The sequence below is a fragment of the Mammaliicoccus sp. P-M58 genome (assembly GCF_022386165.1).
Taxonomy (GTDB): Bacteria; Bacillota; Bacilli; order Staphylococcales; family Staphylococcaceae; genus Mammaliicoccus; species Mammaliicoccus sciuri.
In genome coordinates, this window is record NZ_JAJNJI010000015.1 from 1 (window position 1) to 57,671 (window position 57,671).

Genomic DNA, 57,671 nt, shown 5'->3' on the forward strand with positions numbered 1-57,671 from the left:
AATTGGCTGGACGAAGTCCAGTACAATACCGAACTCAATCCAGCCAATTAATAGCATAATGAAAACTCTAACTTTGGGGGGTCACTACCTTATGGGCAGTTTTTTGTTTGAGTGAAGGAGGATGTGAGTTAAAGAGTGGATAAACTTACGAGATTGTAAAAGATGTGAGTTAAAGAGGTAGTAAACTCACAAGATTGGCAAAGATGTGAGTTAAAGAGGTAATAAACTCACAAGATTAGTAAAGATGTGAGTTAAAAATGCAGTAAACTCACAAGATTGAAAAAGATGTGAGTTAAACGCAAAACAAAGCCAAGAGACCTTAAATCTCTTGGCTTTTTTCCTAATCTCGATATTCAATATTACAATGTATACGTATCAAATGATTGTAAGGCTTCGATTGCGCGATCTCTGTCTGTGCTTGATTTGAAACTTAATCTCAATGCACCCATAATATCTTCTCTTACTTCTAATATTCGGATGTTTGTTATTGATATGTGATTTTGTCCGAGTATTCTTGTTACTTCACTAATCATACCTGGTTTATCTGGGATATCAACATATAAATCGAATGTTGAAGTTAAGGCACCTTGCTCTTTAATAGGTAGTTGGTCTCTATATGTTTTGGCTGATTGATAAAAATCATGAATTAATGCTGGATTTCCTTCTTCTATCATTTCTTTAGTATGTGTCATTTGTTCGATCCAATTTTCCATAAGTGTGACAAGATGTTCTTTATTTTCTAATGTGATGTCACGCCACATATCAGCATTACTGCTTGCGATTCGTGTTATGTCACGGAAACCGCCTGCTGCTAGTGTTCTGACATATTCAGATATTTGTGTGTTTTCTTCATTCATATGAATTAAACTTGATGCGATGACATGTGGAAAATGACTGACGACGCCAGTTACATAGTCATGTTCTTTTGCTGACATTTTGATGAATTTTGCTTTAGTAGGTTCTAACAAATGTTTAACTTCACTATAAGCCGCTTTATTGTCTGCTTGATCATATATCAATACATAATAAGCATTCTCGAATAAGTGCTTTTTAGAATTCGTGACACCTGACTTATGGCTACCTGCCATAGGATGTCCACCGATTAAATGAATATCTTGTTCTAATAATTGTGATTCTAGTGAACTTAATCCTAATTTCGTACTACCTGTATCGGTAACAATTAATCCTGGTTTAGTATCAATTTCTAATAATCGCTTACCGTACTCAATTGATTGCTGTACGGGTGTGGCTAATATAATTAAATCTGCTTGACGAGCACTAGAATCAAAGTCCGTTGCGATTTCATCTATAATTTTCATAGATAATGCGATTTCTGAATGTTTTTCAAAATAATCGTAACCTGTTATATGTAAATTGGGATGATAAAATTTAATATTTTGTATTAAACTCCCACCAATTAATCCTAGTCCAACTATAAATACGTGTTGCATAAAATCCCTCCAATACTTTAATAGTTTAAAGTAAGTTAGTGTGAGAAAGCAAGTGTTATTGATTTATTTTTTTAAAAGTATAGAATGATAATAAATGTATAAGGAGTGGTAATATGACAATTAACGTAAAAGAAACAATCGATACAATTAAAGAACTTGTTTACATTAATAGTCCATCGGGATTTGCCGATCCAGCAGTTGAATATTGTAGAAAAGTTGCTGAGTCATTAAATTATGATACGAGTGTAACACACAAAGGCGGATTATTTATAAACGTTCCAGGAAAAAATGATGATGCTCAACGACTGATAACAGCACATGTAGATACATTAGGTGCAATTGTTAAAGATATTAAAGAAGATGGTAGATTGCAATTAGATTTAATAGGTGGATTTAGTTGGAATGCGATTGAAGGGGAATATTGTACCATCACAACTCAAAATGGAAAAGAAATAACAGGTACCATTTGTTTACATGAAACAAGTGTTCATGTATATAAAAATAATACTGAAATTCCACGAAATGCCGAACATATGGAAGTAAGATTAGATGAAAAAACATTTAATCCAGAAGATACAAGAGCACTAGGCATTGAAATTGGAGATGCAGTGAGTTTCAATCCAAGATTTGTTCATACAGAATCAGGATTTGTTAAATCTCGACACCTTGATGATAAAGCAAGTGTTGCGATGATTTTACAATTTTTGAAATATCTTAAAGAAGAAAATGTTGAACTTCCACACACGACACAATTTTATATTTCGAACAATGAGGAAATTGGATATGGTGCAAATTCAAGTATTTCAGATAAAGTTGTAGAATTTATCGCTTTTGATATGGGTGCATTAGGCGATGGACAAGCTTCTGATGAATACACAGTATCTATTTGTGTAAAAGATGCTTCTGGACCATATCATGTAGGATTGAGAAATCATTTAGTCAATTTATGTAAGGAAAATGATATTCAATATAAATTAGATATATATCCTTATTATGCTTCTGATGCTTCTGCTGCTCTACATGCAGGCGCTGATATTAGACATGGATTATTCGGAGCAGGTATAGAATCTTCACATGCTTTAGAACGCACACATGAAGATTCTATTCTTGAAAGTCAAAAATTATTAAGAGCTTACTGTTTATCAGAAATTAAAAACTAATCAGAATTTAAGGGTTGACATTTAAAATTTATTCTCGTATAGTGATATTTAATTAATCCGAAGAAATCATTCGGAATTTGAAAGATGAGTATCTCGTGTTGATAGTAGCAAATAGAAAGCTAATGGTTGATGTAAATTAGCACTACACACAAAGAGAGAATTGGGCTTTCAAATTATCAATTAAATGAAATTTAGAGTGAACATGAAATTCAATGTTAACTAAGGTGGCACCACGGTAACGCGTCCTTACAGATAGCGTATACTGTGGTGTCTTTTTGTATACCTAAATCAATGGTCATAAGTATAAATTAAAGCCTGTAGCAAACAGAAAGTTAGTGGTTGATGTAAACTAACACAGTTTAATTTAGAAATGGGGACCATGTCGACATAATTAAATATTTAATGAGTGAATAAGTTCTAGACTTATTAATGAAGGTGGTACCGCGCATTAGCGTCCTGTTTGATTAGGATGTTTATGCGCGGTTTTTTTATTAAGGAGGATTAAGATGATTATTAAATTTAAAAAGTTAAATGCTGATATTACCCCAGAGACTTTAGGACAAATAAATTGTAAGAAAATGATTTTAGAAAGTGCCAGTACAGATCAAATGAAAGGTAGATTTTCGATTGTAGCTTTCGATGCAGTTGGAAAAGTGAACTTATATGATGATTATTTACAAATATTCATAAATGAAGATGAACAACTTGTAAATGAACGTCCATATGAATCACTTGAGGATTTTATCAATGATATGAAAATTGATGAAGTTCCAGAAGCTTTAACACATTTACCATTTATATCTGGCATGATCGGGTATTGTAGTTTCGATTTAATTAGATATCAAAATAAATTACTTAAACAAATTGAATTGCAATCAGATATTCCAGACGCTTCATTTAATCTTGTTGAATCTGTATACGTATTTGATCATTTTAAAGAAGAATTGTTTGTTATGGCGTCAAACTTATTTAGTCATAATACGGAGGCACAAGTTGAACAAGTACTTAATAATATGATTGAAACATTAAAAGATATTTCACTATTTCAAAATAAAATTGAACATACATCAAGAGGTGAACTTGAAACAAATATTAGCGAAGAAGATTTCATGCAAGAAGTCGAATATTATAAATCGCTTATTAGTAAAGGTGATATGTTCCAAGTCGTACCTTCAAGAATTTATAAATATAAACATTACTTTAACGAACAACATAAAGATACATTGAAACTTCAAATTTATAAAAATTTAAAAAGACAAAATCCAAGTCCATATATGTATTACATTGACGATGAAGAAAGAACTATCATCGGATCTTCACCAGAAAGTTTCATTAAGAAACAAGGTGATGTTATTACAACGAACCCAATAGCAGGTACAAACAAACGAGGTCAAACAGAAGAAGAAGATAAACAAAATGAAATTGCACTGATTACAGATGAAAAAGAATTAGCTGAACATCGCATGCTTGTCGATCTTGGAAGAAATGATTTAAAGATGATTGCTCAAACAGGTTCAGTATATATGCCTAAGTTAATGACTGTTGAAAGATTTGAACATGTTATGCATATCGTCTCAATCGTCGAAGGTAAAATTAGACCAGAAATTACACCGCTTCAAATGATTACAGCTTTATTACCAGCAGGAACAGTATCTGGTGCACCTAAGACGAGAGCAATCACAAGAATTTATGAAAGTAGAAAAAGAAAACGCGGTATATACGCTGGTGGTGTTGGCTATATTAATTGCAACCACGATTTAGATTTTGCTTTAACAATTAGAACAATGGTTGTAGATAACGAATATGTAAATGTAGAAGCTGGATGTGGTGTTGTATATGATTCAAACCCACAAAAAGAATTAAAAGAAACGATGATCAAAGCAAAAAGTTTATTGGAGGTTACACCATGATATTAGTAATTGATAATTATGATTCATTCACATATAACTTAGTAGATTTAATTAAGCAACATGATGAAGTCTTAATCTATCATCCGGACGAGGCACCGTTCAATTTAAATATTGATGGATTGGTTATATCTCCAGGACCTGGTCATCCTGATGATACAGAAGACTTAAAAAATGTGATAGATGCATATAAAGATAAACCGATATTAGGTATTTGTTTAGGCGCTCAAGCATTAACGACTTATTACGGTGGAGAAGTTGTCGTCGGGAAAGAAGTTAAGCACGGTAAAGTTGATCAAATTGATATTATCGAATCTTCTAAATTATATCAAGAATGCGAGCAACATTTTAATATTATGAGATATCACTCATTAATTAGTGATGAAAAAACATTTCCGAACACGTTAAAAATTACAGGAAGAACGAAAGATTCCATACAATCATTTGAACATAAAGTAAAACCACATTTCGGGATACAATTTCATCCTGAATCATTTGCTTCAGATCATGGAAATGAAATTATAAAAGCTTTTATCGACATAACAAAGGAAGGTGCAAAATATGAACACATTAAAACAACTCATTCAGTATAATGATTTATCGCAACAAGAAATGAAATCATTTGTAGATTTAATGATGGATGAACAAGCAGATGTATCATTAAAGGTTGCACATTTAGTGGCATTAAGTATGAAAGGTGAAACATCAGATGAATTATCGAACTTAAGTCAAAGTTTAATCGAAACAACATATAAAGAAAGACCTTATTTAGAAGATAGTATTTGTGTTTGTGGCACAGGTGGTGACCATTCTGGAAGCTTTAATATTTCAACAACCGCTTCATTTGTTGTTGCGGCAGCTGGCTTAAAAGTTTTGAAACATGGTAATAAAAGCATTACATCTAAAACAGGTAGTATTGATATCTTATCTGCTTTAAATATTCAAACAACACCTATTAATCAAGCGACAGAAAAAGTAAACGAAACAAATTTAGCATTTTTAAGTGCAATTGAAACGTATCCGATTATGAAAACTGTACAACCTGTTCGTAAATCAATACCAACACCAACAACATTTAATTTACTTGGACCAATGATTCATCCATATCATTTAGATTATCAAGTAATGGGTGTTTATGATGAAACGAAACTTAAAATTATTGCTGAAGCAATTTATAAATTAGGAAGAAAACGTGCCATTATCGTGCACGGTGCAGGTGGAATGGACGAAGCTACTTTATCTGGTGACAACATTATATATGAAGTATCTCAAGATGAAGGCATTAAACATTATACTGTAAATGCTGAAGACTACGGATTACAATCAGCGCCTAACGAATCATTAAAAGGTGGGACACCTGAAGAAAACAAAGTCATTACTTTAGATATTTTAACAGGACAAGATCATGGTCCTAAAAGAGATGTCGTTGTATTAAATGCTGCTTTAGCGTTATATGCCGGTCAAAAAGTAGACTCTATCAAAGAGGGTATTACATTAGCAGAGTCTTTAATAGATGATAAATATGCATTAAATATATTAGAAGCTGTAGGAGGAAAAGTTTATGACAATATTGGATGAAATCGTAGAATATAAAAAAACATTACTAAATAATCAATATTATGAACAAAAATTAAACACACTAGAGAAAGTTGATGTACAACATAAAACATCTTTCTTAAGTCGTACACAGCAAGATAATAAATTAAATATTATTGCCGAATTAAAAGCAAAAAGTCCTACAGTATCAGATATTCCGAAACGAGATATGACTACTCAAATAAAATTATATGAACAATACGGCGCATCAGCTATATCTATATTAACGGATGAAAAATATTTTGATGGTAGTTATGAAAGATTACAAAGTTTAACAACTAAGACGACATTACCTGTTTTATGTAAAGATTTTATTATTGATAAAAGACAAATAGATTTAGCACATCATGTTGGTGCCTCTATCGTATTATTAATCGTTAATATTTTATCAAAAGAAGAACTCGAAACTTTATACGCATATGCGACAGAAAAAGGTTTAGAAGTACTTGTAGAAGTTCATGATAAAGAAGAACTCGATATTGCACATGAAATTGGTGCGCAATTAATTGGCGTTAATAATCGTGACTTAAAAAGATTTGTCACAGACGTTAAACATACGAATGAGATCTTAACACAAATTAAACCAGGTGTAACATACATTTCTGAAAGTGGTATTCGTACTTTAGATGATGTGAAAAGTATTATCGGCAGTGGTATTGATGGCGCATTAATTGGGGAATCATTAATGAAACATCCACACTTAGATGAATTTTTACCAAGTTTAAGACTAGAAAAACAAGGTGAGCAACATGTTTATTAAATGTTGTGGCTTTCAAGATAAAGGTACTATAGAAACAGCTGTCTTAAATAATGTCGATGCAATTGGATTTATCACGTATTCAAAAAGTAAACGATATGTATCTGTTGAAGAAATAAAGTCATTAAGTAAAGACATTCCCCAAGCGATTGATATCGTAGCTGTAGTTGTGAATTTAACAATGGTAGAAATTGATAAACTTATTCGAGAAACTTCTATTAATACACTTCAATTTCATGGTGATGAATCTGTATTATTTATACAAGAGGTTAAAGAAAAGTATCCGCATATTAAGATTTATAAAGCTTTACCAGCTAATGATCAATTACTTACTAATATAGAAGCATTTAAAAAGGATGTAGATTTGTTTTTAATTGATACGCCTTCAAAAGATTATGGTGGTACAGGGGTATCTTATGACTGGTCCATATTAAATGCATTAAACAATATTCCGTATTTAATTGCCGGTGGTATTAATATAGATAAAATTAAACAAATCGAATCATTAAACTTTAATCATAATGGTTATGACATATCAAGTGGAATTGAAACGAACGGTCAAAAAGATAAAGAGAAAATTAAAGCATTACTAACATATGTAAAGGAATGATTGAATTGAATAAAAATATACAATTAGAAGCAGATGAGTTAGGATTTTTCGGTGAATTCGGTGGACAATATGTACCAGAAACGTTAATGCCAGCTATACAAGAATTAAATGATACGTATCAACAATTAAAAAATGATCCGGAATTTCATGAAACATTAAATGCTTATTTGAAAGATTATGTAGGTAGAGAAACACCTTTAACATATGCTGAGCGTTATACAGAAGCACTTGGCGGCGCTAAAATATACTTAAAAAGAGAAGATTTAAATCATACTGGCGCTCACAAAATTAATAACGCATTAGGACAAGCACTTATTGCAAAGAAAATGGGTAAAAGAAAGCTCGTTGCTGAAACTGGAGCTGGTCAACATGGTGTAGCAAGTGCAACAATTGCAGCACTGTTTGATATGGAACTTATCGTATTTATGGGTGAAGAAGATATTGAAAGACAAGCATTGAATGTGTTCAGAATGGAATTGTTAGGCGCTAAAGTTGTACCTGTAACAGACGGACAAGGTACATTATCAGATGCAGTAAACAAAGCTTTACAGTATTGGGTTTCACATGTTGAAGATACACATTATTTACTTGGATCGGCGTTAGGTCCTCATCCATTCCCAACTATCGTAAGAGATTTACAAAGTGTGATTGGTAAAGAAATTAAGAAACAAATATTAGAGAAAGAATCTCGATTACCAGATGCTGTCGTTGCATGTATTGGTGGCGGTTCAAATGCAATTGGTACATTCTATCCGTTTGTAAATGATGAATCTGTTAAATTATACGGCGTTGAAGCTGCTGGTGAAGGTGTAGATACTACTAAACACGCTTTAGCTATTGAAAAAGGGAAACCAGGGGTGTTACATGGTTCTAGAATGTATTTAATTCAAGATGAAAATGGACAAGTCGAACTTGCGCACTCTATTTCAGCAGGATTAGATTATCCAGGTGTAGGTCCGGAACATAGTTATTATAACAATATTGGTCGTGTCCAATATCCGAATGCAAGTGATACTGAAGCGATGGATGCGCTTATTAAATTTACGCAATTAGAAGGTATTATTCCAGCTATAGAAAGTGCACACGCGTTGAGTTACGTCGAGAAACTAGCACCAACAATGGATAAAGATAAAATTATTGTTGTGACGGTTTCTGGTAGAGGTGATAAAGACATGGAAACAATTAGAAAGTATATGCAAGAGAAGGGGGATCATCATGCGTAAATTATTTATACCATATGTCATGGGGAACAAAGATTTTATAGATTCAGTCAAACTTATGGACGAAAATGGTGCAGATTATATAGAAATTGGTTTACCTTTCTCTGATCCTGTAGCTGATGGCCCAACGATTATGGCTGCTGGACAAGAAGCGATTAAACAAGGGATGTCTGTTAATAAAATTATTGATCAACTGATTGAACATAAAGACGAAATCAATACGCCATATTTATTTATGACTTATTATAATTTAGTTGATGCATACGGTGTTGATGCTTTTATAGAACGAATTGCTGAAGCAAATGTTTACGGTTTAATCATTCCAGATTTACCATTTGAACTTGGACAACGATTTAAAAAGCATTTACAACCTAAAAACATAAAATTAATTTCTTTAATTGCGATGACTTCTAGTGATGAAAGAATTAAGCAAATAGCTGAACATGCGGAAGGCTTTATTTACACTGTGACAATGAATGCGACGACTGGTGATGGCAGAGGCTTCCATGAATCTTTAAAAGATAAAATTAAATTTATACAACAACACGCTAGTGTACCTGTCGTTTGTGGATTTGGTATTAGAACTGAAGAACATGCTCAAGAAATAAAGTCATTTAGTGACGGCATTGTGATTGGTAGCGAAATTGTTAAAAGATTAAAAAATGATTCAATAGAACAAAATCAAGCGTATTTACAAAGTATTAGAAAAGCTTTAGATGAAGATTAAAAAAGCATAACCCTTAATAGAAGAAAAAGAAACACACTTCATGTATAATCGACATTAACAAATGAAAAGGAGTGTTTCTAATGAGCAAAAAAGTTCTCATAGTTGTTACAAATGCATCTCAATTTAAAGATGGTAAACCAACTGGGTTATGGCTAGAAGAAGCAGCAATTCCTTATAAAGTATTTATTAAAAATGGATTAGAAGTGGATATTGCATCTGTAAAAGGTGGCAGTGTTCCGATAGATCCAAATTCAACTCAAAATGACGAAGCTAAAGAATATCATGACGTATTAGAAAAGTTACAACAAACATATAGTATTAGAGACATCGTGTTTGAGAGTTATGATGGCATATTCTTACCTGGTGGTCATGGAACAGTATTCGACTTCCCAAATAATGAAGACTTGGAAGATATGCTAGCATATTATAGAAATAACGATAAGGTGATTGGTGCAGTATGTCACGGTCCAAGTGCATTTGTAGGCGCTAAGCTTCCTAATGGGAACTATTTAGTGGATGGTGTTAAATTAACTGCTTTTACAGATAGTGAAGAAAAAGCAATGAATTTAGAGAATGATGTACCATTCTTGCTACAAACACAACTTGAAAAGCAAGGCGCTCGATTCGTTAAAGGTGCTGACTTTGAATCTCATACAGTTGCAGACGGTAAATTTGTCACAGGACAAAATCCAAATTCGAGTGAAGAGGTTGCCGAAAAATTTGTAAATGTATTAAAATAGTTAAGCAATATAAATAAAAACCTGCCATTTGGTAGGTTTTTATTTATGAAATAATGGTATAGTAATGAGTATTATTTTAGAATAAAGACAAAATATTGTATAATTGTAACAAATACATAAAAATGAGATTGGGAGTATTGTATAAATGAAATTTACAAATTTAACAACTGGTGAATTTGAAGCTTTTACAAATAAAATGCCGTACGCGCATTTTACACAAGCAGTAGGTAATTATGAATTAAAAACATCTGAAGGTACTTCAACACATTTAGTAGGTGTCAAAGATAATCAAGGTGAAGTATTAGCTGCGTGTCTGTTAACAAGTGTACCAGTTATGAAGAAGTTTAATTACTTTTACTCAAATAGAGGACCAGTAATGGATTATGACAACAAAGAACTTGTTGACTTTTTCTTTAAAGAAATCGTGAGCTATTTAAAAAGTTATAAAGGATTATTCTTTAGAATCGATCCTTACTTGCCATATCAACTAAGAGATCATGATGGCAATATTAAAAAATCATTCAACCGTGATGGTTTAATTAAACAATTTGAATCATTAGGCTATGAACATCAAGGCTTCACAACTGGTTTCCACCCAATACATCAAATTAGATGGCATTCTGTACTTGATTTAGAAGGTATGGACGAAAAGACGCTCATCAAGAATATGGACAGTTTAAGAAAAAGAAATACTAAAAAAGTTCAAAAAAATGGTGTTAAAGTTCGTTTTCTATCTAAAGATGAAATGCCGATATTCCGTCAATTTATGGAAGATACAACAGAGAAGAAAGATTTCAACGATCGCGGCGATGACTTCTATTACAATAGATTAAAATACTTTGAAAATGTAAAGATTCCTTTAGCATATATAGACTTTGAAACTTACATTCCTCAATTAGAAAAAGACCATGAACAATACAACAAAGATATTGCGAAAGCTGAAAAAGATTTAGAAAAGAAACCAGATAATCAAAAAACGATTAATAAAATAGACAACTTAAAACAACAAAGAGAAGCAAATGAAGCTAAATTAGAAGAAGCACGTCAATTACAACAAGAACATGGTGATACATTACCAATAGCAGCAGGTTTCTTCATTATCAATCCATTTGAAGTTGTATATTATGCAGGTGGTTCATCTAATGAATATCGTCACTTTGCAGGTAGTTATGCAATTCAGTGGGAAATGATTAAATACGCGTTAGATCACAATATTGACCGTTATAACTTCTATGGTATCAGCGGAGACTTCTCAGAAGATGCACCTGACGTCGGCGTTATTAAATTTAAAAAAGGTTACAATGCAGATGTTTATGAATATATTGGTGATTTCGTTAAACCAATAAATAAACCAGCGTACAAAGCATATACAACACTAAAAAAAGTATTAAAAAAATAAATGATTTTCAGTAAGAGAGGAATTTAGATAATATGAAATTTACAGAATTAACGGTTACTGAATATGATGAGTTCGTATCTGATAGTCGATACGAAAGTCACTACTTTCAAGTAAAAGAAAACATCAAGACGAGGGAAAATGATGGTTTTCAAGTTGTATTATTAGGTGTTAAAGATGAGAATAACCAAGTAGTTGCAGCAAGTCTATTCTCTAAAATACCAACATTAGGTAGTTATGTGTATTATTCAAATCGTGGTCCGGTAATGGATTATAGCAATCTAGATTTAGTGACATATTACTTCAAAGCGCTTGAAAAGTACTTAAAACAACATCAATGTCTATATGTTAAAGTCGACCCATACTGGATTTACAATATTTACGACAAAGATATTAAACAAATTAAAGAAGATGGAGCTAATGACCAAATCGTTGATCTTATTAAATCACTAGGCTATGATCATCATGGCTTTACGACTAAATATGATCCATCAAGCCAAGTAAGATGGATGGGTGTCTTGAATTTAAAAGATAAAACATTAGCAGAAGTTAAAAAAGGATTCGACAGCCAAAGAAAACGTAACGTCAATAAAGCGCATAATTACGGAGTTAAAGTACGTTTCTTAGAACGCGATGAATTAGATATATTCTTTAAATTATATAGAGAAACAGAAGAAAGAGCTGGCTTTATTTCTAAGACAGATGAGTATTTCTTAAACTTTATCGATACATATGGTTCTAAAGCACTTGTACCATTAGCATATATCGATTTGAATGAATATATTCAATCAACACAAGAGAATTTAAATGACTTAGAAACAAAACGTGACCAAATGATGGCAAAAGAAAACAAATCTGAAAAACAATTAAAGAAAATTGCTGAAACAGATCGTTTAATTGACCATGCACAGAAAGAATTATTAGAAACAAGCGAACTTATCAAAACAGATGGTGAAATCTTAAACTTAGCTTCAGGTGTATTCTTTGAAAATGCATATGAAATCAATTATTTCTCAGGTGGCTCAAGTGAAAAATACAATCACTTTATGGGACCATATATGATGCACTGGCATATGATTAATTATTGTTTCGAAAATGGATTCGATAGATACAATTTCTACGGATTATCAGGAGATTTCACTGAAGATAGCGAAGATTACGGTGTATATCGATTTAAACGAGGATTTAACGTTCAAATCGAAGAATTAATCGGAGATTTCTACAAACCAATCAATAAGAAAAAATATTTCTTACACAATGTAATCCAAAAAGTACGATCAAAAATTAAAAAGTAATCCAAAAAAGCTGAAATTAATTTTTCAGCTTTTTTTATGTTAAATATACGGTTAGTAGCATATAGCATATTTATTCTATTAATTAGTTTACATAATATATATTATAGGAAGTTAAGTATATTGTCTTAGGGGACGCCTATTCTACATATATATCTAACTATTTATTGTTACATGTTTTATTTGTGACGATTCATCAATTGCATATAGATCTGGATTCTTTAAAGCTTTCCATTCATTAAAGTCAAATTGTTTATCAAAATGATTTAGTAATAATGACATGATGTTTCCATGTGTTACGATTAATGCATGTTTATTTACTGGTATCGACTTAAATACTTCTAAAATTCGCTGTTGAGCTTCTAAACTTGTTTCGCCATTATGCATACGATAATTAAAGTCACTGAAAGTCATTTTAAGCTCAGTTAGCCAATTATCTATTGGTAAGTCACTTAAAATGCGCTCATTTAAACGGCTATCATAAGTTAATGGTGTTTGGAACTTCGTTAAATATGGTTTGATTGATTCATATGTACGATTCATTTCACTAACATATATATGGTCAATATTGAGTTTAGCTAATACTGGTACTAATTGTTGTGCTGACTTAATGCCATCTGCCGTTAAAGCTGCATCAAAGTCTTGACCAGTAGCTTTGCAATGTCTTAATACATAAATCATTAAATCACTCCAAATAGATTTTAAGAAAGCATATCATACATCATTATAAATAAAAACTACTATAAATCGTATTTATTTCGATTTATAGTAGTTTATGCTATTGATTCATTTTGACATAACTTGCAATTGCTTTACTAGCAAATTGTGCGGTACCTTCACCAAATTTATTAATATTTTTAGTAAATCTTTCATCACTAACATACATATCACCGATACTACCAAATGCTTCTAAACTATACTCGCAATCAATATTAGAATTTAAATACGTATACCATCTTTGTACAATAGATTGAGCAATTTCTGAGTCTGGAGATTCGTTTCTGTTTGCTGCAAATGCTCTAAAAATATCATTCATTTCTTCTTCTTTTAAAGCTTTTTCTTCTTTAGACCAACTGTTAATGCGATTGTTCGCTTTATCTACAGTCTTATTCCCCCACTTTTCACGTGCCTCAGCTTCATATTCATTCTGATTAAACTCAAATCCTATAAATTTATCTTCATTCGTCATGTTAATTTCTCCTTTCATATGTTTCGTCGTTTGATCGATCGTTTGAATCATTTGATCAATTCTTGTTTTTTTATTGATGAGCATCTTTTTATGCATATTTAATGCTTCTTCTTTATCAAACGAAGGATCATCAAGAATTTCTTTAATCTTTTTTAGAGGAAAATCAAGCTCTTTAAAAAATAATATTTGCTGTAATCTATCTACATTCTCGTCTGAATACAATCTGTAACCAGATGAAGATACATTAGACGGATTCAGTAAATTAATTTCATCATAATGGTGAAGCGTGCGCACACTTATACCGACTAATTGAGCAATTTCTTTAACAGTCATTTCCATTTACTTAACCTCCTCATAACCCTACTATAAAGTCTTACGTTACGTTAGAGTCAACAATATAATCTAAAAAAATAAATAATGTTAATTACATACATGTTATAATACATATAGAATATCACGTATGTCAGGAGTTTTATAATGAATAAAGAGATACAACTTGAATCAAAATTAGAAACATCTCGTTTAATAATATTAGCTGGAGAACAAGTTTTTTCATACAAAGAGACAATAAAGGATGAAATGCTTAATTCAGTAAATACATTAAAAGATTGGGTAGCATTCTTCAACTATCAATTCGATGAATATAAAGTGACTGAATTTCTTAATAAATCAACTGATCCGCAGTATAACAAAGAATATTTTAGATATTTTATCTTTGAAAAAGATACGATGCAATTTGTAGGATCAGTTGTCCTTCAAGATATAAATTTAAGATTACCATCATGTGAAATTGGTTATTGGGCAGTTAATTCAGGCTTAGGTAAAGGTTATATAACAGAAGCTATTCAATATATTACGCAACATGTTATAGAAAACCATAGCTTTGTAAGAATAGAAGCATACATAGATGTTAAAAATACAAGAAGTATTAACACCATTGAAAGATGTGGATATGAACGAGAAGGAACATTAAAGAACTCCGATTTAAGCGCAGACCAACAAAGTATTATTAATGAAGCACTCTATGCAATCACGACACCTGTTTATTTTAAATAAAGAAAGATCGAGCGACTGGGATATACAGAAATATCTTAGTCGTTATTAGCAGTTTGGGCTGGAGGTGCAAATACTGGTATCGTTATTAGCAAGTTTGGCAAGAAGTGCAAATAACGAGTGTGTTAGTAACACTTCGTCCGAGTTTTGTAACTAAAGCGGCCCATAGTAACACTTCGTCCAAGGTTTGTAATTATAGCGGTCTATAGTAACAGTTCAGCCGAGTTTTGTAAATAACGCACCCGTTACGAACAAGTTTGGCCAGAAGTGTTCACAACGCCCAACCAATCAAAAAACGACTAAGATAGTTTTATATCTTAGTCGTTTCCCTATTTATTACGTCTTTTTAGTTCATTAAATTGACGTCCATCTTCTATTGTTTCATCTTGACTATGTTTTTCAGCTAATCTTTTTTGATTCTTTCTCATTAAGTACCATGTTAATAAGCATACAAATAAACTTACGATTGCCATAAATGCGGCATAGCCTAATAATGGTTCGTATGTAATGTCATAAAAATTAGGTAAAATAAATGCGATCATACCTAATACGACAAATGTCAAAATTGCACTGATGACGTGTTTTTTAAGTATTAATGATGATAATACAGAAAAAACAATAACGACGACAAATGAAATCCATAAGTAGTTTGGGAAATCAAAAATGTTCAAGATGTACGCCTCCTTTATCTAGTTGTACTAGTCTATACCCCTTTTAGTTATGTTTAATTACAATATAGATAGAAATTTGATTTAATCACATAAATTTAATTGTACATTTGCAATTTTGTTTAAATTTTACGGACATAAGCGCACAAATGTGACCATGATGAATAAGATAAATTGTTTGAATGGTACGTTGTATCATATGACGTAGAAGATGTTTATATGTATAATATGTACATAAGTACATAAATAAGTAAATTTTAAAAAAGGGTGATTTGATGGGACAATTATTAAGAAGTGAGGTTCCTGTTCAAGAAACATGGGATCTTTCAAGTTTGTATCAAGACAATGATGCATTTTATAGTGCATTAAAAGAATTAGTTGAGAACGTTACAGCATTTAATGAAAAATATGTGAATCAGTTAAATGAAATATCAACGATTGAATCTGCTTTACGTGAACAAGCTGATCTTATTGTAAGTATTATTCACTTAAGTACATATGCAGAATTACTTTATTCGACTGATACGACAGATGAACAAAGTCAAAAAGTAGCTGCACAATTTTCTACTACATATGGAAAAGTAGCTGGTTTATTATCATTTGTAGAGTCAGAAATTTTACAATTAGATGATGAAGCATTCAATGCTTTAATTAAACAATCTGAGTATCCTAAATATTTAACGTTGTTAAAACGTCAAAAAGAACATACATTACATCCTGAAGTAGAAAAAGCGTTAGCAACCTTCTCACCTACTTTTGGTGCGCCGTATGAATTATATGGTATTACGAAGATGTTAGATATTGAGTTTGGTACTTTTGAAGCGAACGGAGAAGAAATACCTTTAGATTATGTATCATTTGAAGGTGATTACGAAGTTGACTCTAATACAGAAGTTAGACGTAATGCATTTAAGAAATTTAGTGATGCGTTACGCTGCTATGAAAATACAACTGCAGCAACATACAATGCTCACGTTCAAAAAGAAAAAATTGAATCTGAATTACGTGGTTACGACTCAGTTATTGATTTCTTATTAGAATCACAAGATGTATCAAGAGAAATGTACGATCGTCAAATTGATGTTATTTCAGAAGAATTAGCACCACATATGAGAAGATATGCGCAATTACTTAAACGTACAAATAACCTAGATAAATTGAAATTTGAAGATTTACGTATATCATTAGACCCTACTTATGAACCAGATGTATCAATTGAAGGTTCTAAAGAATATATTAAAGAAGCATTGAGTGTGCTTGGTGAAGATTATATGCAAATGGTCAATGATAGTTATGATAAACGCTGGATTGACTTCCCTCAAAACAAAGGGAAACAAACTGGTGCTTATTGTGCAAGTCCATATGGTGTTAACCCATTCATATTTATTTCATGGACTAGTAAGATGACTGAAGTATTTGTATTAGCACATGAACTTGGTCATGCAGGACACTTTAATTTAGCAAATGCACATCAAAATGTATATCAAGCTGACTGTTCTATGTATTTTGTAGAAGCACCATCAACAATGAATGAAATGTTAATGGCTAATAGTTTATTGAAGAAATCAGATGATCCGAAATTTAAACGTTGGGTTATTAGCTCAATTATTTCAAGAACGTACTATCATAATATGGTTACACATTTATTAGAAGCTAAATATCAAAGAGAAGTTTATAGACATGTTGATAAAGGTGAAGCACTCACTGCCCCACTTTTAAATAGTATTAAGAAACAAGTTATTTCTGATTTCTGGGGAGACGAAGTTGAAATAACAGAAGGTGCAGAATTAACTTGGATGCGCCAACCACATTATTATATGGGCTTATATCCTTATACTTATTCAGCAGGTTTAACGATAGGAACTGCTATGAGTCAAAGAATTGAAAAAGAAGGACAACCTGCTGTTGAAGATTGGTTAAATGTCTTAAAAGCTGGTGGCTCTAAATCACCTGTTGAACTTGCTCAAATGGCAGGCATTGATATTACGACAGATAAACCACTTAAAGAAACAATCGCTTATATCGGTCACTTAATCGACGAGTTAGAATCACTCACAAACGAAATTGAATAATATTTTATCTAATATTAATGTAGAGACTGATACATCTTATGGTGTGTGAGTCTCTACATTTTTATATAAACATACCTTATTAAATTACCGTATTATATATTATTCTAATTTTAATATTATTTGTGTTACAATATAATCAAACAAATTCGAACTTATTAAAAAGTTAATATATAGGAGGATCACAAGTGAAATTAAAAGTTGATAGGCACCGTTTTATAATGGATGAACTTAAAAATAATATGTCTGTGAAAGTATCTTCCCTTTCAGAGAAGATGAACGTTGCTGAAATGACAATTAGAAGAGATTTACAAGAACTAGAAAACAATGGTTTGTTAAATAGAATTCATGGTGGCGCTAAATTAATTGAAGATAATTTATATAATGAAAAGTCACATAAAGAAAAGCAAACCATCAATGTATCTAATAAAATGAAAATCGCGCAAAAGTGTGGCGAACTCATTCATAATGAAGATATTATATTTATTGGTTCAGGTTCAACAAATGAACTCATATTTGATTTTATAAAAGACAAGAACTTAAGTATATTTACGAATTCGCTTGATATATTCTTACAATATAAAGATTTATCAAACATTGATGTATTACTCGTAGGTGGTCGTTTCAGATCTAAAACGGGTACATTTATCGGACACTTTGCGAACAAAATGATGGAAGACTTTCATGTAGCAAAAGCCTTTGTTGGAGTTAACGGTATATATGGTCAGAAATTAACAACTGCAAACGAAGAAGAAGGCAAAGGTATTCATATCATTTTAGAAAATGCAAAGCTTAAATATATTACAGCAGACAGCACAAAATTCGGTGTTCAAGCATTATATAACTTCTATAATATTAACGATGTCGATGCTGTTATATCAGATGATGATGTAAGTGAAGAAATATTAAACACATATCCAAACAAGATTAAGTAGTTATAAAAATGAATTATAAAAGAAAAGCACTATAGAATGGCATAACGCTATTTTATAGTGCTTTTTTATTGACAGAAAGAATGTTTGATTTTATATTATAATTAACAAAAACGAACAATCACAAACACAGGAGGAAGTATATGAAAGTTTTTATTAATTGTATTCGTAAATCCAGACCTTTAAAAGACAAGATTATTCAGGAACTACCTCATTCTAACATTGAATGGATCGATTTGTATGATGAGACACTTGAAGACGATGTGTTTGCTATAACTGTAAATACTATAGAAGCAGTTAAAAATAATGAAGATGCTAAGGCAATAATTATTGATGATTATGGTATTGCACCATTCATTATTGCAAACAAACATAAAAATATTATTGCTGCTTCAGTTTCAGATGACCGTTCTGCTTGTATGACAGCACGTCACAACAATACCAAAATTATGATTCTTGCTTCTGAAATCGTTGGCCCTACTCTAGCGGTTAATTGCGCTAAAGCATTTGGAGAATCATCTTATGATGCTGGACGCCATCAAATCAGAATAGATATGTTAAATAGTTTGTGTTAAGGAGGAAGTTAAATGAAGATAGCTATTGGATGCGATCATATCGTTACGGATGAAAAAATCAAAGTATCAGATTTTATTAAAAGTATTGATCATGAAGTGATAGATGTTGGAACTTATGATCATCAAAGAACACACTACCCTATTTATGGTGTGAATGTCTCAAAAGCCGTTACAGAAGGAAAAGCTGACTTAGGTGTTGTACTTTGTGGTACAGGTGTAGGTATTAGTGTTTCAGCAAATAAAGTACCTAATGCGAGAGTTGCACTCGTACGAGACATTACAAGCGCTCGTTTAGCGAAAGAAAAATATAATTGTAATATTATTGGTGTCGGTGGAACGATTTCAGGCATTGATTTAATAACTGATATCGTCGAGACCTTTATAAATGCAGAGTATATCCAAACAACGGAATCAGATCAATTAATAGAACGCATGAATCAATTGTTAACAGACGACCAAGTTCAATATGATTCCAATCAGTTTAACAAATATATTGATAAATGGAATAAAGGAGAATATGTGGATGAGGTGAAACATTGAAATTATTAACAATTACCTTAAATACTTCAGTGGATATCGCCTATCAACTAGATCATTTTGAATTGAATCATACAAATCGCGTTAAAAATGTTATTAAAACAGCTGGTGGCAAAGGATTGAATGTTACGAGAGTGGCAAACATTTTAGGTATTGATCATTTAGCAACTGGTATTATCGGTGGTACAACGGGCACATTTATTAAGCGTGATTTAGATCAAGATCATATTAAACATGATTTTTATGAAACGAATATTGAATCGAGACAATGTATAGCGATTTTAAATGGAGCGTATCAAACAGAATTACTAGAACTGGGAGATTCAATTACGCAAGTTGATATTCAGGCATTTATTCAACATCTGACTGAACGCATTCAAGAGTATGACATTATTGCGATATCAGGTAGTGCTTTACCAGGCATGAATGTTGAAGCTTATCAAACGCTTATAGATATCGCTGTTAGTCATGGTAAGAAAGTATTGTTGGACGTTAATGGTCATACTTTAAAAGATTTATTAAATCATGAAGGTCAAAGCTTACCTTATTTAATTAAACCTAATATCGAAGAACTGAATCAGCTTTTTAATGTGAAAGATCAAGATAATCACGAAGAGATTATAGACGCATTGAAATCCCCTCTTTTAAGCCAAATACCATGCGTGATGATTTCACTTGGTTCTAATGGTGCGCTTTATAAATATCAGCAGAATATTTATAAAGTAAATATTCCTAAAATTAAAGCTGTTAACCCAGTTGGTTCTGGTGATAGTTCTATAGCAGGATTTAGTTATGGGCTTATACATAAACAAGATGTTCACTATGCTGTTAAATCAGCAATGGCTGCTGGAATTGCGAATGCTTTAGAACAGAAAACTGGATTCTTAACTAAAGAGAATTTTGAGTATTATTTAGCAAAAATAAAAATTGAACAATTGGAGTGTTTTTAAATGGTTAAAAATTTATCAAAACTCACAAATGATTTAGGGCAAATTGCTGCACTTGCTATTGATCAACGCGGTGCATTAAAGAAAATGCTTGGGGAAAATGTAGAAGCAGAAACGATAGAAGATTTTAAAGTACAAATATCTAAGACATTAACGGAATTTTCTTCAAGTATATTATTAGATCCTGAGTATGGATTACCCGCTTCAAAAGAAAGACATCCTAATTGTGGTTTAATCTTAGCATATGAAAAGACTGGCTATGATAAAGCGACACCTGGTCGATTACCCGATTTATTAAATACATGGTCTGTACACGCACTGAAAGAACAAGGTGCAGATGCTATTAAATTACTCGTATATTTTGATATAGATGAATCGCAAGAAATCAACGCACAAAAAGAAGCATTTGTAGAAAGAGTCGGTGCTGAGTGTGTCGCATTGGATATTCCATTTTTCTTAGAAATCGTGTCATATGACGCAACAAATGATGATAATTTAAGCGAAGCATACGCAAAAGTTAAACCTCATAAAGTTATTGAAGCAATGAAATTATTCTCAGAAGACCGATTTAAAGTAGACGTATTAAAAGTAGAAGTTCCAGTTAATATGAATTTTGTAGAAGGATTTGGCGATAACCCAGTATATACAAAAGCACAAGCTCAACAATATTTTAAAGAACAATCAGACGCAACGCATTTACCATTTATCTTTCTAAGTGCAGGCGTATCACCTACTTTATTCCAAGAAACGTTGGAATTTGCTTATGAATCAGACTCTAAATTTAACGGTGTATTATGTGGAAGAGCAACATGGGCAGGCGCTACTCAAGCATATGTTAAAGATGGTGAACAAGGATGTAAAGCTTGGTTAAATGATCAAGGTATTAGTAATATACAAAATTTAAATAAAGTGATTGAACAATATGCAACAGCTATAAATTAATTAAATACCCCGCTTCTATATAATCTAGAAGCGGGTTTTAGTTTGCTTTTTATTCTGTTTTATTCGCTAATGACTCAGATAGTGCTTTATACCATAGTGCACTTTTCTTGATATATCTTTTTTGTGTTTCAAAGTCTATATAGAATAATCCATATCGCTTATTATAACCATTAGACCAACTAAACATATCTTGTAATGACCAAACAAAATAACCTGTTACATTAACGCCATCTTTAATCGCATCACTAATGCTTTCTAAATGAGCAGCTATATAGTCTATACGTGGTTGATCATCGATTATTGTTTGTTCATCTATAAATTGATCTTTGTACCCTAGTCCATTCTCAGTGATTAGCAGCTTTTTATAATTACGATAGTCTTCTTTAATGCGCATAATCATATCATATAAACCTTTAGGATAAATATACCAATCCCAGTCAGTCGTTGGAACGTCATGATTTTTAACAATTTCAGCTATTTGTTTAAGTTTAAAAATCGAACTACCTTTATCCCCAGTACCATTATGATGTATTAAGCTATCCGCTTCATTTGATTTAACCCAATTACTTTGATAATAATTGATACCTAAGAAATCTTGTAATTGACTAGCTTCTTTAATGATTGTCATTTCCGCTTCCGTCATATCTAATGAACCATCATATATATTAAGTATATGATTAATTACATCCATTTTCTCACTAGAATATGCTCCTAAAAATGTACCGTCTAATAAAAATCCATTGATAAATGTATCTTGTACTTTAGCAGCTTTCACATTTTCAGGTTGTTGATTAATTGGATATATTTGAGTTAAAGCATGTATAAAACCAATTTCTCCGTTATAACCTTTCTCTTTATAGAGTTTAACTACTTTACTATGCGCAACAATAAGATTATGTTGAGCTTGGAGACACTTGACGACTTGATATTGTTCACCAGGTGGAAACGCGCCTGTTACATATTGACCTAAAGTATATGCAATAGGTTCATTAATTGTCATCCAATAATGAACATCATCTTTAAATGTCTCAAAGCAATATGCTGCATAGTTCACAAAATGCGTGATGTTCTCCTTACATAACCAATCCCCTTGTTTGAATAGTTCTTCAGGTGTATCAAAATGATGTAATGTCACATATGGTTCGATATTATATTTACGACATGTCGCAAATACTTTTTTATAATATTTAACCCCTTTTTGATTAACATCCCCATACCCTTTTGGAAATATGCGAGACCAAGCAATAGAAATTCTTAACGCTTTTATGCCATGTTCTGAAGCTAATTTAATATCTTCTTCATATCGATTATAAAAATCGCTTGCTGGATCTGGGCTGAATCTTCCTTGTCTCTCTAAAAATTCATCCCAAAGCACACGTCCCTTTCCATCTACTTTGCTTGATCCTTCGACTTGATATGCTGCAGTTGCAGCGCCTAGTACAAAAGTTTTTGGTAATTCTAACATGCTTATACTCCTTTAGTTTATTTTTCTTCTGATAGTAGTTTGTATATCTTCTCTATTGCTGCTTCTCCATCTCTTGTAAGTGCAATATATTCTTTACCTGTTGTTGTCATAAGAAGAGCATTATGTTGGTCAGTATATTTCTTCATTTCATTTTTCATTGAATCCATTTGAGGGGCTAATATAACAATGTTCATATCTTTAATTAAATCCATATCTTGACCATATGCTCTCGCAGTAGCATTTAAATGAATGTTTTGTTCTTTAGCAGCTTTATTTAACGAGTTAGCGAGTATACCACTTGTACCACCACCAGCACATACGACTAATACGTTGACGTGATCTTTAAAGTCATATTGAACTTTAGTATCAGTTGCTTCTACTTGACTAATTTCGTTTGACTCTACGTTTGATTGAGGCTGCACAATATTTTGACTTTCAATCGTACTGCGTTCTTCACTCACTTTTATGCGATCATATGCTTTAATAAAAGGCATCCAAATCATAAAGTCGAGTATCATAATAACGGCAATTAATAATAATGATAATGGCGCAAAGTTAGATGCCATATAAATACCTATAGGTCCAGGTGTCGGCCATGGTAAGAAATGCATGAAACCATTCATACCTAGATTCTCTACAAAGAATTTCAATACCCATGAGTTAAGAATCGGTGTAATAATAAAAGGTATCATGAATACTGGGTTTAAAATAATTGGCGCCCCAAATAGTAAAGGTTCATTTACAGCAAATGTTGTAGGAATAAATGACGCTTTACCAACAGCTTTAAGTTCTTTAGACTTACACAAAAATATAAATATATAAGGAACTAAAAATGTGGCACCTGTACCTCCGATAAGTGCTACAAAGTCTTGCGTACTTTGTGTTAATGCAATATGTGCATGTTGACCTTCTCTAAATAATCTTAAGTTTTCAACTTGGTTGTTATACATAATCGCAATAACAGCAGGACCTACTACAGATGGTCCATGTACACCTATAAACCAGAAGAAAGCAATAAATCCGAAAATAATCGCAAATCCTAAGTAACCATTTGCAGCTGTAAATAATGGTGACAGTATAATTGTCGCCAATTCTGCTAAGTTACCATTAGCAATTTGACGAATCGCGATATCGATAATCCAGAATAAACCGACAGAGGCGGCAAACGGGATCATATCTTTAAACGCTTGTGCGATATTACCAGGTACTTGAGGTGGCATCTTGATTGTGATATTTCGACCAATAAAGAATTTATAAATATTTGGTACTACAAATGCCACGATAAATGATGCGATTAATCCTTTAGTACCAAGCATATCAATGCTGATACCGTCTTTAACCGGGTTCATTGCAACAATCAATAATGAAGATTCCGCAGCTACGAATGTTGAAATGACATTGATTTGATTCGTTTTTGGTAATTTTAAATTCTTATTGTCAGTTAATGATTTCGTAACGGTCCCTGCCATATAAAGTGCTAACATACCCATCGTGAATTGATAAACTTTCATAATGGTAGTTTCGATATTTTTTGGCCAATGGAATCCCCACACATTCGGTACATAAGCAACTAAAATAAATAATGATGAAAATAAAATAACTGGCATTAATGCAACGAAGCCATCTCTAATTGCAGTTAAATATGGATTAGAAGCCACTTTCTCAAAAAATGGTTTCATCTTTTCAATAAATTTAATTATCTTATTCACATGTATCACCCATTTTGTTTTAAAGTTTGAAGTTGTTCATAAATATCAATGATGTAATTTACAGAATCACGTAGTGCCATCGTTGTCATTAAGTGATCTTGACCGTGTACCATGATAAAACTTAATTCAGATGATTCACCACTTGCTTCTTGAGCTAAACATTGGGTTTGTTCTTTATGTGCTTCCGTTATATATGTATTTGCACTTTCAATATGACTACGCGCTTCATCGAATAGTCCGTTTTTAGCTTTTTCCATAGCAGCCATAACTTCTCTTCTTGCATCCCCAGCTATCGCAACAATGGTGAAACCTACCATCATCTTCTCTTCTCTACTCATCTCTTGTTGTGCCTCCTTTTTGTGATGATAATATACGTTCTATATGCAATTGAAAATAGAACAAGTGATGTTGATTAATAACAATATTGAACTTTCTTGATATGGCATGATATAAATCTTTTGCGTACAAATAAGAATTTGGATAGTGTGTTTTTAAATGCTGTTGGAATGATATATCAATTTGTTGAGATAAGTCTTCAGAATAATCAAGAATGTGTTCAGTTAAATACTTTAAATGCTGGATGAATCTATCATAATAATATTCATTGGACTTATTCCGTGAAATACCTATTTGATTTAAGCAAATGATCAAATCGTTCAGTTGAATGTTTTTATTCTTATATACCGTTTGATTCTCAATTCCCTCAGGTTGCTCAGCATTAATAAAATGTAAGGCTAGATTATTTGCTTCATATGCTGGAAAAGAAATATTTAAATTTCGTTTAATAATCGTTAATGCGTATAAACTAGATTCAAATGCACGAGGATGAATGCTTTTAACATCAATAGAAAATGTTTGTATCTTTTGGTTGTTTTGATGAATATTGACAGCGTGATGTAAATGGTGTGTTAACGTGACATAAATATAATCTTGAAACGTAAAATCAAATTTATGTTGAACATCATTGATGATTTCACAACATGTCGTAATAATAGGTACGGGTATATCATTAATTAAAGACTGTAAATGAAATCTCACTTCTTGATTATCGAGTCTAAATATTTTCTCGGGTGTTTGATGAGATAAGAAATCACCTTTCTTTTTTGAAAATACAATCCCTTTCCCCATAGCGATAACTTCTTCACCATTTTCAGTGATGGCAATAGCAACATTATTGTTAAGGACTTGTTTGATTATCATAGGCAGCAATACCTCCAATCATTTGAAATAAAAAATACCACAAGACTTAGAGGTGATTCATGCACCTCAAGAATTGTGGTTTTCGCCTAATTGAATAGTCACGATCCAAATATTTAATTGTTTATTAATGTTCGATATTGTTATATTTATAATTTACAACGCTTTTTAAATTATGTCAATATTGTAATTAAATGGAATATAAAGGCATTAAAAAACCAAACCTACTTCATTTTGAAGTGTCGGTTTGGTTTTTTAATTAGTCTTCTTTTTTAACTTGTGCCCAACCTTTTTTAGTGATGGTAATTTTACCAGTCTCGATTGTGATCAGTTTTTGTTTATATAATCTACCGATAGCACGTTTGAAACTTGCTTTACTCATATTAAAGACTTCTTTAATTGCTTCTGGGTTTGATTTATCCCAGAATGGTAATTCACCGTCATATTCTACAAGTAAATCAAATATCACTTGGCCATCTTCATCTAGTCTTTCATGTGCCAATGGTAAGAATGAACCATTTAATTCACCGTTTTCTTTTACGCCGATGATTCTAACGTCCATTTCTTCACCTAGTCTTGGTTCATGTTTACGTTCTGATTCGTGTACAAATATTTTATAACCTTCTTCAGATAATAGGAAAGTACCTACTCTTAATAAGCGATATGGTCTTGCTGTTACATGTTGATGTAATATAGATTCTTCAGCCGTTTTGTACATCGTGTCGACAATTGTTTCTGTTGCTAGTCTCGCAAACATTTGACTATTACTATCTATTCTAAGTGTACAGAATATCATGTCACCGTTTTGTGGCCATAGTTCTTTAACTTTAGGTAGATCTTCCCATGGAATGAGTACTTCTCTAGGTAATCCTACATCTACTGCAGCACCATCACGGTCTACTCTCAATACTTTTACCCAATCATAACGGTCTTTTGTAATAGTTGGCATGTTTTGTGTTGCAAATAATTCTCCAGATCGGCTTGGATATACAAAGAAACTATAATCTTCACCGATTTCTAATTGATCGTCATCTTCGACTTCTGAAGCATTCATTTTAATAGGTTCGCTATTTGGTCCAAGTAAATGATAAGTTGAACCTTCCAATCTATCCACTTTTAAAAAGTCTATGCGACCTACAAGCGTATCTTTTTCGTGTGCCATGTCATTCTCCATTCATATGTTTTTCGTTTATTCATTATAACATGCATTTTGCTTCGTGTAACGACTGTTCAAACTCTTGCCCATTTTTGTTTCATTTATGATATAATTCATCGGTAGAAGTATTAATGAAAAGGAGTCATTTAATGTTACAAGTTACGAATGTAAGTTTACGTTTCGGTGATCGTAAGCTTTTTGAAGATGTAAATATTAAGTTCACACCAGGTAACTGTTACGGACTTATCGGTGCTAATGGAGCTGGGAAATCAACGTTCTTAAAAGTATTATCAGGCGAATTAGATTCTCAATCAGGTCACGTTTCACTTGGTAAAGATGAACGTTTAGCAGTATTAAAACAGGATCACTTTGCGCACGAAGATGAAAAAGTGATTGATGTTGTATTAAAAGGTCATGAAAAATTATGGCAAGTTATGACTGAGAAAAACGAAATTTATATGAAACCAGATTTCTCAGATGAAGATGGTATGCGTGCAGCAGAACTTGAAGGTGAATTTGCTGAAATGAATGGATGGAATGCAGAAGCGGATGCATCTGTATTACTTTCAGGTTTAGGTATTAAAGACGAATTACATGACAAAATGATGTCTGAATTAGAAAACAACCAAAAAGTAAAAGTACTTCTTGCTCAAAGTTTATTTGGTGAGCCAGATGTTCTATTACTCGATGAGCCTACAAACGGTTTAGATATTAAAGCGATTGCTTGGTTAGAAGATTTCTTAATTAACTTTGAGAATACAGTTATCGTCGTATCACATGATAGACATTTCTTAAACAATGTCTGTACACATATAGCTGACTTAGATTACGGCAAAATTAAACTATTTGTCGGAAACTATGACTTCTGGTATCAATCAAGTCAACTTGCTACTCAAATGGCTCAAGACCAAAACAAGAAAAAAGAAGAACGCATTAAAGAATTACAAGACTTTATCGCAAGATTTAGTGCGAACGCTTCTAAATCTAAGCAAGCAACAAGCCGTAAGAAAATGCTTGAAAAAATTGAACTCGATGACATTCAACCATCATCAAGACGTTATCCATTCGTTAATTTCACAATTGAACGAGAAATCGGTAACGACTTATTACAAGTTCAAGGTGTTTCAAAAACAATTGACGGTCAAAAAGTATTAAATAACGTTTCATTTACAATGAATCCAAATGATAAAGCTGTATTAATTGGAGAAAGTGAGATTGCTAAAACTACCCTACTTCGTATTTTAGCTGGTGAAATTGAACCAGATGAAGGAACAGTTAAATGGGGCGTTACAACAACACAATCATACTTACCAAAAGATAACTCAGATTATTTCGAAGGTATAGAAATGAACTTAGTTGACTGGTTAAGACAGTATGCACCACCAGAAGAACAAACAGAAACATTCTTAAGAGGATTCCTTGGACGTATGTTATTTAGTGGTGAAGAAGTTAAGAAAAAAGCAAGTGTCCTTTCAGGTGGAGAAAAAGTAAGATGTATGTTAAGTAAAATGATGTTATCAAACTCTAACGTATTATTACTCGATGAACCAACAAACCACTTAGACTTAGAAAGTATCACTGCAGTCAATGATGGATTGAAGAACTTCAAAGGATCATTAATCTTTACTTCATATGACTTTGAATTTATCAATACAATCGCTAACCGCGTAATTGAAATCAAAGAAGACGGCGCAATTTCTAAAGAAATCAGTTATGAAGAATACTTGAGAGATCAAGGTGTTTATAACTAAGCATTATGTAGTGAAGCTAGGACATCTTTATAAGTCCTAGCTTTTTTTATTTGGGGAAAATGAGGTAATGTGGGGTGTTTTTGGTGTTCAATGTTGCAAGTGAGCGTCGACTAGCAATGTTCAGGCGTTCAATATTGCAAGACAAGGCAAACAAGCAACAGCTCTATTTATCAAGACATGCCAAACAAGATAAATACAGCCCAGCTATTTATCAAGACTAACCAAACAAGATAAATTCATCTCCACTTTTTATAAATACACCACCCTTTTCTTACCAACCTTCCCCCATTCCTAAAAACTCCCTCCATCTTCTCCACACTCATCTAAAATGAATATGAATGAATATTGATTTCTAGGGCTTATCGTCTAAATAGTAAGAACTTTTTGAAATTATCAGTTTTCTCTCTTTACATCAATATTCTTTGTATGTATAATGAATGCATACCAATTGAATATGTTTTTGATGAGGCGCATCAATCATTAGTAACTCCCCCTATTGGACTGCAATCTTAAAGGAGTGAAAGGGTGCGATGCCGAAACATTATATTTTTGCAGAAATATGGTGTTGGACATTTAGGTTAAGAGCTAGTTGTCTGTCATTATCTTAAGAATAATGGAGTGCATCACTTGTATATATAAATTAAAACAAGTTCGAATGCCGAACTTGTTTTTTTATTTATATTACAGCGTTCGTCTCCGATTTATAGGAGGAATTATTTTGAGTCAGAGTGTTTTAAAATTTGGCGGTACGTCCGTTGGTGATTTTGACAAAATTAAAAATATCGCACATATGTTGAAATCACGTGTTGATAATGGAGAACAATTAGTAGTGGTTGTAAGTGCTATGGGTAAGACGACAGATTCTTTACTTGAAAATATTAGCTCACTTACGACGCAACCTAAAGATGAGCATTTAGCGATGCTTTTAACGACGGGTGAACAACAAACCATTTCATACTTATCAATGGTATTGAATGATATTGGTGTTCAAACGAAAGCAATGACTGGATATCAAGCAGGTATCAAGACGATTGGTCATCATTTGAAAAGTAAAATTGCAGAAATTGATGCACTACGTTTTGAAGAAGCTTTTGAAACAAATGACATTCTAGTCGTTGCAGGATTTCAAGGTGTAAATGATCATCTGGAAATTACAACTTTAGGACGCGGCGGTTCTGATACAACTGCAGTAGCCATTGCAGCAAGTATAGATACATCTTGTGAAATATATACAGATGTTGATGGTGTATATGGAACAGACCCTAGAATTTATAAAGAAGCAAAGTTACTCAATGAAGTTTCATATGAAGAAATGATGGAAATGAGTGCTTTAGGTGCTGGCGTATTAGAATCTAGAAGTGTCGAAATTGCAAAAAATTATAACATACCATTATATCTTGGTAGAACATTATCAAACGTGAAAGGAACATGGATTATGCCACAAACAGAGATATTAGAGAAAAAAGCAGTTACAGGAGTCGCACTTGATACACATATGATTCATGTTACTTTAACTTATCCGATGCAAAATTTTGCATTATTACAGAAATTATTTGATTCATTAGAAGAACAATCAATGAATGTTGATATGATATCTCAAATTGAAAATCAACAAGGATTACAGCTTTCGTTTACGATTAAAGATTCAGACGTATATCAAATCGAACAAATCATTGAACAACTTACTGAGGAATACCCTCACTTACGTTACAAAATGAGAGATAATTACGCTAAACTTTCAGTGATTGGAACTGGCATGAGAGATATGTCAGGAATAGCTTCAAAAGCATTCCGCACTTTAATTAGTCATGACATCAACTTCTATCAAACAACAACTTCTGAGATTAGTATTTCTTATGTTGTTGATCGTGAATTAGGAGAAACTGCCGTTCGAACTTTAAGTGAAGCATTTAATATATAATGAATGATGGAGTGAACAAAATGACAAAATTAGCAGTTGTAGGCGCAACAGGTTTAGTAGGAGAAAAAGTATTAGAAGTATTAGATAGAAAAAATGTACCATTTGATGAACTTGTATTATTTTCATCACCTAGATCAGCAGGCAAACAAATCGAATTCCAAGGGAAAACTTATACTGTTGAAGCATTGACAGAAGAGAAAACAGATGGCAATTTCGATTACGTTATTATGAGTGCTGGTGGTGGTACAAGTGAGAAATTCGCCCCACTATTTGAAAAAAATGGTGCAATTGTAATCGATAATTCAAGTCAATGGCGTATGCATGAAGATATTGATTTAATCGTTCCGGAAGTGAATGTACCTAAATTAAATCGTAAAATTATTGCAAACCCAAACTGTTCAACAATTCAATCAGTTGTACCTTTAAAACCTTTATTAGATCAATTCGGATTAAAACGTGTTGCTTATACAACATATCAAGCTGTATCAGGATCCGGTTTAGCAGGTCGTGAAGATTTAGCTAATGGTGAAAAAGGAGAAGCACCAAAGAACTACCCTCATCCAATTTATAATAATGTGTTACCACATATAGATGTATTCTTAGAAGATGGTTATACAAAAGAAGAACAAAAAATGATCGACGAAACTAGAAAAATCTTAGATCAACCTTCTTTAAATGTAACAGCAACTTGTGTGCGTGTACCTGTTCAAGATAGCCATAGTGTGCATATAAACGTAACTTTAGATAAAGAAGCGACTGTTGAAGATATTCGTAACTTATTTAATGAAGATGACCGTGTTGTCTTAGTAGATAACGTAGAAAATAATGAATATCCACTAGCGATTCATTCTACTGGTAAAGATGAAGTATTCGTTGGAAGAATTCGTAAAGATGATTCTTTAGACAATACATTCCACATCTGGTGTACTTCAGATAACTTATTAAAAGGTGCAAGTTTAAATGCCGTTCAAGTGCTAGAACAAGTATTAGAATTAAATAAAAAATAAGGAGGAGTGTTCAGTATGTCACATATTTTTAACGGTGTTGGCGTTGCCCTTACAACACCATTTACAAATGAGGATGTAGACTACGAAGCCTTTGAAAATCATATAGAATTTTTAATAGATAATGGTGTTAAAAGTATTATTATTAACGGAACAACAGCAGAGAACCCTACCCTTACAACAGAAGAAAGAAATACGTTATTAGAATGTGGGATTAAAAAAGTCAATGGCCGTGTTCCAGTTATAGCAGGTACAGGTACAAACAATACGCAAGCTTCTATCGATGCTTCTATAAAAGCTAAAGAATTAGGTGCTGATGCGATTATGTTAATCACACCTTATTACAACAAGACGAGTCAGCGTGGATTAATCGCTCATTTCACAAAAATTGCGGATGAAGTTGCATTACCTGTTGTACTTTATAATGTCCCATCTAGAACAAATATGACGATAGATGTTGAAACGGTAATTAAACTAAGTGAAAATCCATACATCGTGGCTTTAAAAGATGCGACAGGAGATTTAGAATATGCAAAATCTTTAAAACAACAATTACCAAGTGACTTTGCATTATATAGTGGTAATGATGACAATATGTTGGATTACTATCAATTAGGCGGAGCGGGATTAATTTCAGTTGTAGCAAATGCTATACCACAAGAAACACAACAATTATATGATTATGTCGTTAATGATCAATTAGAACAAGCAAACACTTTAAATCGTGATATTACAGAATTACTTAATCACTTAAGTGTAGATGTTAATCCAGTGCCGATTAAGTTATTAACGTCTGAATTAGGTTTCGGTCGTTATGAAGTAAGATTACCGCTTGTTACATTGGAAGAACAAGAAAGAAAAGTTTTAAGTGAAGCATTTACTAAGTTTAAAGATGGTGTAAAACAATGAAGATATTATTAATCGGATATGGCGCAATGAATGAACGCGTCGCAAGATTAGCAGAAGAAAGATACAACGAAATAGTTGGTGTTGTCGTGAAGGATTCAACGAAATCATATCCCTACGCTGCTTTTGAATCTATTTCAGAAGCGCCAGAAGCGGATGTGGCGATAGACTTTTCTAATCCTGAATTATTATTGCCATTATTAGAAGAAGACTTTACATTACCTTTAGTGATCGCAACGACTGGTGAAAAAGAACAAATCATAGAAAAGTTAAAAGAAAAAGCTCAAAATATGCCTGTATTTTTCAGTGCAAATATGAGTTATGGCGTGCATATATTAAAAGAAATTATTCAATATGCAGTACCATTATTGGAAGACTTTGATATTGAAATGTTAGAAAAGCATCATAATAAGAAAGTCGATGCACCAAGTGGTACACTCGTTCAACTATATGACGCGATTAAAGAAAAAAGAGCACAATCTGTACCAGTATATGATAGACATGAATCATCTACTAAACGTGAACCTGCAGAAATTGGTATTAGTTCACAACGTGGTGGTACAATTGTTGGAGAACATCAAGTATTATTTGCGGGTCATGACGAAACAATTGAAATCACACATCGTGCGCAATCTAAAGATATTTTCGCTAATGGCGCAATTAATGTAGCAGATGTTCTAGTCAATAAAGAAAACGGATATTACACATACAATAATTTAAATGAGGAGAGAATTTAACATGGTTAAAGATTTTACGGCAGAAGAAATTATACAATATATTAGTGAGGCAGAGAAAGTAACGCCTTTAAAGGTTTATGTAAACGGCACATTTGAAAATGTTGAATTCCCAGAGTCATTTAAAGTATTTGGTTCTGAAACATCTAAAACAATTTTCTGTGATGCTAAAGATTGGAAGAGCTTTTATGAAGCGAATCAATCAGCTATTACAGATTTAGAAATTGAACATGATCGTCGCAATTCAGCAATTCCATTAAAAGACTTAACAAATACAAATGCAAGAATCGAACCAGGTGCTTTCATTAGAGAACATGCAGTTATTGAAGACGGTGCGGTTGTTATGATGGGTGCTACAATCAATATCGGTGCTGTTGTTGGTGAAGGTACAATGGTAGATATGAACGCTACTTTAGGTGGACGTGCAACAACTGGTAAAAATGTACACGTTGGTGCTGGATCAGTATTAGCGGGTGTTATCGAACCACCAAGTGCATCACCTGTAGTGATTGAAGATGACGTATTAATCGGTGCAAATGCTGTTATCCTTGAAGGCGTTAGAGTCGGCAAAGGTGCAATCGTTGCAGCTGGGGCTATTGTAACTAAAGATGTTCCAGCTGGTGCAGTAGTAGCTGGTACACCTGCTAAAGTTATTAAACAATCAGCAGATGTACAAGATGGTAAAAAAGAAATTGTATCTGCATTACGTAATTTAAATCAATAATATCATTATAGTCGGGGCGGGACTGCGATATCATTTTCCTTAAATGAAATTTCTATCCCGCTCCCTCTTTCTATACATAATACAAAGGACTGAGTTAAATGTCTGAATTAGAATTTGTGAAAAATACAAGAAGATACTTACATCAACATCCAGAGTTAAGTATGCAAGAATATGAGACAACTGCGTACATTGAAGACTTCTTAAAACAATTAAATATTCCATACGAACGCCCTATTCAAACGGGTGTCATTGGTTATTTAGAAGGTAATTCGAATCATACTATTGCCTATAGAGCGGATATCGATGCCTTACCTATTCAAGAAGCAAACGATGTACCTTATAAAAGTACGGTTGATCAAGTTATGCATGCATGTGGACATGATGGGCATACGACAGCGTTAATGCTTTTTACACAACGTTGTAAAGCATTATATGATAAAGGTGAATTACCGCATAATGTAGTATTTATATTCCAACCTTCAGAAGAAACTGAAGCCGGTGCAAATCAATTAATCCAATCAAACGTGTTTGATAAATACAATATAGAGAAAATTTATGGCGTTCATATTATGCCATTTGAAGATGTCGGTACAGTAGCCTTTAAAAATGATGAAATTACAGCTAGTGCAACAGAGTATCGATTTTACTTAAAAGGAAGTTCGAGTCATGTTGCTAGTAAAGAAGATGGTAAAGCAGCATCAGAAGCTATGATGCATGTACTATCTCAAGTTACACAAATTCAGCAATTTCATTTAAATGGTTTAAATCGCAATATTGTTCATGTTGGTCAATTCAATGTTGGTGAAGCCATTAATACCGTTCCAGAGAATGGTTACTTAGAAGGTACGATTCGTACATATGATACGAATGATCTTGAAATTGTTAAAAATCAAATGCAAAAAATCGCAGAAAGTGTTGAATTGTTATTTGGGGTTACATGTACGGTTGATTTTGCTGAAGGATATCCACCTACTACAAATGATGCACAATTATATGATGGCGTTAAAGAAGCTTTAACGAGTCTCGATTTAACTTTACATGAACTTGAAAAGCCTTATTTATTTGGTGAAGACTTTAGTTTCTATCGTCAATTAGCACCAAGTTATTTTGTCTTTTTTGGCACACGAAACGTTGAGAAAGATTACATTTATGGTCTACATACAAATAGACTCAATTTCGATGAAGAAGTATTGATCAGTGTCGCTGATTACTATACAGCACTATTAAATCAAGGAGCGGACAAATAATGGTAGCACGTATTACGATTGATGAACAAAATTTTATAAAAAATGCTAAAAATGTTATTAAAGATAACAAAGTTATGGCAGTCGTGAAAAACGATGCTTATCATTTTGGACTAGAATTCGCAGTTGAATCCTTTATTCAAGCAGGTATTCAAACATTCAGTACAACATCACTTCATGAAGCGGTAAGAATTCGTGAAATAGATAAACAAGTGAATATCTTTTTGATGAATCCTTCTATCGAATTTGAAACATTAAAGGCACATAACATTGCGATGACGTTACCTTCGTTGACGTTCTATCATGAACATATAGAAGATTTAGCAGGCGTTAAATTACATTTAGAACTTGAAAATCTTTTACACCGTTCTGGTTTGAAAGACCAAGATGAAATGTTGCAAGTACTTAAAAACAATGAAAGCTTACCTATTGCAGAGCAAGCAATTATTGAAGGTATATGGACACATTTCGGATATGCAGATGAATTTGGTGGCGATGAATATGAAACAGAAAGACAAGCATGGATTGATTGCTTATCATTTATATTAGACCAAGGTTATGCCTTCAAGTTTATTCACGCTCAGAATAGTGCAAGTTATGTACGAGAAGACGGATTGTTAAATCAACATACGCATGCTCGTCTTGGTATTATACTTTATGGTTCAAGACCTTATAGTACCCTCCCTACTACACTTACAGAACAAAACTTTACAGTCACAGCTAATGTGATACAAGTTCGCCCTATTAAAAAAGGAGAAACTTGTGGATATAGTTTCCAGTATACAGCTGATAAAGATTGTAACATTGCTGTAGTTGATATTGGCTATGGAGACGGTATACTTAAGACAAGAGCGAAACATGATGCCCTTATTAATCAACAACGCTATCCAATTAGAGGGTTGATGATGAGTCACATGTTCGTTGAAGTAGATGATACAATCCAAAGTGGTGATCAAGTCGTTATGTATAGTAACGATATAAGGATTGATGAATTTACATTTAAAGGTGTTGGTGCAAATTCTGAGCAAATCAGTGCATTAAACCATCATTCATTAATAAAGGAGATTAGATAATGACAGTTAAATATAATGACCAAGGTGTTCTTACAATGGGCAATGTATCATTACATACGATAGCTGCAAGTTTTGGTACCCCTACTATCGTATATGATGAGGAACAAATTAGAACACAATGCAGAAGATTCCATGAAGCATTCAAAGAAAATGGTTTATCATATAATATCTCGTATGCTTCTAAAGCATTTAGTAGTATTCAATTGTTTAAATTGATGGCAGAAGAAGAAATGGGTCTAGATGTCGTATCTGAAGGTGAATTATATACAGCTTTAGCAAGTGGATTTGACCCAAGTAAAATTCATTTTCATGGTAACAATAAGACGAATGAAGAAATTGAATATGCGATTGAAAGCGGCGTTGAATATTTCGTAATTGATTCATTAGATGAAATTACACGTATTAATAGATTAGCTTCTAAGCCTATTAAAGCTGTATTAAGAGTTAATCCTGGTGTTGAAGCACATACACATGAATTTATCCAAACTGGTCAAGAAGATAGTAAATTTGGTTTGTCTATTAAACACGGTACTGCACTTGAAGGTGTACGTGCTTTGCAAGAATCAGATAAAATAGACTTTAAAGGTATTCACTTCCATATTGGATCACAAATTTTCGAAGCTGATGGTACAATCAACACAATCCAAATTGTATTTGAATGGTTAAAAGAACATGATATTGAGATTGATATTTTAAATTTAGGTGGCGGTTTTAGTATTAAATATACTGAAGCGGATAAAAGTTACCCTATTGAAGATGGTATTAAATTGATTACAGATGCGATTAAAGAAAATAGTCAAAAATATGATATGGCTATTCCAGAAATCTCTATAGAGCCAGGTCGTTCAATTGTTGGTGAAGCGGGTGTTACGTTGTATCAAGTAGGAACAATTAAAGAGATTCCTAATGTTAATACGTATGTATCAATTGATGGCGGTATGAGTGATCACATTAGAACGGCACTATATGATGCGCAATATGAAGCGCTGTTAGTGAATAGAAATGATGAAGATATGCATGAGGTCACAATTGCTGGTAAGTTATGTGAGTCAGGTGACTTAATTGGTAGAGATATGAAACTTCCTAAATCTACAAAAATCGGGGATTATATAGCTGTATTATCTACAGGTGCTTACCACTACTCTATGAGTTCAAATTATAATCAAATGCTTAAACCATCAGTTCTATTTGTTAAAGATGGAAAAGCGAGAGAAGTTATTAAGAGACAAACATTAAAACAATTGATTATGAATGACGTAAAATAATAAGCTGAAATCTTGAAAGTTATTATTAAATAATAACAATACGATAACGCAAAAAGAAACCCTAACATCGTTAGGGTTTCTTTTTAGTCGTTCAAATTCATATATATTATAGTTTTACAACGTTTGCAGCTTGTGGGCCACGGTCGCCTTCAACTACTTCGAATTCTACTGCTTGACCTTCTTCTAAAGATTTGTAACCTTCTTGGTTAATTGCTGAGAAATGTACGAATACGTCATTTTCTCCTTCAATTTCGATGAAGCCAAATCCTTTTTCTGCGTTAAACCATTTAACTGTACCTTGTTTCATAATTGTGAAACCTCCAAGACTAAAATTCAATATGCGATATTCGCATATTACAAAAAACACAATTAATTAATAATGTTATTTGCAATATGGAATAACGATATTGCTATTACTTATTATACGTCACAGAATATTCAAATGCAATACCATTTAAGATATTTTCAGAATTTATTATTTTGGTAATGGTGTATAAATTGAATTGTCATTTAATATAAGAATACTATAAAATATTTGCATATCTTCTTCGCAGTCTTCACAGTAAGATAGATCACAATTATTATAAAAAGCATGTATGTTATGTTTACCTACAAGTTCATTAGTAAACTTCGTTTGATATTGATTAAGTAGATTATGATATTGATTGACCATTTCTTCATAGTCATGACATTCAATTTCTTTAATGATATAGTCTTTCCAATCGTCAAACAGCCACCATCCCTCATAATCTGTTCGGATTGTTACGATTTTATACATCTTAAAATCTCCCCTATTTAGAAAATTGCCCTAGAGTTAATTTAAATCTTATTGATTATTAAATCAAGAAAATAGCTTGTCGATTTGTTTCTAATTATTAGTTTTTTTACACTGAACCCTTTATAATAAAGATATGAGGTGATAAATATGAACGGAAAACATATAAAAGTTTTTGGACGGGTACAAGGTGTTGGGTTTCGATTTTTCACTGCTCAACTCGCTAAGAAACATAAAATTGTTGGTACCGTTGAAAATGTCAGCGATTATGTAGAAATATACGCAAGTGGTGAAGAAGATCAATTAGAACAATTTACTAATGGTGTTATCCAGGGAGTAGCGCCAGCTTCAGTTGTAGAAAATTATACAATCGAAGATACCACTTTAGACGAAAAAACTAAGCATTTCAAAACGTTATAAATTAGGAAGATGACAATGAAATATAATTTATCATATGTATTAGGTGCATTATTAGCAGTACCTATATCATTTATTGCTTTTTTATTTAGTGTTTTTCAATTAGATTTAAATTATCTTATCGATATGGCCGTATTTGCAGGTACTTACGTTATTAGCTTTTTACCAATACAATGGTATAGTTCACGACGTTACTTGAAAGAAATGGGTTTAACACGACGCGAATTCCATTTTATTAGAAAACAATTAAACGAAGCGCAGCCTAAATTGAAAAGACTTTATAAAAACTATATGCGTATCAGATCATATAAGGAATTCAAGAACTTAAACGAAGTAGCTAAATTGGCACGTACAATTTATAACACAGTTAAACAGTCACCTGAGAAATTTTATAAAGTCGAAAGCTTCTTCTACTCTCACTTAGATAATACTGTGAATTTAATTGATAATTACACACTTTTACAACGTATGCCGAATAAATCTAAAGAAGAAAAAGCTAAACTTAAACAAACGAAGCTTACAATTGATGAAAATAAACGAACACTCGTTGCCGATTTAAAAGAATTAAATGAATCGAGTTATCATCAATTAGATATTGAAATGGAACTTGCTGATATTGCTAAACAAAGAAATAGCTATAGAAAAGGCATTCCAGAATCAACGAAAGAAAAAGTAAATTTAACAAAAACTCATAAAAAATATGAATATGAAATGGAGCGTAACAATGACTGAAACGAATAAGAACTTATTTGACGACCTTATTGATGACCCATTTAAAGATTCATCAGAAGCGTTAACACCACAAACTTCAGAAATTACAGAACAACAGACCCCTTCTGATGTAACATCAACTTACGAAAAGACATTCTCAGATGAAGATCAACGTAAAATTGATGAAATTGCTAAGCAAATTAAACCATTAGATAATGATGGTCTTCTACTCTATGGTCAACAAGCACAAAATAAATTATCACAGTTCTCACATCAGATGCTTACACAAGTACAATCTAAAGATGTAGGACCTATCGGTAATTCATTAAGAAATTTAATGAATAAATTAAAAGAAGTAAATCCTGATGAATTACAAAAACAAAATCAATCTAGATTGAAACGTATTTTTAGAAGAGCTGAACGTTCTGTAAATGAAATGTTTAGTAAATATCAATCAGTTGGTGCACAAGTAGATCGTATATCTGTAGAACTTCAGAAATCACAAAATATGCTCATGAAAGATGTAGGCTTATTAGATCAATTATATGAAGAAAATAAAGCTTACTTTGATGCATTAAATATTTATATCGCCGCAGCAGAAAAGAAACGCGACGAGTTAAAACAACATAATCTTGTAGAATTAGAACAAAAAGTTAAAGCATCAAATAACCAAATGGATGTACAAGAACTAGCAGATTTACAACAATATATTAATCGACTAGAAAAAAGAATTTATGACTTACAACTTTCTAGGCAAATCACATTACAATCTGCCCCACAAATTAGAATGATTCAAAATATTAACCAAACTTTAGCCGAAAAAATTCAAAGTTCAATTTTAACGAGTATCCCATTATGGAAAAACCAAATGGCAATCGCTTTAACACTTTTAAGACAACAAGGCGCTTCAGAAGCTCAGAAAAAAGTAACAGATACAACTAATGAATTATTGCTGAAGAACTCTGAAATGTTGAAACAGAATGCGATTAGAACAGCTGAAGAAAATGAACGAGGCATCGTTGATATCGAAACATTGAAGACAACTCAAACGAATATAGTAGATACAATTCAAGAAACATTACGCATACAAGAAGACGGCACACGCAAACGTCAGCAAGCAGAACAAGAATTACAAAGCTTAGAACAAGACTTAAAAACAAAATTATTACAACTCAAAGACGAACAGCAGCAATTGAGAAACACATTTAAATCATAAATAATGGACCCACCAACAAACGTTGCATTTGTTGGTGGGATTTTTGTTGTGTAGATTTGGGGATGTGCGTTAAAGCCAGAATAAACACACAAGATCGTCAAACATGTGAGTTAAAGCCAGACTAAACTCACGAGATCACAAAAGATGTGAGTTAAAGATAGAATAAACACACAAGATCGTAAAAGATGTGAGTTAAAGCCAGACTAAACTCACGAGATCGCAAAAGATGTGAGTTAAAGACAGAATAAACTCACAAGATTGCAAAATATGTGAGTTAAAGCCAGACTAAACACACAAGATCGTCAAACATGTGAGTTAAAGCCAGACTAAACTCACGAGATCGCATAACATCTGAGTTAAATCCCAACAAACTCACATCTCCTACATCACTCTACTCATCCCACACCCCTCTTACATAAACTGACCTAAGAAATACCCCATTAATGTTCCGACGTAATTTCCGATTACATAACCCAATGTACCGATGATTAAAATGGGTCCTACTAATCCTTGCCACCCTTTAGAAATCGCTAATGCAGCTGCTGTTGTTGGTCCCCCGGCATTAGCGTTACTAGCAAGTAACATCTCCTCAATATTGAATTTGAACAATTTACCGAAGAATAAAGTTATAGATAAATTGAAAATCAAAATAACGGCGACGAAAATAAATAATAATGGTGCTGTTTTGATAATGATTGGTATAGATGCTGGTACACCTATTACGACAAAGAAAATATATATTAAAAATGTACCGAGTTCATCAGAAGCATTTAAATTCTCGAAGAATTTACTAAATAGTGCCACTGTAACAAGCGTAAATGTCGTTAATAATAAAAATTGGTCACCTATGATACTCACTAATATTTCCATAAAGTGATTGTTTTTAGGAATGTATTCATTAACAAGTTCTGAAATTTTAAAGCTAATCGCAACTAATACAAATGCTATGGAAATTGAATAAGCAATATCTTTTAAACTTATTTCATTTCGTTTCCAATACGCTTCTGCTTGATTACTGTTTGCAACATCGTTTGAATTATAAAGTCTTTTAAAATATTTTTTAATAAATGTTATATTCGGTAGCGTAATCAGTACAATAAAGTAGAATGCCATTACACTATTATCGGCTACAACAGTTGCAGATACTAATTCGCCTGGTGTTTGGAATTTTGTACTAAGTGCTGCAAAATTTACACCACCACCTATGTAACTACCAGTCATCATAGCACCGATTTTATCTAGTTCAGGTATGAATTGGTGAAGTAATAAAAATCCTGCTGCAACACCTACAACAGTACCTACTGAACTGATAAGGAATATAAATAAAAGTCTTCTACTTTCTTTCCATATTTTAAATATGTTTGATCTAAATAAAAGTAAAGGTATTGCTAATGGAATAACATATTCCCATACTTGATCATAAACTGGCGATTCAATCGGAATGATATTGAGATTGGATAATATCATCGCACCAACTAATGCAATGATAGCGCCTGTTAGTTTTGCTGCAAATTGATATCTCTGTTCTAAGAAGATACTAATGGCTGCAATACCTACTAGAATTGCCCACAAAAGCCATGTTTCATCTTTGTTTATAAATGCATTTAATATCATGAATACCAACCCCTTTTTATTTTGTTATCAATATGATGACATAAAAAATAAGAATCTTCAAAATAATTTTGAAGATTCTTATACAACTTACGAATACGTGATTGGTGCTTGATTCTTAACTTTACCGATTATAAATCCAATGATGAATCCTACGATTGCGAAAGGTATCCATTCCATTTGGTAAGTTGATAATGGTAACTGTTGAATAAATCCAATTTTAGCCCAACCCATTTGGTTTACAACTGATATTAATGAAATAATTGTTACAAGTGCTACTGATAATTGTTGAGCAATTGGTGGTGTTCCAACGTATTTAGCAAGAACAATTAATAATACAGCTGTAATTGCGATTGGATATAACACTAATAATACTGGTAGCGAACCTTTGATTACTGTAGTTAAACCTTGGTTTGAAAGGATGAAACTAATTAATGTAAAGATTGTTACAAACCATTTGTAAGAAATTTTAGGTATAATTTCGTGGAAGAATTCACTCACTGAAACGATTAAACCTGTAGCTGTTGTTAAACATGCTAATGCTACGATAATACCGATTAAATATTTACCAAATTCACCGAATGCTAATTGCGCGGCTGTTGTTAAGAGATATGTACCGATATTTTGACCGTTATCGTTTAATTCTTTTAGTGTCTCAGCTGAAACGTTCATGTGATTTCCGATCCAACCTAATGAGATGTAAATAAATCCAAGTGCAATTGCTGCAATAACACCTGCATAAATTGTTTGTTTGAATAATCCTGTTTCTCTCGTTACACCTTTACTCTTAATTGCTGTAATAACAATGAGTGAGAAAGCAATAGCTGCGATGGCATCCATTGTTAGGTAACCTTCAACGAAACCTTTACCAAAGCTTGTTCCAGCACTACTATATACTGCAGGATCACCTTCAACTGTAGCGCCTCCACCTAATGTGAAGAATGCTTTAATAATTAGTGCTGTAATCGAGATTAATAGTAAAGGTGTTAATATCGCACCGACTTTATCGACCATTTTACTTGAGTTGAAACTTAAGTAAAAAACAATCACAAAGTAAATAAGTGAGAATATAAATAAAGCCATTGAACTATTTGTATCAAAAATTGGTGTAATACCCATCTCGAAAGATGTTGCTGCCGTACGTGGTATTGCGAATAATGGTCCTATCGTTAAAGAAATTGCAATTAATAATATAATTGCAAAGACTGGATGAATTTTACTTAATGAAACTCTGTATCCCTTGTCCTCAATTGAACCTGCTATTACACCAATAAGTGGTAAACCGATTCCCGTAATTACAAAACCAAATATTGCTGGCCAGAAGAAATGACCGCTCGATAATCCTAATGCTGGTGGGAATATTAGGTTCCCGGCACCAAAGAATATCGCGAATAACATAAACCCTACTACAAAAATATTCTTGTTCATATATTTTACTCCTTTTGCGTCTAACAATAATTTATATTTTATCATTGGAGTTTGTTTTCGTCTATATGAAATTTCTGAAAATTTAAAAAAGAATGTTATTATTTAGTTTTGCTAATTATATAGATTGCAACAGTAATTTTTTTAATAACGGTGCCAATTGGTATGGTAAATTTTCAACACCTTCTACAAATAAACTTTGTTTACCATAGATGTTATGAACAGTCTTTTTCGTGGCTTCATCGATCACATCTTGATTAAGGAATACATTAAAGACATAAATTCCTTGTTTATCTGCTTCTATCACAGCTTCATGTGTATCTATAATGCCGTCTTCTGCATAATCAAAAGCTGAAGGTTCCCCATCAGAAAAAACAATTAAGAATTTTTGTGACTCAGATCTTTGAAGTAAATGTTGAGTTGCAACTCTTAAAGCGACACCGTCACGATTATCATCTTGTGGTTCAAGCGTCATAATTCTTGCGTCATTTTGTTTAAGTGTTGATTCATTATATAAGATGAGCTCTTCGATTGTATTAGGTTGATTTAATTTATCAGCTTCAAAAGCATCTTCACTAAAACCTAGAATTTCATGTTTAATATCTAAATTTTTAAGTGTTTCATGAAATAGGACGACACCTTTTTTAGTTTCTTCCATTTTATCGTGCATACTTGCTGATGCATCAACTAATAATGTGAATGTTGCATCTAATTTTCTACTAAATGCATCCTTTTTGAAGAATAGTTTATACTGATCATCGATAAACCAATTTAGTAAATTCTTTTGTAATCGACCTTTAGTTAAGTTCTCTCTAATATCACTATATTGATGATTCATTGATTTTTGGATAATGCTTGTTAAGTCTTTTATTTCAAACTGAACACTATCGACAGCTTCTTTATAAGCTTCCATATGTGTTGGTAAAATATCTGGTCGATTGAAAGTCAGTGAAACATTTTGGTTAATACCTTTAAGTTGATATTGTTGGTTAAGACCTTGTGCGCCGCCCTCTTCATCATCTAAAGTATTATTAGAACCTTTACCTTTTTTCTCCATCATATCCGTCATATCATCGCCAGCGTCACCTTCTCTATCGTTGTCTGTAAGAATGTCGCTATTTTCGCCTTCGTGAAGTTCCATTTCTAAATAAGAATTGCTGTCATTTTGACTGTCGTTTGTCTTTGTTTCAGCATCTTCAGTTTCAATATCGTCAGGATCATGTTCTTGTTCCTGACTTTGATCAGTGTTAGCCGCATCTTGACGTTTTAAATCTTCTAAAGTCCATTCTTCTTCATAAGAACGATAAATACGCTCAGGTATATGATAATATTGGTTGAGCATATCTTCTTTTAACAAATAATCCACTAAAATCATGATACTTACAGCTAAATCATAACTATCTTCTGATGATTGCAAGTTGAATATTTGCGTTAAACGATTAAACACTTGTACAAGTGCATCATCAAAATCATCATTTATTGAAATATTGTTTATGAAATTTTCATTTAAAATAGCATGTTCTATTGCTAAAAATAATAAGTCTGTATAAGTTGTCTTCGTTTGATAAACATGAATTTGACTATTATTTTGTTTGATTTTGACGTTCAGTCTATGTTTAAATAACTTTTTAGTGACTGGACGTTTAGACATAATCAAATTTGATAGACGGTATTCTTCAATAAGCATAAATAATTGTTTGAAAAAGCTCATATGGTCAAATGATTCATCTAATACTTCTTTATAAATAGCTGGATCTGTATGTTTAAATCCTAAAGTATCTAACATAATGTCGGATTTTAGTCCTGCATTTATAATGTGTTCAGGTCGATGTAACCATGTGAAACTTACATTACATGTATTGTTGATAGGATCATAGTGTTGGAATTTTTGGAAAGAAACTTTAACGTTTGGATCTTCAAGTAATAATTTTGCTAAATCAGTTAACATCATTATTTGTTGTGCATCGATTTGTTCGTCATTAAATAATATAAAACGATCACTCATGATATTCTCCTTACTCGAAAATTAATTCAATTGCATTTTGTATGGCTTGTTGTTCTCTTTCGTCGTCTATTTTGTCTATAATGGCGCGTTTAATCGCACGTCTAACTGGAATAACAGTCGCTAAATCAGCTAGGTCAATCAATGCTCTTATACTCGCCGACTCTTCTGAAATTTGACCTTGGCTCGACATAATGCGTAAATCCTTATTAAATTGAACAATTGAATCCATGATTTCATCATCTTGTAATGCACTTTGTTCTTTAATAATCATTTTTAATGTTTCGCCATCTATATAATCAATATCTAAGACAACGAATCTATTTTTTAATGCTTCGTTCATTGGTAATGTTCCGATATATCCTACGTTGATTGCGGCAACGACTGAAAAGCCTTCTTTAGCTTGTACGACTTCACCTGTAAATGGATTTGTTAACGATCTTCTAAAATCTAATACACCATTTAAAATAGGCAACGTTTCTGGTTTCGCCATATTGATTTCATCGATATATAAAATATCACCATTCTTCATCGCTTTAATAACAGGTCCGTCGATAAATACGATTTGTTGATGACCTTGTTCATTAGTTTCAATTGTTTTGAAACCTAATAAGCTTTCTGCATCTAAATCTACAGAACAGTTTACAGAATGCATCGGTTTGTTTAAATCTCTTGCAAGTGTTTCAGCAAGTTTCGTTTTTCCTGAACCAGTCGGTCCTTTTAAAAGTATATTCTTATTAAGCTTTATCATAGACAAAGCGTCATCATATATTGTTTTATCGTTGTTTAAATATTGATTAAAATTAGCCATTGTGTTCTCCTTTAGTACATTTTATAAACTTAAAAAAGAGTCCGGAACATATAGATGTATCAGACTCTTATCGTATATTTATACTTCTTTAAAGTATGTTTTGTAGTAGCCGCCAACATGACCAGAATTATCAATGATTTGATAATATTCTTCTGTTTCATTAACGACATCATATGTTTTACCTACTGTTAACATATCAGATACTTTAAATTTTTGTGCATCTGTATGTGTAACTTCTACTTGTTTAATAACGTGATTTTCTTTCCAAGTTTCATGTAACATAAATAAACCGCTCCTTTAATTCACTGTGTCATATGTAATTGTAATAATGATGCCAGTTAAGTCACGCACATATAACGAAATTAAGCCGGCTTCATGTTGAATAATATGATGTTCCAATTCAATTTCTTTAACGTGATTAACAATTTTTTCAAAATGATCGATATCATCAATGGAGATTGCTACTCTTTCGATAGGTGGATTTAATGACTCAATCGCATCTGGATAATCAATCAAATGTAACTCTCCGCCATTTCCACCAGCACCGACTTTAAATACGATAGCTGACTCATCATCTATTGTCTTGTATTCGGCAAACAATTGCAACTCAAAAATATTATTTAATAATGAGCCAGTTGCTTGAGTCTCAGGTGATTTAACCATGACCGGCCCTATTCCTTGAATTTGATGAATAGGACTAATTGGACCACCATCATAAGCAGTTCCAAGTGGTACACCAGAATTTTGTTCATCAGAAATAAGATGTAACGCATGTCCATTATTATCAAAAAATTTAAATAGATGCTTACCATTTAATTGTTGTACAGATTCATACTTAATTTGATGATTATCAAATTGTTGTTTATATTCATATAATGCGTAATCAGTTGGTACACGTAAAGCAATCCCGTGAAAATGCGTATCTAGTTCTTCTGAATCACCAGAATATTGCTTGAAAATAAGTCTCGTACCAGGTGCAAGATTTGCATCACCGATATGTAAGATATTCTTTTCATGGTTCATCAAGGTATTAAGCCCTAAAATATCTTTATAAAATGACTCTGTTTCTTTAATATCAAAAGTCCATAATGTAACACTTCTAAGTCCATTCATGAATATCTCTCCTATATATGAATTCTTATAAATTATATCAAATAAATTCAAAGTATGACAAATCAATCAAATTGAGAATAATGAAAAATATATATTGTTGTTGTATGGGCGCCGTTATGAACAAGTTTGGTTGAAAGTGTTCATAAGGACGGCGTTACGAACAAGTTTAGTCGAAAGTGTTTATAAGAGCGCCGTTATGAACAAGTTTGGCTGAAAGTGTTTATAAGACCCCCAGTATTTACACTTCTAACGAGTTTTGTAAATAAGGCCCCCGTTATTAGCAGTTCTGGCTCAAGGTGCAAATACTGACAATATATCTTAACTTTTATTACTATTCTCGGAAAAGAATTCCGAAATTATCTTTAAAAAGTACTCTGGGGATTCAAGATTAGCTAAATGTGCAGTATTAGGTATTATAATATTTTTTACATTAGGGATTTCTTTAATCATAACCTTAGCGATTTCTAGAAAATCTGGCACATCACATTGACCATTAACAATTAATACCGGTATCTCAATATTGTTTAATTGTGAGATATTATCTTCAGATTCTATTTCTTCAGAAGAATCATCAGGTTCAGCTTTAGTTAAAATTGTTCGCTGCATATCCATAATCAATTGTTTCACAACTGGATTCATGTGTTCTGGTGATCTATTTCTTTGTATCCAAGTCATATAATTATACTGTGCTGTTCCTTCTATTTTCCCTTCATCTATTAATCTTTCTTCTTTTTCTTCATAATTTTGTAAGAAAGTAGATGCATTCCAACCACCTAAAGCTGGCGATAAGAGCGCTAAACTCAGACACTTTGCAGGGTTTTCTAAATAAAAATCAATAGCAATTTTTCCACCAAATGAAGCTGCTAAAATATGTGTATGATGAATGTCTAAATAGATAAGTAGTTCATTTATAATTTTATTATAATTGTAACTTCCTTCAGTAAAATCACTTAAGCCGAATCCAGGAAGGTCAAACCTAACTACTTGATATTTTTCTGACAGTAAGTTGTATTCCGCATCCCACATTCGTGAATCCGTAATCCCGGCGTGAATTAATAATAAATTTTCGCCATTACCTTTTGATTCATAATAAATATTAGCTCCTGTTGCATTAAAAATTCCTTTAAGCTCATTAGAATGCATAATATTCTAACCTCCGATTTATATTTTTAAAAATGAGTAATACTTAAAATTGAATAAAGTTAGTACGACAATCTATTATTATTAGAAAGGACGGCCAATATAGTATATCTCGATTATTCTACCATTAATATGCATGATAAGCACTTAATATAAAAGTAGATAAAACAAAAAAATACAACGACAATTATCGTCGTTGTATTTTTCCATAATGCTATTTTAAGATTCTAATAATAAATCTTCTGGATTTTCAATTAAGTCTTTAATTGTTTTTAAGAATCCTACTGCTTGTTTTCCATCAATAATTCTATGGTCGTAACTTAAAGCGATGTACATCATCGGTCTATTTTCCATACGATCTTTATCAATTGCAATTGGTCTTGTAACAATTGAGTGCATACCTAAAATAGCAGCTTGAGTACCATTGATAATTGGTGTAGACATTAATGAACCAAACACACCACCATTAGTTATAGTGAATGATCCACCCATCATGTCATCTAAGCCTAATTTTTTGTCTTTAGCTTTAACAGCTAAGTCTACGATATCTTGTTCGATTTCAGCGAAGTTTTTCTTGTCACAATCTTTAACGATTGGTACTACTAAACCTTCTTCTGTAGAAACGGCAATACCGATATCATAGAATTGTTTAAGTACTAAATCAGTACCATCAATTTCAGCATTTACATCAGGATATTTCTTCAATGCTGCTACTGCTGCTTTAGTGAAGAATGACATGAATCCTAAACGAGTACCGTTATGGTCTTCTTGGAATTTTTCTTTCTTACGTTTACGTAATTCCATTACGTTAGTCATATCAACTTCATTAAATGTTGTTAACATAGCTGTATTATTAGATACTTCTAATAATTTCTTAGCTATTGTTTGACGTCTACGTGATAATTTCTCACGAACAACAGGTTTAGAAGGATTGTCATTAGATTTAGCTTGTGCTGGTTGGCTTTTCTCAGCTGGTTTAGCTTGAGGTTGAGGTTTAGCTGCACTTTCAACGTCTTCTGGACGAATAACGTCACCTGCTTGAGTCTTAACCTTGCTTAAGTCGATACCTTTTTCACGTGCTAAACGACGTGCTGATGGTGTTGCTTGAATTCTTTCATTTGAAGATGCTGTTTCTTCTTTTGTTTCTGTAGCTTCTGGTTTACCTGCATCTTCTTTAGATGGTTCTTCTTGCTTTTCAGGTTTAGCATCGCTTGAAGCTGGTTGTGCTTCTCCGTCTGAAACAACTGCAATGACTGAACCTACTTCAACAGTATCGCCTTCTTCAGCTTTGATTTCAGTTAGAACACCTGCAACTTCTGAAATGACTTCAACATTTACTTTGTCAGTTTCAAGTTCGACGATATTTTCGCCTTTCTCAACTTGATCACCAACTGATTTGAGCCATTCTGAAATTGTTCCTTCTGTAATTGATTCTGCTAATTCTGGTACTTTTACCTCTGACATGATTCATTTCCCCCTAATTATGTTTTAAAGCTTCTTGGATTACTTTACTTTGTATAAGTTTGTATATTTCGCCGTCGCCTTCTGCAGTTGAAGAACGTACTTTACGACCGTGATATTCAAGCTCTACTTTGCGATCTTCTAGAATGTTTTGAAGTTTTAAGCTAACGAATGACCAAGCACCTTGGTTTTTAGCTTCTTCTTGAACCCAGCGAACTGTTTCTAGATTTCTGAATTCAGAAAGAACGTTCTTTATCTCTTCTTTAGGGAATGGATAAAGTTGTTCAAGTGCAATTAAACAAAGTTCATCGTTAGGATTTTTTTGTAATTCAGTTTTTAAGTCAATAAACATTTTTCCTGATGAAATAATAACTTTCTTAACTTTAGTCTTCTTGTACGGTTCAACTAAAATTGGTTCAAATTGACCTTTAGTAAACTCTTCAATTGGACGAGAAACAATTTTGTTTCTTAATAAGCTTTTTGGTGACATTAAGACTAATGGTCTCATTTTATCTGTGTTAAGATATTTTGCATGTCTTCTTAATAAGTGATAATAGTTAGAAGCACTTGTTAAGTTTGCTATTGTCATATTGTTTTCTCCAGCTAATTGTAAAAATCTTTCCAATCTCGCTGATGAATGTTCAGGACCTTGTCCTTCATTACTATGTGGTAAGAATAAAGCTAAACCACTCTTTTCTCCCCATTTAGCATTGCTGTTTGATAAGAAGTTATCGAAAATCATTTGAGCCATATTTGCAAAGTCACCGTATTGTGCTTCCCAAATATTAAATGATTGTGGATGATCAACGTTATAACCATACTCAAAACCAACTACTGCAGCTTCAGATAATGGTGAGTTATGAATATCAAACGATGCTTTTCCGTTCGGTACGTGATGTAATGGAATAAATAACTTTCCGTCTTTCTCATCATGTAACACAGCATGTCTATGTGCGAATGTTCCACGTTCTGAATCTTGTCCAGTTAATCGAATTGGTGTACCATTTTGTAAAATTGTCGCAAATGCAAGTTGTTCTGCATGTGCCCAGTCTACAAGACCGTCTTTTTCAAATGGTTCACGGCGTCTATCTAATACTTTGTTTAACTTCTTGAATACTGTGAAATCTTCTGGATAATCAAACATTGCATCATTAATCGCTTTTAATTCTTCATAAGTAGCATTTGCTAACTCATAATCTTGTCCTTCACTGATGTTGTCAGGTAAAGTCATTTTTGGATTATCCATTTCAGCATCTTTATCAATCTTGTCATGAGCAGCTCTTAAGCGTTTCGTTACATCGTCAAAAATGCCATTCATTTCGTCTTCTGTAATAATGCCTTCTTCGACAAGTTGTTTACCATAAATATGTTCAATAGATGGATGTTCTTTAATGGCTTTATACATCATTGGATTTGTAATAGATGGTTCGTCCATTTCGTTATGTCCATAACGTCTATAACCAACTAAATCGATTACGAAATCTTTGTTGAATTTCTCTCTGAAGTCCATTGCCATTTCAATTGCTTTAACGGTTGCTTCAACATCATCTGCATTTACATGGATAATTGGTAAGTCATAGCCTTTTGCAACATCTGTTGAGTATGTTGTTGAGCGTCCATCTTCTGCTTCAGTTGTGAAACCAATTCTGTTATTTGTAATGATGTGTAATGAACCACCAGTTGTGTAACCATCTAAGTTACTTAAGTTCATAGATTCAAAGTTAATACCTTGTCCAGGGAATGCAGCATCCCCATGAATTAAGACAGCAAGTGATTTGTTAACATCTTGACTTGGTCTTCCAGCATCAACTGTTGTATCTTGATTAGCTCTCGCTTTACCAAGAACGACTGGAGAAACGATTTCTAGGTGACTTGGGTTGTTGGCTAAAGTAATCGATTGTTCGATACCGTATTTACTAGTTGTCTTCGTACCACCTAAATGATATTTAACATCGCCTGTCCAACCAGCTGTGATTTCTAAAGAACCATCTTTTGGTAGGAAAATAAGTGGGTTCTTATGCATAAATTCAGAAATCATCATTTCATATGGTTTTTCTAATACGTGAGTTAAAACGTTTAATCTACCCCTATGCGCCATACCAATTTGGATGTTTGGTATGTTTGCAGCATTCGTACGTTTTAAGACTCTTTGTAACATTGGTACTAATGTATCTACACCCTCGATTGAGAAGCGTTTAGCACCTACAAAATTCTTATGAATATATTTTTCAAAGCCTTCTACTTCAGCTAAACTTTTTAATAGTTCGATTTTTTCTTCTTTAGAAATTTCAATCGTATGTGTTGATTCGATATATCTCTTCAACCATACGCGTTCTTCATTATTATTAATATGCGTGTACTCAAAAGCGATAGGACCTTGGTAACAAGAAGTCATATATTCTATTGCTTCATATGCATTGTTAAATTCTCCATCAAAGTGATCTGATACGATAACTGCTGGAAGTTTTTCCAAAGTTTCTTTTGATAGTCCAAAGTCTTGATGTGTTAATTTAGGTACGTTTTTTCTTTCTGGACGGTACACTGGATAAATATCTGCAGTTAAATGTCCATACTGTCTGATATTATCAATTAAACGCATTACACGTTTGACACTTGAGTTGTCCACCCCAGTACTTGATTGTAGGCCAGCGCCTGTGTTGTTACTTGTTAATTCATCGAATAACACTTGCAAGTCTTCCGGTACTGACTCTGGATCATTAACGTAATTATCATACATTTCTAACATTAACCCTAAGTTAGTTCCAAATCTTACAGGTGCTTCGACATGATTATCATTCTTCATGTTCCACCCTCCAAGAAAATTATAAACCGTTTACATTTCCATTTTAGCACTTAACAGTATTGAGTTAAAGGCTAATTTGACAATATTGAACTTATTTGTTTATAAAAGATTCTTTAAATACAACTGATATTTTTGTGTACTCATTCACAACACTTTCTACTTTCACAATTCCATCATAAGAATTGACTAATTTCTTAGCAATTGAAAGGCCGAGTCCATTGCCACCTTCTTTTCTAGAACGTGATTTATCAACTCTATAAAAGCGGTCAAATATGAATTCTAAGTCTTTTTGAGGTATGCCCACACCATGGTCAATAATATCTATTGTAATATTTCTGTTTTTTAAGTTGGTAACAATTTCAATGTTTTTATTTTTCTTATCATATTTCATAGCGTTATCAATAAAGATTAATAACATTTGTTCAAAATGAAATCGATTGATATTCATTCTAATAGCATTGTAATTTGATTCGAAATTAAATGTATAATCTGGGTGCAATTTCTTTAGTGATTTGATTCTAGAATTTATTTCGTAATTGATATCGACAATATCAATTTCATCACCAGTACTAGATCTCGCATCTTTCGATAATAAAAGTAATTCTTCGACGAGTTTCGTGATGCGTGTCATTTCTTCAATAGAAATATCTAAAGATTCTTCTAATACTTCTGGATTGTTTTTACCCCATCTTTGAATGAGGTTTAAGTGCCCTTGTATAATTTGCAGCGGCGTTCTCAATTCGTGTGAAGCATCTTCGACGAATTGTTTTTGTTGGTCAAAAGAAACTTCCAGTTGTTCCATCATTCTATTAAAGGTCTGAATCATATCATCCGTTTCCTCATAGTTAGTTGGGACTTCAAGCTTTTCTTGGAAACCGTCACGACGAATTTGTTTCATTTTATCAGACAATATCGTAATAGGTTTTGTAATTTGCGATGAGAATACATAACTAATTAATGCAATTAAGAATAATGCCGTTAATCCAAACACAGTTGCTAATATAATCATAAATTTGATAATGGCATCATAATTTGCTAGCGGATGAACAACGGCTTCATATCCACTGAAATAACTTGTGTTTACAGGTGTATAAACCACAATATATGATTTATTATCTTGTTTCGTTTCATAAATTTTAAGTTGATTCACACGTTCAAACTTAGGTGTATAATCCAAATCATTATTGTGTGTTTCTTCAAAAATAGGTTTACCAAATCTATCATAGAGAACAAGCTTTTGATTATCCGTAATCGTTGCATTTATATCAGTTGAAGTAATTTGACCGAGTGTCTTAGTCTTTAATAAATTGATTGTGTCATATGTGCTTCTTGTTGCTGTGCTTGTTTCTTGGTCTTTCAAATATAAACTAATGAAATAAATGATAAACATACTAAATAAAGCAAATATAATAAACGTAATCGTCGTAGTGAGCATCATCCATTTAGTTTTTAATGATTGTTGTTTCATGATCTAATCACGTATCCCACTCCTCTAACAGTTTCGATAATATTCTCTTTTTTGAATGGTTTAAGCTTATTACGCAAATAACGAATATATACATCCACAACATTTGTCTCTACTTCTGATTCGTAACCCCAAACATGATTTAAAATCTGTTCTCTTTGTAAGACGAAATTTTGATTTTCAGCTAGTAATAATAATAATTCGTATTCAGTCTTCGTTAAATCAACAGATTCACCATGTATAGATACGGAAAAAGCATTTTTATCGATTGTTAAATCATTAACAGTAATTGTATGACTTACTGGTTCAACCGTGACATTTCTTCTAATAATAACGCGAATTCTCGCTAATAATTCTTCAATATCAAATGGTTTAACAATATAATCATCTGCGCCATAATCAAGGCCAATAACTTTATCATATGTATCGCCCTTAGCCGTTATCATAATAATCGGCGTATCTTTCTCACGACGAACACGTCTACATACTTCAAGACCGTTCATTTTTGGTAACATGAGATCTAGTAATATACAATTGTAATCTTCAGCTAAAGCTTGGTTTAATCCACTCTCACCATCATTACATATTTCTACTTCATAGTCCTCATGCTTAAGTTCTAATTCTATAAATCTCGCTAAATTTTGTTCATCTTCTATGATGAGTATCTTTTTCATAATGCCACCTCGAAATAAAATTATAAAAGTTTTCAATTTTTAATTGACAATGATTCTCAGTTAGTTATAATAGTAATTGAAAATGATTATCAATGAAAGAGTTCCCCCTCTAGTAAAAGATAACATTTTCGAGTTTAACATGTTCATTATATATGAGCATCACTATTTTATCATTTAAAATAGTAAAAAATTTAAATAACTAATTGACATTCATTCTCAATTGGTTATAATAGTAATTGAAAATGATTATCAATCAAATAAAAGAGTTCCCCCTCTAAGTATGGATTGAACATTTTCTATAACCCCCTTTTATGCCCATAAAAGTAAAACAGCCGCAGTGATTCTGTCCAAATCACTGTGGCTGTTTTTTGTTTAGATTTATATAAATGAGAAGAGAGCGTTATGAGCAGTTCTGGTGAGAACTGCAAATAACGAGGTCAGTATTTACAAAACTCGTATGAATTGTAATTACTGGGTGTCTTATAAACACTTCTGGCTAAACTTGTTCATAACGGAACTACTATATTCACCTCGCCCGAAATATCATCCGCACATCCCCTATTTAATCCAAAAAAAGTATGGAACAGCTCATCCTGTTCCATACTCATCTATAATTTCTTACGTAACATACTTTGAGTTAACAATATACAAATGACACCGCCGATAATGCCTGCGATTATATCAGTTGGATAATGAACACCTAAGTATACGCGTGACGATGATATCATTGCGATACAAATTACACATAATCCCATCAAATACGGTCGTATAGATTTGTTTGCCACTCTAAATATTACGTATATAAGTGACCCGAAAAATGCGGTGGATCCCATTGCATGTCCACTCGGAAAACTAAATCCAGATATATCTATCAGTCTAAGTAAAGTTGGTCTTTCTCTGTCAAATATGTTTTTAAGAAGTGGATTTAATGTACCTGATAAAATCATCGTAACTGCAAAAAATAATGTTTCAATGTTATATTTTTTAAGTTTTAAGTAACAAATCACAATGAGTGATAAGGCAATCATAGCCCAAACTTCTCCTAATTTAGTAAAACCAAGCATTATAGAAGTCGTTATAAAGCTTTCAGTTGAATAAATAAAGTTATAAACTTCATTATCTATCCATTTACCGAGTCTGGATTCATGGAAAAACGCGATGACTCCAAATATCAAACTAAATATGAGTAATAGTAAAGTACGGTTTGCTTGGCTCATTCGATTGCCCCCTTTACTTTATGTCTGATTCAATTTTGTTAAATAGTGTTTCTTTCGTATAACTTTCTTTGAAATGTGACATTTTGTCAATAATATCTTCTCGTTCGTTTTCTAATTTATCAAGTTGACTGATCAGATTAGATTGGTTCACATCTTTTTCTTGTAATACTTTAGCATATCCATTTTTCTCGAAAATTTTAGCGTTATCAATTTGATCGCCTCTTGATTGATCTAAACCAAGTGGTATTAATAACATTGGTAACTTCAATGTCGCAAACTCATAAATAGCGTTAGCGCCTGCTCTACTGATGACAGTGTCAGTAATCGCATAGAAGTGCATCAATTCATTTGAAACAAATTCATATTGAACATAGTTGGCGTTTTTAATATTTTGATCAACATGACCTTTACCAGTTAAATGAATAATTTGATATTTCTTTGTTAAATAATCTAAATTATCTCGAATCGCTTTATTTAATGCTTTAGAACCTAAGCTACCACCCATGATCAGTAGTACAGGTAATTGATCATAAAAGCCTGTTAATTGATAGCCTTCTTCTTTAGAGCCATCTCTTAAATCTTCTCTAATAATCGCACCAATATAATCTGATTTTTCTTTAGGTACATATTTTAAAGTTTCTTCAAAAGTTGTATACATTTTATTAGCAAATTTCATTGAAATTTTATTTGCTAAACCAGGTGTTACATCTGATTCATGTACAATTGAAGGAATTTTTAATGATTTGGCAGCGATAATAACTGGAACACTGACGAATCCACCTTTAGAAAAGACTAAATCTGGTTTTTCTTTCTTTAATACTTTTCTAGCATCTAATACACCTTTTAATACTTTAAAGACATCTTTTAAATTCTCAAAAGATAAATATCGACGTAACTTACCACTTGATATCGG

The 57,671-nt window shown here is 32.5% G+C and carries 54 protein-coding genes and 1 riboswitch (1 of these 55 running past the window's edge); of the genes, 30 read left to right on the plus strand and 24 right to left on the minus strand.

What is annotated here, in order from left to right; all coding sequences use genetic code 11:
* Nucleotides 1-359 precede the first annotated feature (359 nt).
* On the minus strand, nt 360-1,451 hold the full coding sequence (locus tag LQ694_RS13855) for a prephenate dehydrogenase (protein WP_058611326.1): 1,092 nt from the start codon (nt 1,449-1,451) through the stop codon (nt 360-362).
* Nucleotides 1,452-1,564: 113 nt separating this feature from the next.
* Between LQ694_RS13855 and LQ694_RS13860 the strand changes: the two genes are divergently transcribed.
* From LQ694_RS13860 to LQ694_RS13910, 11 genes are all read left to right on the plus strand, one after another.
* Nucleotides 1,565-2,611, plus strand: coding sequence for a M42 family metallopeptidase (locus LQ694_RS13860; protein ID WP_070368910.1), 1,047 nt, complete (start codon nt 1,565-1,567; stop codon nt 2,609-2,611).
* A 506-nt stretch (nt 2,612-3,117) separates the two neighbouring features.
* Nucleotides 3,118-4,521: an anthranilate synthase component I gene (locus tag LQ694_RS13865; RefSeq protein WP_218696570.1), complete on the plus strand. Its 1,404-nt coding sequence runs from the start codon at nt 3,118-3,120 to the stop codon at nt 4,519-4,521.
* The gene (locus tag LQ694_RS13870) at nt 4,518-5,111 is read left to right on the plus strand and encodes an anthranilate synthase component II (RefSeq protein ID WP_218696569.1); all 594 of its coding nucleotides are present in this window, start codon (nt 4,518-4,520) and stop codon (nt 5,109-5,111) included. The genes LQ694_RS13865 and LQ694_RS13870 overlap by 4 nt, the downstream gene beginning before the upstream one ends.
* Nucleotides 5,080-6,096, plus strand: a complete 1,017-nt coding sequence (gene trpD, locus LQ694_RS13875) for an anthranilate phosphoribosyltransferase (RefSeq protein ID WP_218696567.1) — start codon at nt 5,080-5,082, stop codon at nt 6,094-6,096. The genes LQ694_RS13870 and trpD overlap by 32 nt, the downstream gene beginning before the upstream one ends.
* Entirely contained in the window at nt 6,080-6,874 is a 795-nt protein-coding gene (gene trpC, locus LQ694_RS13880) for an indole-3-glycerol phosphate synthase TrpC (protein ID WP_058611321.1), read from the plus strand. The genes trpD and trpC overlap by 17 nt, the downstream gene beginning before the upstream one ends.
* Nucleotides 6,864-7,481, plus strand: a complete 618-nt coding sequence (locus LQ694_RS13885) for a phosphoribosylanthranilate isomerase (protein WP_096791410.1) — start codon at nt 6,864-6,866, stop codon at nt 7,479-7,481. Before trpC ends, LQ694_RS13885 begins: the two co-directional genes overlap by 11 nt.
* 5 nt (nt 7,482-7,486) lie before the next feature.
* Nucleotides 7,487-8,704: a tryptophan synthase subunit beta gene (gene trpB, locus LQ694_RS13890; protein WP_096791449.1), complete on the plus strand. Its 1,218-nt coding sequence runs from the start codon at nt 7,487-7,489 to the stop codon at nt 8,702-8,704.
* Nucleotides 8,697-9,428, plus strand: a complete 732-nt coding sequence (trpA, locus tag LQ694_RS13895; RefSeq protein ID WP_058611318.1) for a tryptophan synthase subunit alpha — start codon at nt 8,697-8,699, stop codon at nt 9,426-9,428. Before trpB ends, trpA begins: the two co-directional genes overlap by 8 nt.
* A gap of 80 nt (nt 9,429-9,508) precedes the next feature.
* A complete protein-coding gene (locus LQ694_RS13900; RefSeq protein WP_037587994.1) occupies nt 9,509-10,168 on the plus strand; it encodes a type 1 glutamine amidotransferase domain-containing protein in 660 nt (219 codons plus the stop codon).
* A gap of 145 nt (nt 10,169-10,313) precedes the next feature.
* On the plus strand, nt 10,314-11,567 hold the full coding sequence (locus tag LQ694_RS13905) for an aminoacyltransferase (RefSeq protein ID WP_065381167.1): 1,254 nt from the start codon (nt 10,314-10,316) through the stop codon (nt 11,565-11,567).
* Between the two features lie 32 nt (nt 11,568-11,599).
* A complete protein-coding gene (locus LQ694_RS13910; protein ID WP_058611316.1) occupies nt 11,600-12,859 on the plus strand; it encodes an aminoacyltransferase in 1,260 nt (419 codons plus the stop codon).
* A 153-nt stretch (nt 12,860-13,012) separates the two neighbouring features.
* On the opposite strand, the gene LQ694_RS13915 is transcribed toward LQ694_RS13910, so the two are convergent.
* Together LQ694_RS13915 and LQ694_RS13920 are read right to left on the minus strand one after the other, a co-directional pair.
* On the minus strand, nt 13,013-13,537 hold the full coding sequence (locus LQ694_RS13915) for a histidine phosphatase family protein (protein ID WP_065381169.1): 525 nt from the start codon (nt 13,535-13,537) through the stop codon (nt 13,013-13,015).
* Between the two features lie 97 nt (nt 13,538-13,634).
* A complete protein-coding gene (locus tag LQ694_RS13920; protein ID WP_070368905.1) occupies nt 13,635-14,384 on the minus strand; it encodes a MerR family transcriptional regulator in 750 nt (249 codons plus the stop codon).
* Nucleotides 14,385-14,522: 138 nt separating this feature from the next.
* On the opposite strand from LQ694_RS13920, the gene LQ694_RS13925 reads away from it, so the two are divergent.
* On the plus strand, nt 14,523-15,101 hold the full coding sequence (locus tag LQ694_RS13925; RefSeq protein WP_218696565.1) for a GNAT family N-acetyltransferase: 579 nt from the start codon (nt 14,523-14,525) through the stop codon (nt 15,099-15,101).
* A gap of 326 nt (nt 15,102-15,427) precedes the next feature.
* Here LQ694_RS13925 and LQ694_RS13930 read toward each other — a convergent pair whose 3' ends face one another.
* On the minus strand, nt 15,428-15,769 hold the full coding sequence (locus LQ694_RS13930; RefSeq protein ID WP_025906054.1) for a hypothetical protein: 342 nt from the start codon (nt 15,767-15,769) through the stop codon (nt 15,428-15,430).
* 272 nt (nt 15,770-16,041) lie between these two features.
* On the opposite strand from LQ694_RS13930, the gene pepF reads away from it, so the two are divergent.
* From pepF to lacD, 6 genes are all read left to right on the plus strand, one after another.
* Complete coding sequence (gene pepF / locus LQ694_RS13935; RefSeq protein WP_218696564.1) at nt 16,042-17,838, plus strand: oligoendopeptidase F; 1,797 nt, start codon at nt 16,042-16,044, stop codon at nt 17,836-17,838.
* Between the two features lie 185 nt (nt 17,839-18,023).
* Complete coding sequence (locus tag LQ694_RS13940; RefSeq protein WP_172965063.1) at nt 18,024-18,770, plus strand: DeoR/GlpR family DNA-binding transcription regulator; 747 nt, start codon at nt 18,024-18,026, stop codon at nt 18,768-18,770.
* 140 nt (nt 18,771-18,910) lie between these two features.
* Nucleotides 18,911-19,342: an RpiB/LacA/LacB family sugar-phosphate isomerase gene (locus LQ694_RS13945; protein ID WP_218696563.1), complete on the plus strand. Its 432-nt coding sequence runs from the start codon at nt 18,911-18,913 to the stop codon at nt 19,340-19,342.
* Between the two features lie 12 nt (nt 19,343-19,354).
* On the plus strand, nt 19,355-19,882 hold the full coding sequence (gene lacB / locus LQ694_RS13950; RefSeq protein WP_058611310.1) for a galactose-6-phosphate isomerase subunit LacB: 528 nt from the start codon (nt 19,355-19,357) through the stop codon (nt 19,880-19,882).
* A complete protein-coding gene (locus tag LQ694_RS13955) occupies nt 19,879-20,829 on the plus strand; it encodes a 1-phosphofructokinase family hexose kinase (protein WP_058611309.1) in 951 nt (316 codons plus the stop codon). Before lacB ends, LQ694_RS13955 begins: the two co-directional genes overlap by 4 nt.
* Nucleotides 20,830-21,768 carry a tagatose-bisphosphate aldolase gene (gene lacD / locus LQ694_RS13960; RefSeq protein WP_196968249.1) on the plus strand — a complete coding sequence of 313 codons (939 nt, stop codon included), beginning with the start codon at nt 20,830-20,832 and terminating at the stop codon, nt 21,766-21,768.
* Between the two features lie 49 nt (nt 21,769-21,817).
* On the opposite strand, the gene lacG is transcribed toward lacD, so the two are convergent.
* The 5 genes from lacG to LQ694_RS13985 all read right to left on the minus strand — a co-directional run bounded on the left by lacG (nt 21,818) and on the right by LQ694_RS13985 (nt 27,301).
* A complete protein-coding gene (gene lacG / locus LQ694_RS13965; RefSeq protein ID WP_218696562.1) occupies nt 21,818-23,233 on the minus strand; it encodes a 6-phospho-beta-galactosidase in 1,416 nt (471 codons plus the stop codon).
* 17 nt (nt 23,234-23,250) lie between these two features.
* Nucleotides 23,251-24,942: a lactose/cellobiose PTS transporter subunit IIB gene (locus LQ694_RS13970; RefSeq protein ID WP_204253477.1), complete on the minus strand. Its 1,692-nt coding sequence runs from the start codon at nt 24,940-24,942 to the stop codon at nt 23,251-23,253.
* A gap of 5 nt (nt 24,943-24,947) precedes the next feature.
* Complete coding sequence (locus LQ694_RS13975) at nt 24,948-25,280, minus strand: PTS lactose/cellobiose transporter subunit IIA (protein WP_218696561.1); 333 nt, start codon at nt 25,278-25,280, stop codon at nt 24,948-24,950.
* Nucleotides 25,273-26,142 (minus strand): CAT RNA binding domain-containing protein, encoded by an 870-nt coding sequence (locus LQ694_RS13980; protein WP_218696560.1) that lies wholly within the window; start codon nt 26,140-26,142, stop codon nt 25,273-25,275. Before LQ694_RS13980 ends, LQ694_RS13975 begins: the two co-directional genes overlap by 8 nt.
* 256 nt (nt 26,143-26,398) lie before the next feature.
* On the minus strand, nt 26,399-27,301 hold the full coding sequence (locus tag LQ694_RS13985) for a CvfB family protein (protein WP_058611305.1): 903 nt from the start codon (nt 27,299-27,301) through the stop codon (nt 26,399-26,401).
* A gap of 143 nt (nt 27,302-27,444) precedes the next feature.
* Here LQ694_RS13985 and LQ694_RS13990 point away from each other — a divergent pair, with 143 nt between their 5' ends.
* The 9 genes from LQ694_RS13990 to lysA all read left to right on the plus strand — a co-directional run bounded on the left by LQ694_RS13990 (nt 27,445) and on the right by lysA (nt 37,917).
* Nucleotides 27,445-29,046 carry an ABC-F family ATP-binding cassette domain-containing protein gene (locus tag LQ694_RS13990; protein ID WP_037588021.1) on the plus strand — a complete coding sequence of 534 codons (1,602 nt, stop codon included), beginning with the start codon at nt 27,445-27,447 and terminating at the stop codon, nt 29,044-29,046.
* A gap of 455 nt (nt 29,047-29,501) precedes the next feature.
* A riboswitch (Lysine riboswitch) is annotated at nt 29,502-29,678 on the plus strand.
* Between the two features lie 86 nt (nt 29,679-29,764).
* Nucleotides 29,765-30,967 (plus strand): aspartate kinase, encoded by a 1,203-nt coding sequence (locus LQ694_RS13995; protein ID WP_126477862.1) that lies wholly within the window; start codon nt 29,765-29,767, stop codon nt 30,965-30,967.
* 20 nt (nt 30,968-30,987) lie between these two features.
* A complete protein-coding gene (locus LQ694_RS14000; RefSeq protein ID WP_058611303.1) occupies nt 30,988-31,974 on the plus strand; it encodes an aspartate-semialdehyde dehydrogenase in 987 nt (328 codons plus the stop codon).
* A 15-nt stretch (nt 31,975-31,989) separates the two neighbouring features.
* A complete protein-coding gene (gene dapA / locus LQ694_RS14005) occupies nt 31,990-32,880 on the plus strand; it encodes a 4-hydroxy-tetrahydrodipicolinate synthase (RefSeq protein WP_096791421.1) in 891 nt (296 codons plus the stop codon).
* Nucleotides 32,877-33,614 (plus strand): 4-hydroxy-tetrahydrodipicolinate reductase, encoded by a 738-nt coding sequence (gene dapB / locus LQ694_RS14010; protein WP_096791422.1) that lies wholly within the window; start codon nt 32,877-32,879, stop codon nt 33,612-33,614. Before dapA ends, dapB begins: the two co-directional genes overlap by 4 nt.
* Nucleotide 33,615: 1 nt before the next feature.
* Nucleotides 33,616-34,335 (plus strand): 2,3,4,5-tetrahydropyridine-2,6-dicarboxylate N-acetyltransferase, encoded by a 720-nt coding sequence (gene dapD, locus LQ694_RS14015; protein ID WP_037588029.1) that lies wholly within the window; start codon nt 33,616-33,618, stop codon nt 34,333-34,335.
* 98 nt (nt 34,336-34,433) lie between these two features.
* Nucleotides 34,434-35,582 carry a M20 metallopeptidase family protein gene (locus tag LQ694_RS14020; protein ID WP_058611300.1) on the plus strand — a complete coding sequence of 383 codons (1,149 nt, stop codon included), beginning with the start codon at nt 34,434-34,436 and terminating at the stop codon, nt 35,580-35,582.
* The gene (gene alr, locus LQ694_RS14025; protein ID WP_058611299.1) at nt 35,582-36,652 is read left to right on the plus strand and encodes an alanine racemase; all 1,071 of its coding nucleotides are present in this window, start codon (nt 35,582-35,584) and stop codon (nt 36,650-36,652) included. The genes LQ694_RS14020 and alr overlap by 1 nt, the downstream gene beginning before the upstream one ends.
* Nucleotides 36,652-37,917, plus strand: coding sequence for a diaminopimelate decarboxylase (gene lysA, locus LQ694_RS14030; protein ID WP_058611298.1), 1,266 nt, complete (start codon nt 36,652-36,654; stop codon nt 37,915-37,917). Before alr ends, lysA begins: the two co-directional genes overlap by 1 nt.
* Nucleotides 37,918-38,023: 106 nt before the next feature.
* On the opposite strand, the gene cspA is transcribed toward lysA, so the two are convergent.
* Nucleotides 38,024-38,224 (minus strand): cold shock protein CspA, encoded by a 201-nt coding sequence (gene cspA, locus LQ694_RS14035; protein WP_016912585.1) that lies wholly within the window; start codon nt 38,222-38,224, stop codon nt 38,024-38,026.
* 168 nt (nt 38,225-38,392) lie between these two features.
* A complete protein-coding gene (locus LQ694_RS14040) occupies nt 38,393-38,695 on the minus strand; it encodes a DUF1033 family protein (protein WP_048543023.1) in 303 nt (100 codons plus the stop codon).
* Between the two features lie 147 nt (nt 38,696-38,842).
* Between LQ694_RS14040 and LQ694_RS14045 the strand changes: the two genes are divergently transcribed.
* From LQ694_RS14045 to LQ694_RS14055, 3 genes are read left to right on the plus strand one after another with little or no spacing between them, the layout of a single operon-like run.
* Complete coding sequence (locus tag LQ694_RS14045) at nt 38,843-39,112, plus strand: acylphosphatase (RefSeq protein WP_049318890.1); 270 nt, start codon at nt 38,843-38,845, stop codon at nt 39,110-39,112.
* A gap of 15 nt (nt 39,113-39,127) precedes the next feature.
* Complete coding sequence (locus LQ694_RS14050) at nt 39,128-39,841, plus strand: 5-bromo-4-chloroindolyl phosphate hydrolysis family protein (RefSeq protein WP_048543020.1); 714 nt, start codon at nt 39,128-39,130, stop codon at nt 39,839-39,841.
* Nucleotides 39,834-41,036: a toxic anion resistance protein gene (locus LQ694_RS14055; RefSeq protein WP_058591278.1), complete on the plus strand. Its 1,203-nt coding sequence runs from the start codon at nt 39,834-39,836 to the stop codon at nt 41,034-41,036. Before LQ694_RS14050 ends, LQ694_RS14055 begins: the two co-directional genes overlap by 8 nt.
* A 411-nt stretch (nt 41,037-41,447) precedes the next feature.
* On the opposite strand, the gene LQ694_RS14060 is transcribed toward LQ694_RS14055, so the two are convergent.
* The 13 genes from LQ694_RS14060 to LQ694_RS14120 form a co-directional block, all read right to left on the minus strand.
* Nucleotides 41,448-42,650 carry a DUF819 family protein gene (locus LQ694_RS14060; protein ID WP_058611295.1) on the minus strand — a complete coding sequence of 401 codons (1,203 nt, stop codon included), beginning with the start codon at nt 42,648-42,650 and terminating at the stop codon, nt 41,448-41,450.
* Between the two features lie 87 nt (nt 42,651-42,737).
* Nucleotides 42,738-44,075 (minus strand): branched-chain amino acid transport system II carrier protein, encoded by a 1,338-nt coding sequence (gene brnQ / locus LQ694_RS14065; protein ID WP_058591276.1) that lies wholly within the window; start codon nt 44,073-44,075, stop codon nt 42,738-42,740.
* A 115-nt stretch (nt 44,076-44,190) separates the two neighbouring features.
* Complete coding sequence (locus tag LQ694_RS14070; protein ID WP_058611294.1) at nt 44,191-46,077, minus strand: vWA domain-containing protein; 1,887 nt, start codon at nt 46,075-46,077, stop codon at nt 44,191-44,193.
* A 10-nt stretch (nt 46,078-46,087) separates the two neighbouring features.
* Nucleotides 46,088-46,885 carry an ATP-binding protein gene (locus tag LQ694_RS14075; RefSeq protein ID WP_096791426.1) on the minus strand — a complete coding sequence of 266 codons (798 nt, stop codon included), beginning with the start codon at nt 46,883-46,885 and terminating at the stop codon, nt 46,088-46,090.
* A 78-nt stretch (nt 46,886-46,963) separates the two neighbouring features.
* Nucleotides 46,964-47,167: a DUF6501 family protein gene (locus tag LQ694_RS14080; RefSeq protein WP_025905040.1), complete on the minus strand. Its 204-nt coding sequence runs from the start codon at nt 47,165-47,167 to the stop codon at nt 46,964-46,966.
* 15 nt (nt 47,168-47,182) lie between these two features.
* Nucleotides 47,183-47,998, minus strand: a complete 816-nt coding sequence (locus tag LQ694_RS14085; protein WP_218696559.1) for a VOC family protein — start codon at nt 47,996-47,998, stop codon at nt 47,183-47,185.
* Nucleotides 47,999-48,316: 318 nt separating this feature from the next.
* Nucleotides 48,317-49,141, minus strand: coding sequence for an alpha/beta fold hydrolase (locus LQ694_RS14090; protein ID WP_218696558.1), 825 nt, complete (start codon nt 49,139-49,141; stop codon nt 48,317-48,319).
* Nucleotides 49,142-49,357: 216 nt separating this feature from the next.
* Nucleotides 49,358-50,602 carry a 2-oxoglutarate dehydrogenase complex dihydrolipoyllysine-residue succinyltransferase gene (odhB, locus tag LQ694_RS14095; protein ID WP_218696556.1) on the minus strand — a complete coding sequence of 415 codons (1,245 nt, stop codon included), beginning with the start codon at nt 50,600-50,602 and terminating at the stop codon, nt 49,358-49,360.
* A 13-nt stretch (nt 50,603-50,615) separates the two neighbouring features.
* Nucleotides 50,616-53,402: a 2-oxoglutarate dehydrogenase E1 component gene (locus LQ694_RS14100; RefSeq protein WP_239772147.1), complete on the minus strand. Its 2,787-nt coding sequence runs from the start codon at nt 53,400-53,402 to the stop codon at nt 50,616-50,618.
* Between the two features lie 91 nt (nt 53,403-53,493).
* Nucleotides 53,494-54,870, minus strand: coding sequence for a HAMP domain-containing sensor histidine kinase (locus LQ694_RS14105; RefSeq protein WP_058611289.1), 1,377 nt, complete (start codon nt 54,868-54,870; stop codon nt 53,494-53,496).
* Nucleotides 54,867-55,541, minus strand: coding sequence for a response regulator transcription factor (locus LQ694_RS14110; protein ID WP_037590505.1), 675 nt, complete (start codon nt 55,539-55,541; stop codon nt 54,867-54,869). Before LQ694_RS14110 ends, LQ694_RS14105 begins: the two co-directional genes overlap by 4 nt.
* Nucleotides 55,542-56,149: 608 nt before the next feature.
* Nucleotides 56,150-56,758, minus strand: coding sequence for a phosphatase PAP2 family protein (locus LQ694_RS14115; protein ID WP_058611288.1), 609 nt, complete (start codon nt 56,756-56,758; stop codon nt 56,150-56,152).
* A 13-nt stretch (nt 56,759-56,771) separates the two neighbouring features.
* Nucleotides 56,772-57,671, minus strand: the 3' portion of a protein-coding gene (locus LQ694_RS14120) for an undecaprenyldiphospho-muramoylpentapeptide beta-N-acetylglucosaminyltransferase (protein WP_218696554.1). 168 nt of this gene lie beyond the right edge of the window; 900 of the gene's 1,068 nt are visible here — the last part of the coding sequence; the start codon falls outside the window, past its right edge; the stop codon is at nt 56,772-56,774.

Coding starts and splice junctions, on each gene's coding strand:
- LQ694_RS13855 (WP_058611326.1), bottom strand. CDS start 1,451: ATGCAACACGTATTTATAGTTGGACTAGGATTAATTGGTGGGAGTTTA.
- LQ694_RS13860 (WP_070368910.1), top strand. CDS start 1,565: ATGACAATTAACGTAAAAGAAACAATCGATACAATTAAAGAACTTGTT.
- LQ694_RS13865 (WP_218696570.1), top strand. CDS start 3,118: ATGATTATTAAATTTAAAAAGTTAAATGCTGATATTACCCCAGAGACT.
- LQ694_RS13870 (WP_218696569.1), top strand. CDS start 4,518: ATGATATTAGTAATTGATAATTATGATTCATTCACATATAACTTAGTA.
- trpD (WP_218696567.1), top strand. CDS start 5,080: ATGAACACATTAAAACAACTCATTCAGTATAATGATTTATCGCAACAA.
- trpC (WP_058611321.1), top strand. CDS start 6,080: ATGACAATATTGGATGAAATCGTAGAATATAAAAAAACATTACTAAAT.
- LQ694_RS13885 (WP_096791410.1), top strand. CDS start 6,864: ATGTTTATTAAATGTTGTGGCTTTCAAGATAAAGGTACTATAGAAACA.
- trpA (WP_058611318.1), top strand. CDS start 8,697: ATGCGTAAATTATTTATACCATATGTCATGGGGAACAAAGATTTTATA.
- LQ694_RS13900 (WP_037587994.1), top strand. CDS start 9,509: ATGAGCAAAAAAGTTCTCATAGTTGTTACAAATGCATCTCAATTTAAA.
- LQ694_RS13905 (WP_065381167.1), top strand. CDS start 10,314: ATGAAATTTACAAATTTAACAACTGGTGAATTTGAAGCTTTTACAAAT.
- LQ694_RS13910 (WP_058611316.1), top strand. CDS start 11,600: ATGAAATTTACAGAATTAACGGTTACTGAATATGATGAGTTCGTATCT.
- LQ694_RS13915 (WP_065381169.1), bottom strand. CDS start 13,537: ATGATTTATGTATTAAGACATTGCAAAGCTACTGGTCAAGACTTTGAT.
- LQ694_RS13920 (WP_070368905.1), bottom strand. CDS start 14,384: ATGGAAATGACTGTTAAAGAAATTGCTCAATTAGTCGGTATAAGTGTG.
- LQ694_RS13925 (WP_218696565.1), top strand. CDS start 14,523: ATGAATAAAGAGATACAACTTGAATCAAAATTAGAAACATCTCGTTTA.
- pepF (WP_218696564.1), top strand. CDS start 16,042: ATGGGACAATTATTAAGAAGTGAGGTTCCTGTTCAAGAAACATGGGAT.
- LQ694_RS13945 (WP_218696563.1), top strand. CDS start 18,911: ATGAAAGTTTTTATTAATTGTATTCGTAAATCCAGACCTTTAAAAGAC.
- lacB (WP_058611310.1), top strand. CDS start 19,355: ATGAAGATAGCTATTGGATGCGATCATATCGTTACGGATGAAAAAATC.
- lacD (WP_196968249.1), top strand. CDS start 20,830: ATGGTTAAAAATTTATCAAAACTCACAAATGATTTAGGGCAAATTGCT.
- lacG (WP_218696562.1), bottom strand. CDS start 23,233: ATGTTAGAATTACCAAAAACTTTTGTACTAGGCGCTGCAACTGCAGCA.
- LQ694_RS13975 (WP_218696561.1), bottom strand. CDS start 25,280: ATGAGTAGAGAAGAGAAGATGATGGTAGGTTTCACCATTGTTGCGATA.
- LQ694_RS13980 (WP_218696560.1), bottom strand. CDS start 26,142: ATGATAATCAAACAAGTCCTTAACAATAATGTTGCTATTGCCATCACT.
- LQ694_RS13985 (WP_058611305.1), bottom strand. CDS start 27,301: ATGGCACACGAAAAAGATACGCTTGTAGGTCGCATAGACTTTTTAAAA.
- LQ694_RS13990 (WP_037588021.1), top strand. CDS start 27,445: ATGTTACAAGTTACGAATGTAAGTTTACGTTTCGGTGATCGTAAGCTT.
- LQ694_RS14000 (WP_058611303.1), top strand. CDS start 30,988: ATGACAAAATTAGCAGTTGTAGGCGCAACAGGTTTAGTAGGAGAAAAA.
- dapA (WP_096791421.1), top strand. CDS start 31,990: ATGTCACATATTTTTAACGGTGTTGGCGTTGCCCTTACAACACCATTT.
- dapB (WP_096791422.1), top strand. CDS start 32,877: ATGAAGATATTATTAATCGGATATGGCGCAATGAATGAACGCGTCGCA.
- dapD (WP_037588029.1), top strand. CDS start 33,616: ATGGTTAAAGATTTTACGGCAGAAGAAATTATACAATATATTAGTGAG.
- LQ694_RS14020 (WP_058611300.1), top strand. CDS start 34,434: ATGTCTGAATTAGAATTTGTGAAAAATACAAGAAGATACTTACATCAA.
- alr (WP_058611299.1), top strand. CDS start 35,582: ATGGTAGCACGTATTACGATTGATGAACAAAATTTTATAAAAAATGCT.
- lysA (WP_058611298.1), top strand. CDS start 36,652: ATGACAGTTAAATATAATGACCAAGGTGTTCTTACAATGGGCAATGTA.
- cspA (WP_016912585.1), bottom strand. CDS start 38,224: ATGAAACAAGGTACAGTTAAATGGTTTAACGCAGAAAAAGGATTTGGC.
- LQ694_RS14040 (WP_048543023.1), bottom strand. CDS start 38,695: ATGTATAAAATCGTAACAATCCGAACAGATTATGAGGGATGGTGGCTG.
- LQ694_RS14045 (WP_049318890.1), top strand. CDS start 38,843: ATGAACGGAAAACATATAAAAGTTTTTGGACGGGTACAAGGTGTTGGG.
- LQ694_RS14050 (WP_048543020.1), top strand. CDS start 39,128: ATGAAATATAATTTATCATATGTATTAGGTGCATTATTAGCAGTACCT.
- LQ694_RS14055 (WP_058591278.1), top strand. CDS start 39,834: ATGACTGAAACGAATAAGAACTTATTTGACGACCTTATTGATGACCCA.
- LQ694_RS14060 (WP_058611295.1), bottom strand. CDS start 42,650: ATGATATTAAATGCATTTATAAACAAAGATGAAACATGGCTTTTGTGG.
- brnQ (WP_058591276.1), bottom strand. CDS start 44,075: ATGAACAAGAATATTTTTGTAGTAGGGTTTATGTTATTCGCGATATTC.
- LQ694_RS14070 (WP_058611294.1), bottom strand. CDS start 46,077: ATGAGTGATCGTTTTATATTATTTAATGACGAACAAATCGATGCACAA.
- LQ694_RS14075 (WP_096791426.1), bottom strand. CDS start 46,885: ATGGCTAATTTTAATCAATATTTAAACAACGATAAAACAATATATGAT.
- LQ694_RS14080 (WP_025905040.1), bottom strand. CDS start 47,167: ATGTTACATGAAACTTGGAAAGAAAATCACGTTATTAAACAAGTAGAA.
- LQ694_RS14085 (WP_218696559.1), bottom strand. CDS start 47,998: ATGAATGGACTTAGAAGTGTTACATTATGGACTTTTGATATTAAAGAA.
- LQ694_RS14090 (WP_218696558.1), bottom strand. CDS start 49,141: ATGCATTCTAATGAGCTTAAAGGAATTTTTAATGCAACAGGAGCTAAT.
- odhB (WP_218696556.1), bottom strand. CDS start 50,602: ATGTCAGAGGTAAAAGTACCAGAATTAGCAGAATCAATTACAGAAGGA.
- LQ694_RS14100 (WP_239772147.1), bottom strand. CDS start 53,402: ATGAAGAATGATAATCATGTCGAAGCACCTGTAAGATTTGGAACTAAC.
- LQ694_RS14105 (WP_058611289.1), bottom strand. CDS start 54,870: ATGAAACAACAATCATTAAAAACTAAATGGATGATGCTCACTACGACG.
- LQ694_RS14110 (WP_037590505.1), bottom strand. CDS start 55,541: ATGAAAAAGATACTCATCATAGAAGATGAACAAAATTTAGCGAGATTT.
- LQ694_RS14115 (WP_058611288.1), bottom strand. CDS start 56,758: ATGAGCCAAGCAAACCGTACTTTACTATTACTCATATTTAGTTTGATA.